Consider the following 54,269-nt stretch of genomic DNA (forward strand, 5'->3'; position numbering starts at 1 on the left):
ACGACACCACCGACCCAACATCAGCCAAAACCCCACTCGCAGAACGCAACACAGCACCCAGAGCCGCCCCCGGCGACCCCTCCAGCTGCTCCATCGCGTCCATGGGAACAGTGAAGCAGCCACCACTGACAGAGCCCTTCACACAGCCCCTGAGAGCGCGACCGGACCCCGCCCTGGGACGGCTCGCGGACGCCAAGGGCCCACCACGGCCAACCACAGGAAGCGAGGGCCACGCGCCCGACGCCAGCTCAACCGCAGGCAGGCGGGATGGGCGCACCGAAGGCGCGCGCGGGTCCCACGCTCTGCGCGGGCCGGCATACCTGTGGAAAACTCCGCGGCCGAATTCGGGATCTTCCCTACCGTCATCGTCAGAGGTCGCGCACGAGGTGCGGCCGGACACGAAGGGGACCGACATGGCAGCCCAGTTCCAGGTGGACACCGAGCGCATCACCGCCGCCTCCGGTGACATCGCCCGCATCAGCAACGAGATCGAGGCGCAGGTCGCGCAGATGCTCTCGCGACTCACCGCCCTCCAGGACGCGTGGAAGGGCGGCGCCGCCACCCAGTTCCATGGCGTCGTCACGCAGTGGCAGGGCACCCAGCGCCAGGTGCAGAGCTCACTTGCCTCCATCGGTCAGGTGCTCGGCGCAGCCGGCGCGCAGTACGCCGAGACCGAGGCGAACAACACCCGCATGTTCTCGTGACTCCACGGGCCGCCCGCACGCGTGCTGATGGAGGGGTCAGCACGTGACCGGGCGGCCCGAGGTTCGCGGCGCCCCGCGCCCACAGGTCGCGGTGCCCCTCGCCCCACGGTCACGACGTCTCACTCCGTCGTGACGGCGCGCAGGATGTCGAGCTTCGAGGCCCGCCATCCTGGCCACCAGGCCGCGAGCACGCCGACCACTCCGGCGAGCCCGACGAAGAACACCAGCTGTGGCCACGGCACGGCGAGCAGCTCGATCCCGTCGTCGGCAAGCGAGCGTTGCAGCGCCACGCCGAACGCCACCCCGAGGACGACACCCAGGGTCGCGCCGAGCAGGGCGATGACGATCGACTCCAGACGCAGCATTCGCTTGAGCTGGCGACGGCTCAGGCCGACCGCTCGCAGCAGCCCGATCTCCCGGGTCCGTTCGATGACCGACAGCGCGAGCGTGTTGATGATGCCGAGGATCGCGATGACGACGGCCAGCCCGAGCAACGCATAGATGAGGTAGAGCATCTGGTTGATCATCCCGCCCTGCTCGTCGGCGTACTCGGACTTGTCCTTGACGGTCACGACGGGCAGGTCGGCGATCGCGGCATCGAGGGCACGCCCGACGCTCGCCTCGCTCCGCCCGGAGTCCCGTTCGACGAAGACGTAGGCATCGGTGTTCGGCGCCCCAAGACTCGTCAGCCCGGCGCGGCTCAGGACGACGTCGGATCCGATGATCGTCGACTCGTCGTGGATCGCACTGACCCGGAAGGGTTTCGTCGTCCCACCCCGCGTCAGCTCGACGGTCGACCCGACGCGCAGCGACCGCGCCGCCGCCTCCTCCTTCGACACGGAGACGGTCGTCGACGTCAGGTCGGCGATGTCGCCCTCGACCATGACCCGGTCCCCGATCATGTCGACCTTGTCCGGCTCGAGCGCCAGCGCACTCGCCTGCGTCCCGCCCACGGCGAGCCGGTCGAACGTCAGCGCGGACACGCGCGACACCCCGTCCACGCCGGCGAGCTCCTTCGCAACCTCGCCGGAGAACGGCATACCGATCGCGCTCGAGACGACGTAGTCGGCCGTGAAGCCCTTGTCGATGGCCGCGTCGATGCTCGTCTTCGCACTCGCGCCGAGGACGGACATCATCGACACGAGCGTCACGCCGATCATCAGCGCCGATGCGGTCGCCCCGGTGCGCCGCGGGTTACGGATTGCATTCTGCTCGGCCATGAGCCCCACCGCGCCGAAGAGGCGCCGATACACCCAGCCGATGCCTCCCACGACCGGTCGGCCCACGAAGGGGCTGACGAGCGCAACCCCGAGGACGACGCCGAGGATGCCCGCTCCGATCCAGTACGTCTCGTTCGGCACGTCCGCGAAGAGCCCCGTCCCGAGCAGCCCCGCGCCGGCCACGGTGAGCAGGGTTCCGAGCAGCGCCCGTCCGCGCATGCCGCTCTCGGCGAGGAGCGCGTCATCGCGCATCGCCGCGACGGGCGGCACCTTGCCCGCCTTGCGTGCCGGAAGGTATGCCGCGACGAGGGTCACGACGAGGCCCACCGCGAGCGAGACGAGGATCGTTCGAGGGGCGACGACGAGGGACTGCGAGCTGAGGTCCAACCCGAACCGGCCGAAGAGGACGCGGATGAGCATCGCGAGGAGGATGCCGAGGCCCAGCCCGATCGCCGACCCGACGAGGCCGATCGCGGTCGCCTCGAACAGCACCGAACGCGCCACCTGTCGACGCGTCGAACCGAGCGCCCGGAAGAGCGCGAGCTCCCGGGACCGCTGCGCCACCAAGATGCTGAACGTGTTGACGATGAGGAACGACCCCACGACGAGGGCGACGCCGGCGAACACGAGCAAGAAGGTGGTGATGAACCCGAGGGCTTCCTGGATGTCGCTCGCGGCGGCCTCCGCTGCCGCGTCACCGGTGACGGCTTCGACGCCGTCGGGCAGCTGCGCGGCGACGGCGTCGCGCAAGTCCGCCTGACTCGTGCCCGGCTCGGCCGTGACCCAGATGTCGGTGAACGTGTCGGCGCCCTGGGTGAAGAGTTGCTGCGCCTGCTCGGTGTCGAAGATCGACAGGCTCGCCCCGTTGAGCCCGCCGCTGCTCCGGGCGATTCCGACGAGCCGGGCCTCGAACCGGGGCTGCTCGCCCGCGCTCACGAGAGGGACGGTCTCGCCGACGAGGTAGCCACCCTTCTCGGCGGTGCGTTCGTCGAGGACGACCTCACCGGCGGCACTCGGCCACCGGCCGCTGACGATCGTGAGCGGCTCGACGCCCTTGGCCGCGGGTCCGCCGGTGTGGTTGAGGGCGATGCCGGGTGGACCGTAGCCGCCGACGAGCTTGCCCTGCTTCGACACGACGAAGGTGCCGAAGCTCGTGATGTTCCCGTCGACCCGCGCGGCGCCGGGGGTGTCCTCGAGCTCGGTGACGAGGGAGGCGGGCAGCGACGCGGTGGACGGCTGGGACTCGGGATCGACGTCGGTGCCACCGGCCGGACGCACGACGACGTCCCCAACCGAGCTCGACATGATCGAGTCGAAGCTCTTGCCGAGGGTGTCGGTGAAGACGAACGACCCCGCGACGAACGCGACGCCGAGGATGATCGCGAAGGCGCTCATGAACAGCCGCAGCTTGCGGGCCATGAGGCTCTTCCAGCTGGCGCGCAGCATGGCGGCTCAGTCCTGCTCGCGCGCGTCGCGCGCCGTCGTGGGTATGCCGCGCGCGGCCATGTCGTCCGCGTGGCCGTGCGCGCCCCGCGCCTCCCGCGAGCTCGTGGGTATGCCGCGCGTGGGTATGCCGTCCGCCTCGCCCTGCGCGCCCCGCACCTCCCGCGCGTCCAGGCTCTTCATCGTCTCGAGGATCAGGTCCGGCGTCGGCTCGCGCAGCTCGGTGACGATCTGGCCGTCGGCGAGGAAGACGACGCGGTCGGTCCAGCTCGCCGCACCCGGGTCGTGGGTGACCATGACGATCGTCTGCCCGAACTCGTCGACCGAGCGCCGCAGGAACGCCAGCACCTCGGCGCCGGACGTCGAGTCGAGGTTGCCCGTGGGCTCATCCGCGAAGATGACCGCCGGCCGGCTCACCAACGCTCGTGCACACGCGACGCGCTGCTGCTGGCCACCGGACAGCTCACCGGGCCGGTGGGTCAGCCGGTCGCGCAGCCCCACCGTGTCGATGACGGTGTCGAACCACTCCGGGTCCGGCTTGCGACCGGCGATCGACAGCGGCAGGACGATGTTCTCCTGCGCGCTGAGCGTCGGGATGAGGTTGAACGACTGGAAGATGAAGCCGATGTAGTCGCGGCGCACCTTCGTGAGGTCCTTCTCGCGCAACGCGGTCAGGTCCACGCGTCCGAGCTTGACGACTCCGCTCGTCACCGAGTCCAAACCGGCGGCGCAGTGCATGAGCGTCGACTTGCCGGAGCCCGACGGCCCCATGATCGCGGTGAACTCCCCTGCCGCGATGTCGAGGCTCACCCCGTCGAGGGCGCGGACGGCGGTGTCGCCCGAGCCGTAGGTCTTGACGAGGTCGGTCACCCGGGCCGCGACGCGCCGGCGCGCCTGCCCGTCGGGGGCGGTGACGCTCGGTGTGGAGCTGTCGGAACGTTCGGGCACGACGTCGGTGGTCATGGCGACCACGCTAGGGCGCGGGCGGCCTACGCCGCGCTCGGGTTCACCCCCGAGGCGACCCTGAACGCTCCCTGAACACCGCAGTCCGCACACACGGGCCCCCGCACACCCAGGCCGTCATTCGTCGGGCGTGAAGACCTTGTCGACGGAGGTGTCGAACGTCGCGGCGATCCGGAACGCGAGGGAAAGCCTCGGGTCGAAGTGCCCCTTCTCGATCGAGATGACGGTCTGCCGGGTCACGCCGAGCCGGTCGGCGCACTCCTGCTGCGACATCGCCGCCGCCTCGCGCAGCTCCTTGAGGGTGTTGCGCATCAGAGCGGCCGACGCGACGCCACGAGGTAGCGCACCCCGAAGCTGAGCAACCCGAGGACGAGGAAGACCGGCACCGGGAGCGCCCGCATCCCCATCGCGTACTGCGCGAGCGCCGCGAGGCCCATCACCGCCACGAGGTTGGTGAACGCACCGAACCCGGCACGCTGCGCCCAGGCCCGTTCCACGGTGTCCTCGGCGTGGGTCACCGGGTCGGCGGCATCCGGGTCCGGGATGAGCGCCCACGCCCCCGCGAAGAACAGTGGCCCGCACAGGAGCACGAAAACCGTTGCGGCAAGGGCACGTTCGTCGGTCGGCGACGTCACGAACACCATGACGCCGAGCGCCAGGCTCAGGACGATGCCGATGATGACGATGGCCGTCCAGCGGTCGCAGGACGTGCGGACGACGGTGGTGTCAGGCATGATGCGAAACCTCCCGAGTGTCTGGTTTGTTTGACATGAACAGCATGGCACGGCATCGCCACACATGTCAAAGAAACCAGACAACCCGCCGTCGGACCATGCGCGCGAGGCGCGCGGCCGGCATACGCGCAGGGCAGACGAAAGGCGGCCTCCCCTCGGGGAGACCGCCTTTCGCGTATGCCGTGTGGCCGGCGTGGGATCAGAAGCCCATGCCGCCCATCTCGTCGCCGCCACCCGGCATGGCCGGAGCGGCCTTCTCGGGCTTGTCGGCGATGACGGCCTCGGTGGTGAGGAACAGCGCGGCGATCGACGCGGCGTTCTGCAGCGCCGAGCGCGTGACCTTGGCCGGGTCGATGATGCCGGCCTTGATCATGTCGACGTACTCACCGGTCGCGGCGTTGAGGCCATCGCCGGAGGGAAGGCTCGACACCTTCTCCGCGACGACGCCGCCCTCGAGGCCGGCGTTGACGGCGATCTGCTTGAGCGGAGCCTCGATCGCGACCTTCACGATGTTGGCGCCGGTCGCCTCGTCACCCTCGACCTCGAGCTTGTCGAAGACGTCCTTGCCCGCCTGGAGCAGGGCGACGCCACCACCGGCGACGATGCCCTCCTCGACGGCGGCCTTGGCGTTGCGCACGGCGTCCTCGATGCGGTGCTTGCGCTCCTTGAGCTCGACCTCGGTGGCCGCACCCGCCTTGATGACGGCGACGCCGCCGGCGAGCTTGGCGAGGCGCTCCTGGAGCTTCTCGCGGTCGTAGTCGGAGTCCGACTTCTCGATCTCGGCGCGGATCTGGTTGACCCGACCCTGGATCTGGTCGGCGTCGCCCGCACCCTCGACGATGGTCGTCTCGTCCTTGGTCACGACGACCTTGCGCGCCTTGCCGAGCAGGTCGAGCTCGGCGGTGTCGAGCTTGAGGCCGACCTCCTCGGAGATGACCTGGCCACCGGTGAGGATGGCGATGTCGGCGAGCATGGCCTTGCGACGGTCGCCGAAGCCGGGGGCCTTGACGGCGACCGACTTGAACGTGCCGCGGATCTTGTTGACGACGAGCGTCGACAGGGCCTCGCCCTCGACGTCCTCGGCGATGATGAGGAGCGGCTTGCCGGACTGCATGACCTTCTCGAGGAGGGGCAGCAGGTCCTTGATCGAGCCGATCTTGGAGTTGACGACGAGCACGTACGGGTCGTCGAGGACGGCCTCCATGCGCTCGGGGTCGGTGACGAAGTAGTGGCTGATGTAGCCCTTGTCGAAGCGCATGCCCTCGGTGAGCTCGAGCTCGAGGCCGAAGGTGTTGGACTCCTCGACGGTGATGACGCCTTCCTTGCCGACCTTGTCCATGGCCTCGGCGATCATCTCGCCGATCTGGGGGTCAGCAGCGGAGATCGAGGCCGTGGCAGCGATCTGCTCCTTGGTCTCGACGTCCTTGGCGTTGGCGAGCAGCTGGTCGGAGACGGCCGCGGTGGCCTTCTCGATCCCACGCTTGAGCGCCATCGGGTTCGCCCCGGCGGCGACGTTGCGCAGACCCTCCTTGACGAGGGCCTGGGCGAGGACGGTGGCCGTCGTCGTGCCGTCACCGGCGACGTCGTCGGTCTTCTTGGCGACCTCCTTGACCAGCTCGGCGCCGATCTTCTCGTAGGGGTCGTCGAGCTCGATCTCCTTGGCGATGGACACACCGTCGTTGGTGATCGTGGGGGCGCCCCACTTCTTCTCCAGCACGACGTTGCGGCCCTTCGGACCCAGGGTGACGCGGACTGCGTCGGCGAGGGTGTTCATGCCCCGCTCGAGCCCGCGGCGAGCCTCTTCATCGAAAGCGATGATCTTGGCCATTCGGGTGGTTCCTCCCACGCGAATCGAAGGTGTCGGCCAGGCGGCGCCCGCGACGGACGAGCCGACGAGCGCGCCTCAGGTCATGCGCGCGTGCCGACCCTCACCGGTCTGGCCAGGAATTGTCACTCTCGGGGTGAGAGTGCTAACGCCATTATTGGCACTCTCACCCCGAGAGTGCAAACGGCAACCGGCTCGCTCCGTATGCCGTTCGCGCGCCTTTCGTGGTCAGTGCGGACCGACGGACGTGCGATGGGCGGCAGAGCACAGCGCCGACCAGCACAGCTGAGCACGAGGTCGTCGGCGCCCGCCGGTCCGAGCCCCCTATTGCACGTCCGTCGGTCCGTCGTCGCTCACCTGGGTCCGCCCGCTCTGGACCTGACCAGACGGTCGCGACTCACCCTGCGTCGACCGGCCCGTCCGGCTGGCCTCCGCGCGGCGGGCGTCCTGCTCGCGCCGCCGCCGCACCTCACGCATGGCGATCAGGCACGCCAGCGCGACCGGGACAACGAACTTCGACACCACCTCGACGATGGTCTTCAGCCACTCCGGCAGGTTCGGCCAGGGGATGTCCGGCAGGTCCCAGTCGGGCCACGGGATCGACGGCAGGTCCGGCAGGTCGACGCTCGGCGTCGGGACCGTCGGCAGGTCGATGTCCGGTGTCCACGACAGGGCCAGGCTGGCGAGCAGGACGGGGATGAGCACCTTCGCCAGTGCCGCCGTCGTGTGCAGCACGATGTGGGTGCGGGGGCGGGCGCGGATCCGCTCCTCGCGACGTGCCGCCTTCGTCCCCGGGTCCGGGACCATGTCGATCTCGACGGCGTCGACGATCCGCGTCGCGCGGGTCACCCCGAGCAGCCCGGCCCGAACCTCGATCCGCCCGCGAGCACCGGGGTGAGCGGGCGTGGCGCGCGAGTCGCGCTGGGGAGTGATCTTCACCCGGTCGTCCTTCGTCGTCCGGCGCGCGACCTCGACGCCGTCGACGGTCCAGACGTACTCCCGGCTGATGCCCTTCTCTGCGACCTCGAGCCGGTGGGTGTACCCGGACCGGGTGAGCTCGAACCCCTGAACTGCCATTCCTCGACCCTGCTCCATGACCGCCGGCCGGCACATCCGTCGCGAGTCGGGTTCCGCGTCATCCGGAAGTCGCACGCGGCTCGGGCCGACAGCACGCTGGCCGGAGCAGCTCAGGCCGACAGCACCCCGGCCGTGAGGAGGATGAGCGTCGCCGACCCGAGCAGGACCCGGTAGATGACGAACGGCGTGTACGAGCGCGTGCTGACATACCTCAGCAACCAGGCGATCGCGGCATACCCGACGAGGAAGGACACGATCGTGCCGACGAGCGTCGGCCCCCAGCCGTAGGCGTTGTCACCGCCCGGGATCTCCGGCAGCTGGAAGAGGCCCGCACCCACGACCGCCGGGATGGCGAGGAGGAACGCGTAGCGCGTCGCCGCCTCGCGCTCGTAGCCGAGGAAGCGGCCCATCGAGATCGTCGCGCCGCTGCGGGAGACGCCGGGGATGAGCGCCATCGCCTGGGCGGCACCCAGCAGCACCGCGTCGCGCATGGTGAGGGCGTCGATCTTCTTGGTGTTCGGGCCGATCCGGTCGGCGATGCCGAGGACGATGCCGAGGACGATGAGGGTCGTCCCGATGATCCAGAGGTTGCGGAAGTCCCGCTCGATGATGTCCTTGAGTAGCACGCCGAGGATGACGATCGGCAGCGAGCCGACGATGATGAACCAGCCCATCCGGGCGTCGTCGCTGCCGCGCCACTCGGGCTTGAACAGCGCGAGCACCCAGGCCTTGCCGATGCGCCAGATGTCCTTGCGGAAGTAGATGAGGACCGCGAGCTCGGTACCGATCTGGACGACGGCGGTGAACGCGGCGCCCGGGTCGCCCCAGCCGAACAGCTCGGGGAAGATCCGCAGGTGGGCGCTGCTCGAGATCGGCAGGAACTCGGTGAGGCCCTGCAGGATCCCGAGGACGACGGCCTTGATGAGATCGAACACGACAGCGGAGCCTACGGGGGCTCGCTCAGAGCTCGGGCGCGTGGCCCTCGAACGTCGCCCGCATCGCGCCGTCCGCCTCGGACGTCACCGGGTCCTCGAGGTCGGCGACGAAGACCGCGACGAGCGTGCGGGCCGGGTTCGACTCGGCCTCGTCGAGCGCCGCGCGCCAGGCCGCGAGGTTGGGGTGCTCCCCCGGCGTCGCCTGCGCCGGCTCCAGCGACTCGACGGCCGCGGCGAGCTGAGCGGTCGTGAGGTCGACCGTCGCGCTCGACCCATCGTGGCCGAGCACCGTCGCGAGCACGACGGCGGGCAGCCCGTTGCCGGTGTTGGGCGTGTTGACGTGCCCGAACTCCCACTCCGGCGAGCTCGACGCGGGACTCAGCCCCACGGCATACGCGACCGGCTGGCGCCAGCCCTCGATCCGCGACGCGAGGTGGTCCCGGATGGCGACGAGCCCCTCCGGCGTGGACCAGTCGAGCTCGGCCATCGTCGTCGCCGCTCAGCCCTGCGGCTGCAGGCCGAGGCGTCGCGCCGAGCGGGCGCGCTGGCGGGTGGCACGCTGGCGACGCAGGCGCTTGACGAGCATCGGGTCGTGCTCGAGCGCAACGGGGCTGTCGATGAGGGCGTTGAGCACCTGGTAGTAGCGGGTCGGGCTCATGTCGAAGAGCTCCTTGATGGCCGACTCCTTCGACCCGGCGTACTTCCACCACTGCCGCTCGAAGTCGATGATCCGGGCGTCGCGCTCGCTCAGGGCCTCCGGCGCGGAGGCGGGCGTGGAGTGCTGTTCGGCGACGTTCACGGCTTCGACCCTTCATCTGTGACGACTGCGAGCGCCACTCTAACCGTCGAATGACACCTCTGTCATTCGACCCGGCGTGTTGGCTGGACACGGCTCACCGTGTCGTGCTCACGCGCCTCAGTCGTCACATCCGTCCCACCCAGCAGGTATGCCGTGAGCTGCTCGACGCTGTCGACGACAGCGTCCGGGCCGGTCGCCTCGAGCGCCTCGCGGGTGCCCGCGCCCCAGGTGACGGCGACGGCGTGCATGCCGGCGGCCTTCGCGGCGAGGACGTCGACGGTGGCGTCGCCGACGTAGACCGCATCGGCGGGGTCGGCGCCGACCTTGCCCGCGGCGACGAGGAGTGGGTCGGGGTCGGGCTTGTGCCGGTCGGTGTCCTCGAGCGCGCCGGCGACGTCGATGAGGCCGTCGATGCCGACGCCGACGAGGGCGAGCCGGGCGGTGTCGGTGCGCTTGGAGGTGACGACGTGGAGGTTCGCACCGGCCTCGGTGAGCGCGGTCAGCATCTCGGGCACGCCGGCATACCGCTCGATGAGGCGCTCGGTGTTGGCGAGGTTCCACTCGCGATAGGTGGCGTCGAGGTCGTGCCCGCGTTCAGGGCTCTCCTCAAGGAGTGCGGGGAGGAGCGGGCGGCCGATCCACGCGCGGGCGCGAGCGTCGTCGACCTCCTCCCCGAGCACGGTGCGGAAGGCGTGCTGGTAGGACGCGACGATGAGCGGGATCGTGTTGGCGAGGGTGCCGTCGAGGTCGAAGAAGATCGTCTGCCAGCGCGGGGTGCTCACGCCGACATCATGTCGGGTCGGGCCGCAGGCTCTCGATGAGGGTCACGACGCGGCGGCCGATCTGGTCGCGGATCGGTCGGACGTCGGCGACGCTCAGGCCGTGCGGGTCGGGCAGCTCCCAGTCCTCGTAGCGCTTGCCCGGGAAGGTCGGGCCCACGTCACCGCAGCCCATGGTGATGACGACGTCGGACTCGAGCACCGCCTCGTCGGTGAGCAGGGTCGGCCGGGCCGCGGTGATGTCGATGCCGATCTCGGCCATGGCCGTGACGGCAGCGGGGTTGACGCGGCTCGCGGGGTTGCTTCCGGCGGAACGGACCTCGATCTCGCCCTGGCTCAGCGATTCCAGCCATGCGGCAGCCATCTGGGAGCGCCCGGCGTTGTGGACACAGACGAAGAGGACCGAGGGGCGACGACTCATCGGGTCGATGGTCTCAGGCTCTCGAGCAGCTCGACCACCCGGCGTCGGATCTCGTCCCGGATCGGGCGCACGGCGTCGAGGCCCTGTCCCGCCGGGTCGGGCAGCTCCCAGTCCTCGTAGCGCTTGCCCGGGAAGACCGGGCACGCGTCGCCGCACCCCATCGTGATGACGACGTCGGACTCGCGCACCGCCTCGGGCGTGAGCACCTTCGGTCGGGCCGCACCGACGTCGATGCCGACCTCGGCCATCGCCGCGACGACCGCGGGGTTGACCTCGTCGGCCGGCGCGCTGCCCGCCGACCGGACCTCGACCGTGTCGCCGCCGAGGGACTCCAGCCACGCGGCAGCCATCTGCGACCGGCCGGCGTTGTGGACGCAGACGAAGAGGACCGACGGACGCGCGCTCATGAGGCCTCCTGCGGCTCGAGGACGAAGAGATGGATGCCGGCCAGGCCCACCAGTGTGCCGGTCACCTGGGCGAGGACGAACGGAAGAACCGACTCAGGGGCGATACCGGCGAAGCTGTCGCTGAACATCCGGGCGATGGTCACCGCCGGGTTGGCGAACGAGGTCGACGACGTGAACCAGTAGGCCGCGAGGATCCACAGCGCGACGAGCCCCGGCGCCAGGTGGTCGCGACGGCCGCGGCTCACGTATCCCACGACGAGCACGAGCCCGACGGTCGCGACGACCTCGCTCAGCCAGCGACCGGCCCCGGGACGCTGCGTCGTGGCGAGCTGGAGGGGAGCAAGGTCGAACATGAGCTTCGCGATGACGACGCCGAGCACTCCCCCGGCGACCTGGGCCACGGCATACGCGGGCAGGTGCGGCCACGGCAGGTCCCGGCGGGCCGCCTGCGCGAGCGACACGGCGGGGTTGAGGTGGGCGCCGCTCACCGGGGCGAGGACGGTGATGAGCACGGCCAGGGCCGCCACCGAGGCGAGCGCGTTGGCCAGGAGCTGCAGGCCGATGTCATCGGTGAGGCGCTGGGCCATGATCCCGGAGCCGACGACCGCGGCGAGCAGCCCGCCGGTCCCGACCAGCTCTGCCGCGAGCGCCCGGGAGAGCACCGTCACCGGCAGCACGCCGACGCGGCGGGCGACGACGAGCCGTCAACGACTCCGGTGACCTCGGTGACGTCGAGGATCTCGAGGCTCGCGGTAGCCGGGCGGGCGTCAGCGGGGTGCTCGTCCGTGACGGTGTAGACCTCCCACGGGGCGCCTGCGGGGTCATGGACCCACACCTTGTCCTGGCGGGCGTAGCAGCACGTCGTGTCGTTCTCGTCGAACGCGGCGAGACCGGCCGCGGCGAAGCGCTCGCGGGCGGCGGCGACCTCGTCGGTCGAGACCTCGACGCCGAGGTGGTTCAGCGCGCCGGCCGGTCCGTGTCCTCGGGTCTGCTCACCGGTCTCGATGAGGACGAGCTTGAGCGGGGGCTCGGCGATCGCGAAGTTCGCGTAGCCGGGCCGGCGCTTGCCGGCTCGACGCCGAACATCGCCGAGTAGAACGCGACGGACGCGTCGAGGTCGCTCACGTTGAGGGCGAGCTGGACCCGACCCGTGGTGGGTGTCTGCGTCATGACGCTCTCCTGAAGTATCGATGGGCATCGATGTAGGTGTTGCGCCTCATCGAACCGCACGCATCGATATCCGTCAATATGCGTGGCAGGATGGTCCGTAACCGAGGAGGAGTCATGACCACCGCCCAGGACCGCACCGTGTCCGGAGCCGCGTGCTGCGGCATCACCACCCCCGGCGGACTCACCCGCGACCAGGCCGAGTCCAGCGCCGCCCTGCTCAAGGCTGTGGCGGACCCGGTGCGCCTCCAGCTGCTCAGCATCATCCGGGCGACCGAGGGCGGGGAGGCCTGCGTGTGTGACCTCACCCCCGCGGTGGCCCTGTCCCAGCCGACCGTGAGCCACCACCTCAAGGTCCTCTCCGAGGCCGGGCTCGTGACGCGCGAGCAGCGCGGCCAGTGGGCGTGGTTCAGCGTCGTTCCCGAACGGCTCGAGGACGTGCGCGCGATCTTCGAGTAGCGGCCACCTGCCGTCCGCGCGCACGGATTAGGTTGGCAGGGTGACCCAGGTGACCCGCCGACCGCTCGCCGAGCTCGTCCACCCGTTGTGGGCGCAGGCGCTGGCGCCGGTCGAGGACGACATCTCCCGGCTCGGCGAGTTCCTGCGCGCCGAGGTCGCGGCGGGCCGCGGCTACCTCCCCGGCGGGGCGCACGTGCTGCGGGCGTTCGAGCAGCCGCTCGAGGACGTGCGGGTGCTCATCGTCGGCCAGGACCCCTACCCCACCCCCGGCCACCCGATCGGGCTGAGCTTCGCCGTCGCGCCGGACGTCCGCCCGATCCCGCGCAGCCTCGTCAACATCTACACCGAGCTCGGCACCGACCTCGGCGTTCCGACCCCGACGAGCGGTGACCTCACCCCGTGGTCCGAGCGCGGCGTCCTCCTCCTCAACCGCGTCCTCACCGTCCGCCCCGGCGCGAGCGCGAGCCATCGCGGCAAGGGCTGGGAGGCCGTGACCGACCGCGCGATCGACGCGCTCGTCGAGCGCGGCGGCCCCCTCGTCGCGATCCTCTGGGGCAGGGACGCGAGGGCGCTGCGCGGGCGGCTCACCGGCATACCGTGCGTCGAAAGCGCCCACCCCTCACCGCTCTCCGCGCATTCGGGCTTCTTCGGGTCCAAGCCGTTCAGCCAGGTCAACGACCTCCTCGCCCGTCAGGGCGCCGACCCCATCGACTGGAGCCTTCCGTGACGCCCCTCGGCCAGAACCCGCCCCGCGTGTGGAGCAGCTACGTCGCCATCGGCGACTCCTTCACCGAAGGCATGTCCGACCCCGACCCCGATGTCGACGACGGCTACATCGGCTGGGCCGACCGGCTCGCGGAGTCGCTGAGCGACCTCGCGCAGATGGAGCACCTGCCGTTCCACTACGCCAACCTCGCCGTGCGCGGCCGGCTGCTCTCGGACGTCGTCGGCCCGCAGCTCGACAAGGCGCTGGAGATGTCGCCCGACCTCGTCTCGATGGTCGGCGGCGGCAACGACCTGCTCCGCCCGTCGGTCGACACCAACGACATCATGGACACCCTCGAGCAGGCAGTGATCCGCTTGCGGCAGAACGGTTCCGACGTCATCCTCGCCACACCGGTCGACCCGCAGGAGGCCGGGCTGCTCAAGCCGCTGCGCGGCCGGCACGCCATCCACACGGCGAACATCTTCACCATCGCCCAGCGGCACGGCTGCTACGTCCTCAACCTCTGGGGCATGCCGGCGCTGCGCGACTGGCGGCTGTGGGCCGACGACCGGATCCACCTCACGACCGAGGGGCACCGCCGGGTGGCGCTCGCCGCCCTCGCAACCCTCGGGCACGCGACCGACGAGGACGACTGGCGCACCCCGCTGCCCGCGGGCGAGGCGACGACGCGGCGACAGGAGCTGCGCTCGCACGCGGCCTGGGCGCGTCAGCACTTCGCACCGTGGGTGCAGCGCCGGATGAAGGGGCAGTCCAGCGGCGACCACGTCGACCCCAAGCGGCCCGAGCTGTCGCCGATGCGACCCTTCGTCGACGGACCTTGACCGGCCTGTCGACCGGGCGGCCCTCGGCCCCACGGCACCCCCCGCGGCCCGAGTTCGCTACTGCCGGGTCGCCCGTTACGGTGACCCTCATGCCGGTCACCCGCCTCATGCCCACCGATGAGGGCCAGGACCTCATCGACCTCACCCGCGAGATCTGCGACAAGGAGCTGCGGCCCAAGGTCGACGAGGCCGAGCGCGCCGCGGCCTCCGGCGAGGCGTTCCCGACCGAGGTGTTCCGCACCCTCGGCCGTGCCGGGCTGCTGTCGCTGCCGCACCCGGAGGAGTTCGGTGGCGGCGGGCAGCCGTACGAGGTCTACCTGCAGGTCGTCGAGGAGATCGCGTCGGCCTGGATGAGCGTCGCCGTCGGCGTCTCGGTGCACTCGCTCACGGCCTACCCCGTGACGACGTTCGGCACGGACGCGCAGAAGGCCGCCCTGCTTCCGGACATGCTCTCTGGCGAACAGCTCGGCGCGTACGGACTGTCCGAACCGCTCGCCGGCTCGGACGTCGGCTCGATGACGACCAGGGCGACCCGGGACGGCGAGGGTGACGACGCGGCATACGTCATCAAGGGCCGCAAGGCGTGGATCTCGCACGCCGGCCACGCGGACTACTACACGACCTTCGCGCGCACGTCCGACGACGGCGGGCGGGGCCTGTCGTGCTTCATCGTGCCCGCGGGCGACCCGGCGATGACGTTCGGGACACCCGAGAAGAAGATGGGCCTGCACTGCGACACCGTGCGCGAGGTGATCTATGACGGGGTGCGCGTCGACGCCGACCGCCGCATCGGAGACGAGGGTCAAGGCATGGCCATCGCCCTGTCTGCGCTCGATGCGGGTCGGCTCGGGATCGCTTCTGCCGCAACGGGACTCGCGCAGTCGGCGCTCGACGTGGCCGCGAAGTACGCGAAGGAGCGGGTGCAGTTCGGCCGTCCGATCGGAGACAACCAGGGGCTCGCGTTCATGCTCGCCGACATGGAGGCCGCGGTTTCCGGTGCGCGGGCGGCCTACCTGTATGCCGCGCGGCTCAAGGATGCGGGGCGGCCCTTCTCGAAGGAGGCGGCCGTGGCCAAGCTGCTCGCGACGGACGCCGCGATGAAGGTGACGACCGACGCGATACAGGTGCTCGGCGGCGCCGGCTACACCCAGGACTTCCCGGTGGAGCGGATGTTCCGCGAGGCGAAGGTGACCCAGATCTTCGAGGGGACCAACCAGATCCAGCGGCTCGTCATCAGCCGCCACGTCCTGCGCTGACCCGTCCGGGACGTGCGCGTTCCCCCGCCAATGTCAGACCGGGCCGTCTCATACACGGCCCGGTCACCTCTTTATAGGTCGGCGACGCGCTCTCGCCGGTGACCGACACGCGTCCTGCGGGCAAACGCCGCCGGAAACCTTGGCCCCGTCAGTCGGGCCGGTCGCCGTGGTCACGGTCGCGGGAGATGCCGGGCAGGAGCACGTCGCCCCCGCGCAGCGCGTCCAGCGCTCCCGGGTGCTGGTCGACGAAGGCCAGTCCCTTGTGCCGGTAGCGCCAGATCTGCACCGACCCGAACCCCCAGAGCAGGAACTGGACCGACATCGCCCACTTGAAGTCGGTGAGCGTGTAGGTCCCCGGTCCGCCCGGCGCGAGCTGGTCGAGGATGAGCCCGACGAGCGCCATCGTCACGAGCGAGGCGAAGAACCCGCCGATGTTGATGACGCCGGTCGCACGCCCCAGCCGGTCCGACGGGTGGAAGGTCCGGGCGAGGTCGAACCCCACCATCGACCCCGGCCCGCCGAACGACGTGACGCAGACGAGCACGACGAGCAGCCACAGCGGCGCCCGTCCCGGCCAGAGCAGCACGACCGCCCACACGAAGGCGATGGCCCCGACGATCGCGAGCACGAGCTGGGAGCGCCGGTAGGGCAGCCGACCCGTCAGCGCCCCGATGACCGGGCCCGCCACGACCGAGGTCAAGGTGAGCGTGATGAGCAGCCCACCGGCAACGGCCGGGCTCAGGCCCTGCCCCTCGACGAGGAACGGGTACCCCCACAGCATCGTGAACACCGTCGACCCGAACTGCCCCGTGAAGTGGATCCACATGGCCAGGCGCGTCCCCGGGTTGCCCCACACCTCTGCCAAGGTGCGCCTGAGCGCCCGGACCTTGATCCGCTCGACGCCCTGGGCGGCATACGGGGAGTCCTTGACGACGAGGACGAGGGCGACGGAGAGCAGTGCGCCCACCCCCGCCGGGATGGCGAACGACTTCTCCCACCCGAACCGGTGCAGCGATGCGGCGAGCGGCGTGGCGGCGGCGACGGCACCGAGCTGCCCGATCATGCCGCTCAGCTGGGTGATGACCGGCGCCTGCTTGACCCGGAACCACAGTGCGACGAGTCGCAGCAGGCTCGTGAAGATCATCGCGTCGCCGATGCCGAGCAGCACCCGCGCCGCGAGCCCGATCTCGAACCCACCGGCGAACGCGAACCACAGCTGCCCCACCGACATGAACCCCAGGCCGGCCAGCAGCAACGCCCGCGACCCGAAGCGGTCGAGGAGCACGCCCACAGGGATCTGCATCGCGGCGTACACGACGAGCTGGACCACGGTGAACGTCGCGAGCTGCGCCGCGGTGATGTCGAATCGTTGTGCCGCAACGAGACCGGCGACGCCGAGGCTGGTCCGGTGGAAGACCGCGAGGACGTAGACCGCGAGCCCGACGAGCCAGATCGCCCACGCGCGGCGCCGGCCGATGTCGTGCACCTGGCGGCGGAGCGGTCGCGTCACCGGTCGATTCTAGGGAGCGGCGACCGTATGCCGTCCGCGCGGTTCGCTGCGTGGGCCTCGCCTGCGCGAGTGGCCGGTAGAGTGCAGGACGCCGTCGGGGGCGAGACGCTCGCCGACGTACGCTGGCGTGGCGCAATTGGTAGCGCACCTGTCTTGTAAACAGGTGGTTAGGGGTTCGAGTCCCCTCGCCAGCTCTCGCCGGCTCGACCTGGCGCGTGGACCCGCCCTCGCCAGCTATCGCACGCATGGTTTGGGCAGAGGCTCTGCTCGTCGCTGAGTGGCTCCATCAGGCTGGCGATCAAGGCGCCCCGAACATATCCCGTGTCGACGGAGGCCTTGGACCATCGCTAGGTGGACACAACTAAAGCGGTATCGCTATATTTGTGTATATGGAGATCACGACACGAGAGGCGGCCGAGCGCCTCGACGTGAACCACGCCCGGGTCCGCGCGCTGGTCGCGTCCGGGATACTCACGGCACGGCTTGTCGGGCGCCAGTGGCTCGTCGACACCGACAGCGTCGACCGACAGGCCGAGATGAAGACAGCTCAGGCGACGGGTCGTCCAATGGCGCAGCGTGTCGCCTGGGCGGCGGGCGTCCTGGCCGACGGTGGTCGCGCCGACTGGCTCACTGCCAGTGAGGCCTACCGCCTCCGCAGGCGGCTCGGCTCGCGCGCGCGCGCCGAGGTCGTCCAGCGGTGGCTCAGGTCACGTTCGGGTGACATCCGGAGTTTTCGGGTTGGCCAGAGCGACCTCACCAAGCTGCTGGCCGTCGACGGCGTCGTCGCCACGGGGGTCAGCGCCGCTGTGGCGTACGGCCTCGGTTTGGGGACCGGAGGAACCGGCGACGCCTACGTCACGAGTTCCTTGGTCGGCCAGCTGACGAGCGACTTCTACCTGGTCGAGAGCCGCACCGGGAACCTCACGTTGCGGGTCGTCGACGGCGACCTGCATCTGCGCAGCGCACGCAGCGTCGGCGGAAGGACTGTTGCCCCGCGGCTGATCGTCGGAGCGGACCTCGCCGACGACCGCGACGCCCGGACGAAGAGCGCCGGCCGGGAGCTGATCCAGTCGGTGCTGGATGCGAGAGCCAGCGGATGACCGACCCCGCGGACCACGCGATCCTGTCCGCGATCGCGGCCATCACCGGCCAGTCGGTCACCGACCTCGCAGCCGCGTTCCGCGAAGCCCTCTCAAGGCATCTCGAGGAAGGGCCAGCGTCGTCCGACGACGTTGCCGACCTCATAGCGCGCCTCAGGACGCGGCTCGGACTTGCTCCCGCCGTCGACCTCGACACCGCTCGAGGACTCGGCAAGGGGATCGACGACTTCGTTGCCGCTCGATCAATCGCCTTCACCACCGGTGAGCTGGCAGCGTGGGTCGACGTCCTGCGACACACAGCAGAACAGGTTCAGACAGTTGACCGGGCACCGGTCGCGATCCCGGCCCTGCCGGAACACCAAACAGCGATGTGGACGACGCTGATCGAGCTCGAGCTCACCGGACTGCCGTGGGTGCTCGTCGGCGGACAGATGACGATGCTTCACTGTCTGGAGAACGACGTCCCATTCACGCGGGCGACCGATGATGGAGACCTGATTGTCGGCGTCTGGACCCACCGGGCCGCGCTGCAGGAAGCCAGCGCGTTCCTGCAATCCCAAGGGTTTCGCGAAGAACGCACATCTGACGGTTACGGCTACAGGTTCGTCCGCGGAGACAGGCCGTACCAAACCAAGGTCGACGTCTTACTCCCGGAGGGCCTGGACAGCCAGACGCGACAGCCGAAGACGATGTCAGGTCGTCCCGGTCTGTCAACGCAGGGTGGCAATCAAGCCCTCACAAGGGCACAGAGGGTGCCCGTCATCGTGGGAGGTCGAACTGGTCATGTCCGTAGGCCGACGCTGCTCGGCTCGATCGTGGCCAAGGCGCACGCGTACATCGTCGACAGCAGGCTGCCCGAGCGTCACGCGCAGGATCTCGCCACGCTCGTCGAGATTGCCCTGCGCGAACCCCGTCGGAACCTCCGCGACGCACGACCCGACGACCGCAAACCTGTCCGACGGTTCCTGAGGGACAAGACAGCGGACCATGCGGACTTCCGGCACACGTCGGACCCGGAAGCCGTATTCAACTTCCTCGAGCGGATGGCGAACCTTGGTCGCTGAATCCACGCCCGAGCAACCCCGGCTGGCTCCAGACAGACTTCACCTCCACCCCCGTCGTGGCCGACACCAGACGCCGCCCGGGAGTGCCTTATGGCCTTCGCGGACGCGAGATTCGGAAGCGCCAACTCGTTCGGCCGTGCCGGACGATGACACCCTACGAGGCCACACGAGGGTCGCGCCCAACTTGTAAACAGGTGGTTTGAGAGCCCAACTTGTCAACAGGTGGTCGAGAGTTCGAGTCCCCTCGCCAGCTCTCGCAGGCTCTCACTCGTGGCTAGCGTGGAGGCATGACCTCCGCGACCTTGCCTCCGTTCCATCTCGCCATCCCGGTTCACGACATCGAGGCCGCCCGCACGTTCTACGGTGACGTCCTCGGTTTCGGTCGGGGGCGCAGCGACGAGCGCTGGACCGACTGGAACATGGATGGCCACCAGGTCGTCACCCACCAGGTCGACAACCACGAGCGCGCCGTCGCCGGCACGAATCCGGTCGACGGACACGACGTCCCGGTGCCGCACTTCGGCCTCGTCCTCAGCGTCGAGCGGTTCACCGAGCTCGCCGACCGGCTCCGGGCCGCGGGCACCGACTTCGTCATCGAGCCCTACGTCCGGTTCGAGGGTGAGCCGGGCGAGCAGTGGACGATGTTCTTCCTCGACCCGTCCGGCAACGCCCTCGAGTTCAAGGCTTTTGCGGACCCAGCCCAGCTCTTCGCGACGTGACCCTCACCCGCAGTCGACAGTGAAGGTGCTCGGCGTCACCGGGGCATCCGACGTCCCCGGGGCGGTGAGAAGCCCACGTTCGCCCGTCCACACCAGCGAGTATCTGCCGCGGCTGAAGGGCTGCTGGCCGTCTTCAGCCTGGTATCCGTCCACCACGTTCGTCACGACACGTCCGGACGGCAAGAGGTGGATGTCGCCGCTGCCCAACAGGAGGAACGACCGCTCCACCACCACGACCCGGCACCCCTGAGGACTCGCGGGCTCCAGGACGACGTATGTCATCACAAGGTCGTCCAAGGCCCCGAGGACGGTGAGGAAGCAGCTCCCCACGGCCACCACAAGCGTCGCCATTCGTCGCGCACAACGCTTCTGCCGCAAGGCAATCGGGGACCGCCGGATCGGCTCCGACACGACCGCCCGGGCCACCCCGAGCGCGGCAGCCAGCACGAGGGCGCCACCGGCGAGGACACTCGAGCGCACGACGATCCCACCGAGGACGAGCAGGTGGTCCCGACAGTCGTACGGCAGGCTGAGCAGGATGCTCGCGAGCAGCAGCGCGACGAGCACTCGCCCGGACCATCGCCGCCAGATCGGCTCCACACCCACTGCCCACCCCGTCGTCTCGTACCATCGGCGCCGCCACGCTAGCCACGCGCCGGCCACGGGGACGACGCGGCATACGGACCATCACGAAACGCTCACACCACCGGCACACCTGCACCCAGGCACCCGTGCGCCAGGGCACCCAGGCACCCGCGGAGTCAGTCGAAGAGGCCGTTGAGATACCGCTGGATCGCGCGCCGGGTGATCGGGCCCCAGCTGCCGTCCTGCTCGACACCGACCCGCTTCTGGACCGCCTTGCGCGTGATCGGGCCGAGGCTGCCGTCCTCGGTCGTGCCGACCTTGTGCTGAAGCTTCTTGATGTCGGTCGAGGACCACGAACCGTTGACCGTCCCGCCGACCCAAGTCTCGACGCCCATGCGCGTGCGCGGCCCGAGCTGGCCGTCGACGGCGAGCGGGAAGAGACTGCGCGTGCTGTCGCGTGACACGTCGACGGCGAGACCGTTCTCGAGGGTGAGGCCCGCGCGGACGCTGCACGTCGGCCACGCGCCCGGGCCCTGGACCTTGAGGACCTCCTGCGCGATGAGGATCTGCTGGCTCTTCGTCGCGAGGTTCGCGGTGTAGGCGTAGCGCTGACCGCCGAAGCCCTTCCAGGTGTTGAACGAGAACTGCAGCCCGCCGTAGTAGCCGTTGCCGGTGTTGATCGACCAGTTGCCGCCGCTCTCGCACTCGGCGACGCGGTCCCACACCGTCTCGGTGGCCCCGGCGCCGGTGGCCGCGGCGAGGATCGCGGCGGAGGCCGTGGCCGCGAGGGCGGTGGATCCGATGAGCGTGCGCCGAATGGGACGTCGACGCGTCGGCTGCGTCGGGAACTCAGGGGCGAAGAGGGGCATGGCAGAACACCTTTGCGTCAGGGGACGGCAAAGGACGCTACGCCACTTCTGTCACTTGTTTCAATACAGTCACAGAACTACACAAATGTAACTCACGACCCGCCAGTATCACCAGCACAGGCACCGGCGTGTCGAGCCAAAGAGGAAGAGAGAAGGGCGCGCCGGGGTCAAAGACGACCGCTGCGGAAGGCAGCGAACGTCCGCTTCGCCTTCGCGTCCGGGATGACGATCGACTGACCGTCGGGGCTCGTCCCGAAGCTCCCGGTCGCGACCTGACGCCCGGCCCGGCTCGGGTCCACCCGGTAGAACGCCGCGGCGAAGGTCAGCGCCTGCGTCGCGGAGAGGTTGGTGTCGACGTACTTCGACACGATCGTCATCGACCCCGGGACGGAGCCGACGCCCGCGAGCCGGGCCTTGACCGCCGCCGCGATGACGAGCTCCCCCTGGTGGCGCGACCGCCCGAAGTCGCCGTCGGGCAGCGACTTGCGCTCACGGGCATAGGCCAGCGCCTGTGCACCGGTGAGCACCTGAGGGCCGGCTGGGATGACGACGTCACTGCCGGTGAGGCGCACCTCCTTCGGCACGAGCATGGGGAGACCGCCACTCTCGTCGACGATCTTCGCGAAGCCGTCGAAGCCGACCGCGACATAACCCTCGACGGGGATGCCGGTCACGGCGGCGACGGCCTGCTGCTGACCGGCTCCGCCGGCATACGCGTATGCCGCGTTGAGCTTCGCGTGACCGCGCTTCGGCATCGGGGCCCAGATGTCGCGCGGCAGGCCGAGGACCCCGGCGCCACCGCGGGTGTCGATGCCGACGAGCTGGAGGGTGTCGGCGCGAGTTCCCTTGAGCGGCTTGCCGACTCGCGCGTCCGTCCCGATGACGATGACGTGCCGCGGGCCGGTGCCGAGCTGTGGTTCCCGCTTCAGGGACGGCCACCAGCCGCCGACGACCTGCCACGTCGCCCTCGAGCCCGAGCCGGGTCCGACGAGGAGGGTCGCGTCCGACCCACCCGCGACGACAGCGACCCGCTCGCCCTTCCAGGTGCCCGTCGTGGCCTTCCCCGTGAAGCCGCTGGTGCCGTACACCCCGCGCACGGCCTCGAGCATCCCCGCGTCGGCACCATCGACCGTCACGGTCGCCCCCGAGGTCGACGACGGTGACGCCGCGCCCGACGTGCCGGACGAGCCCGACGCGGACGTCGCTGACGACCCGGACAAGCCCCCACCACCCTGCTGCCCCGTGGCGCCGTCGCCGCCCTCCCCCGCACAGGCCGAGAGGACGAGCGCGCAGGCGAGCGTGGCGGCGGCAACCGATGGCGTTCTCACGCGACCACCGTAGGCGACCGGCTAGACGCGGGTGCGGCGCCGAAGTCGCGTCATCCGCCGGTCCCAGGGCGAGGCGAAGATCTCGCCGAGCGTCGTCCCGGTCGCGATCGCGAGGAGCACACCGGCGGCGGCGAGCAGGGTCGCGACACCGGCCTGGAACGAGAGGGTCCCCACCTCCGCGCTTTCACCGACGAGCTCGTAGAGGCCGCGGAAGATCGCCAGACCGGGCAGCAGGCTGAAGCTCGCCGGGACGACGGCGACCATCGACGGCGCGCCCAGCCGCAGGGCCATGATCCGCCCGGCGAAGCCGACGACGACCGCCGCCAGCCCGGTCGCCGTGACCGATCCGACGTCGAGCACTCGCGTGAGGACGGCGAGGACCGACACACCCACGAGCGACAGCGCCGCCGTCGGGAGGACGAGCCGGCGCCGGGTCTGCATCGTCACGGCACCACACGAGCCGACGACGAGCGCACCGATGATGGCTGCCCACCACTGCGACTGCGTCGTTCGGAGCTCGAGCACCGACGGCGAGACGAAGTCGAAGGACATCATCTCGGTGAGCCGCAGCGTCAGGCTGAGGCCGACCGCGACCCCGATGATCAGGCCCGTCAGCGCCAGCATGACGGCGAGCAGACGTCCGGCGCCGGTCACGGCATACCCGAAGATGACGTCCTCGACGGCGGATGCCATCGTGCGCCCGGGCAGCAGGGCGACGATCCCACCGGCGACGATGAAGGCGAAGTCGTCGCCGTCGATGGGGAACCAGCCCAGGGCACCCAGGGCATACGCCGCCCACGCGAGCACCGTCGCGACGAACGCGGCCACGGCGTTGGAGTAGAAGTCCGGCAGGTGCAGTGGCTTGAGGACGCGCTCGACGGCCGAGACACCGAGCACGACGAGGATCGCGACGAGGGCCGTGAGCACCGAGGCGCCGATCATCACGGCGACGGCCGACGCGAGCAGTGCCGTCGCGGCCGTGACGGCCCACTCCGGCCAGATCCGGTTGGCGCGCTTGATGTCACGCAGCTGCTCGGCAGCCTCGGCGAGGTCGATGTGGCCGTTGACGAAGGCGTCGACGAGCTCATGCACGGCGACGAGTCGGGCGTAGTCGTGACGCGAGGACCGCACGACCCGCAGCGACGTCACGGCGTGCGCGGCGTCGATGCGGGCGTGCACGAGCAGCGACTGCAGGGTGATGTCGATCTCGACGTTCGACAGGCCGGCGGCGGCACACACGGCCGCGACGGAGACCTCGACCTGCGGGGCACCGGCGCCGGAGCGCAGCATGAGCTCCCCGATGCGGACGGCGAGGTCGAGCGCTTCGCGCACCCTGGCCTCGGCGGCCTCCTCCTCAACCCGCGCGACCTGGGCACCGCGGTAGGGCGTGCGCCGCAGCAGGTCCGCGAGCGGCATCGGCTCGGTCGGGGGACTTCCCTGGAGGCGCCACGCCCGCCGGCGTCGGGCTTCCTCGCTCACGGCAGGAGGGACCCGTCGGCCCAGGGACTGGTCATCGGCCACCACGACGGCTGGCCCTGCGTCAGGCCGACCGCCACGGCCGCCCCCATCGCGACGAGCAGGAGCAGGACGAGCACCCGGCTGCCACCGGCGCCCGGGCTGAGGCCGCGCACGACGGACCGGGTGCCGCGGCGCAGTCCGGCGCCACCCGGGCCCCACCACGCGAGCAGCCCGGCGAGCGCGCCACCCACGGCGAGGGGCAGGAACGCGTCGGGCTGCGGCGAACCGCTCCCGCGCGAGGCGACGACGGCGAGCGCCGCGCAGAACGCACCGGCCACGGCGATGACGGCCGGCATGACCGCGCCGAACACCGCGCTCACCGTGCCGACGAGGAGGTGCCACGGGCCGGCGAGGACGGCTACCGGCACGTCACTGCGACGCCGCCCCTTCTCGTGCCGGCGGACGACGAGGGAGGTGACGGACCGGTCCGTCGTGCGGGCGAGAACCATCCAGAGCAGCAGCCCGAGTGCTGCGACGACGGGCGCGACGGCCGCGGTCGCGGTCAGCAGCCCGAGCAGTGCCGCGACCGTGCCGCTGCGGCTGGGTCGCCCGATGCGCGGGTCGACCTGCTGCTCACCCGGCGATCCGGGCGCGCCCTGCGGGCTCGGCGCCGGGGCCTGCGGGTATGCCGTCCGCTCCAGCTCGTGCCCGGGCGGCGGTCCTGTCGTGGGCACCGGGGTCGCGGGCGCCGGGGTCGCCGGTGCCCCGACAAGGGTGGGCGGCAGGGGTTGCTGCGGGCGGGTGTCCGGGAGCGCCTGCTGCGGCTGCGTCGCGGGCGCCAGCGATGCGGCCACGGGTGGGATCGGCTGCCGAGACCTGTTGCGCGACAACGGGTTCCGCGACAACGGCAGGACCGACGTCCGAGGTACCGCCAGCGCCTCGGTCGCCGGAGCCGTCGGCCGGGGCCGGACGGTGATGACGTCGGTGACGAGCCCGCCGCGGGCATAACGCTCGAGGGCCGTGACGACCTCCCGCTCGTGCGGACGTTCGGACGGGACCGGCGCGAGCGCGGCATACAACAACGGAGCTATGCGGGGGTCGACGCCGGAAAGGTCGGCGTCCCCGGCGGTGACCCGGGTGAGCACGGCGTCCATCGACCCGCGGCCGAACGGCGGCCGGCCGGACGCGGCATACGCGAGCGTCGCGGCCCAGCCCCACCAGTCGGTGGCCCGCGAGACCGGCGCACCCTCGATGACCTCAGGAGCGAGGTAGCCGGGGGTGCCCATGACGAGCCCGGTCATCGTGAGGCGCACGTCGTCGGCGACATGGGCGATGCCGAAGTCGATGAGCACCGGGTCGCCGTCGACGACGAGCACGTTGCCCGGCTTGAGGTCGCGGTGGATGACGTCGCAGCCGTGGATGGCGTCGAGGGCCTCGGCGAGTCCGCTGCCGAGGCGGTGCAGGGCGTCACCGTCGAGCGGGCCCTGGCTCTCGACGAGGTCGTCGAGCGGGACGCCGGGGACGTAGCGAGTGACGATGTACGGGCGCTCGCCGTCGATGTCGGCGTCGATGACCGGTGCGACCCGGGGGCTGCGGACTCGGCCGAGGGTGTCGACCTCTCGGGACAGGCGGGCACGCGCGGCGGGGTCGAGGGCGACGTGCGGGCGCAGCACCTTGATGGCGACAGCTCGGCCCTGTCGGTCGAGTGCGAGGTGGACCACCCCCATGCCGCCCTCACCGAGGCGCTGGACGAGGCGGTACCTCCCGAGGACGGCGTGCTCGGGCAGGTGCTCCCGCCCGGACGGGTCGTCGAGGATCTCCGCGGTCATGGCCACCACGGTAGGCGCTCACCCTGAGTGGAGTCTGTCCGAACCGCCGATGAGCCTGTGACTGATGTGACTCGTGTGACTTCTTACTGCTGGATGTAGTCGCGCAGCTGGTCGCGCTCGGCCTGGAGGTCGGTGATCCGGTGCTTGACGACGTCGCCGATGCTCACGATCGCGACGAGCCGGTCATCGACGACGACCGGCACGTGCCGGATCCGGTGCTCGGTCATCGTGTGCTCGAGACCGACGAGCTCGTCCTCGGGCGTCGCCGTGCGCACCTGCGCCTGGCCGGTCATGATCGACGACACCGGCTGCGTCAGGACGTCCGCGCCCGACTTCTGGAGGTGCCGCACGACGTCCCGCTCGCTGACGATGCCGGCGAGCGACTGGCCGTCGTCACTGACGACGACGGCGCCGATGCCGTGCTCGGCCAGCAGGTCGAGGAGGTCGGTGACACTGGCGTCGGAGCGCACCGTGACGACGGTGTCTCCCTTGCGCTTCACGACATCGGAGATCCTCATGTGCCGACGGTAGTGACTTCCGCGAGAACGCGCCAGACATCGCCGCGCCTCCAGCCGACCGGCGGACTTCGTGCGGGGACCTCGTGACAGGCGTCACGGCATACGGCATGCTGTGCGACAACCGTGTGCACCGACGCGCACGGGGTTTTCCCTTTACAACGGATCGTCCGGCACGTTCCTGCCGGTGAAGGAAGGCAATGACGCCATGGCAACAGTGAAGTACGACGAGTCCACCCGGATCTACCCGGGGAACGACGCCCCGTCGGTCGACCGCCTCAACATCGACATCGCGGACGGTGAGTTCCTCGTCCTCGTCGGCCCCTCCGGTAGCGGCAAGTCCACCGCCCTGCGGATGCTCGCCGGCCTCGAGGAGGTCAACGGCGGCAAGATCTGGATCGGTGACCGTGACGTCACCAACCTCTCCCCCAAGGACCGTGACGTCGCCATGGTCTTCCAGAACTACGCGCTCTACCCGCACATGAGCGTCGCCGACAACATGGGCTTCGCGCTCAAGATCGCCGGCGTCGACAAGGGCGAGATCCGCAAGCGCGTCGAGGAGGCCGCGAAGATCCTCGACCTCGAGCCCTACCTCGAGCGCAAGCCGAAGGCCCTCTCCGGTGGTCAGCGCCAGCGCGTCGCCATGGGCCGCGCGATCGTCCGCTCGCCGCAGGTCTTCCTCATGGACGAGCCGCTGTCGAACCTCGACGCCAAGCTCCGCGTCCAGACCCGCACCCAGATCGCCTCGCTGCAGCGCCGGCTCGGCGTCACGACCGTCTACGTCACGCACGACCAGGTCGAGGCCATGACGATGGGCGACCGCATCGCGGTCCTCAAGGACGGCATCCTCCAGCAGGTCGCGACCCCGCGCGAGATGTACGACAGCCCGGCGAACGTCTTCGTCGCCGGCTTCATCGGCTCGCCCGCGATGAACCTCGTCTCGGTGCCCGTCACCGACGGCGGCGTGAAGTTCGGCTCGCACACCCTGCCGGTGTCGCGTGACGCGCTCGCCGGTGGCGGCTCGAACGTCATCGTCGGCGTCCGCCCCGAGGACGTCGAGGTCACGAGCGGCGAGGGCCTCGAGCTCACCGTCGACGTCGTCGAGGAGCTCGGCGCGGACGCGTACGTCTACGGCACGCCGACCGACGAGAACATCCGCCTCGAGGGTGGCGACGACGCGCTGGCCAAGCCGTTCATCGCACGCGTCGACGGCCGTCGCGTCCCGATGAAGGGCGACAAGGTCTTCGTCCAGCCGAACGCCGACCACATGCACGTCTTCAACGCCGACTCGGGTGCCCGCCTGAGCGGCTGACGAGTCTCGTGTACACCTTCGGGGGTGGCCAGGGCGCGGTCGTATGCCGCGTGCTCGCCACCCCCGAAGCGTGTCCGTCCCCAGGTTGCGGAGTTCCCTGATGCCTCTCGAGATCACGACGGCCCGACCCGACCCGGCGCTGCTCGACCTGCCGTGGTCGACGCCGCTCGAGGACTGGCCGGACCAGTACCTCGCCGCGCTGCCTCGGGGCATCTCGCGGCACGTCGTGCGGTTCGTCAAGCTCTCCGGCCGGGTGCTCGCGGTCAAGGAGATCAAGGAGGACCTGGCCCGGCGCGAGTACGACATGCTGCGCGACCTGCGCCGCCTGCACGAGCCCGCCGTCGAGCCGTTCGGGGTCGTGAGCGGCCGCGTCGGGGCCGATGGTGAGCCGCTCGACGCGTGCCTCATCACCCGGCACCTCAAGTTCTCCCTCCCCTACCGGGCGCTCTTCTCGCAGGGGCTGCGGCCGGGCACCGAGACCCGGCTCATCGACGCCCTCGCGGTGCTCCTCGTGCGCCTGCACCTCGCCGGGTTCTGGTGGGGTGACGTGTCCCTGTCGAACACGCTGTTCCGACGCGATGCGGGCAGCTTCGCGGCCTATCTCGTCGACGCCGAGACGGGTGAGCTCTTCCCGTCGCTGACCAACGGGCAGCGGGCGCACGACCTCGATATCGCTCGGGTCAACATCGCGGGCGAGCTCATGGACCTCCAGGCCGGTGACCTGCTCGACCCCGAGATCGACCCGGTCGTCATCTCGAACCGCATCGTCACCCGCTACGACGCGCTGTGGGCCGAGCTCACCGCGACCGAGGAGTTCGACACCGGCGAGCGGTGGCGCGTCGAGGAGCGGATCCGCCGGCTCAACGCCGTCGGCTTCGACGTCGACGAGCTCGCGATCTCGACCGACATCGACGGCACGCGGATCAGCATCCAGCCCAAGGTCGTCGACGCCGGGCACCACTCGCGACGGCTGCTGCGGCTCACCGGCCTCGACGTCGGCGAGGGCCAGGCGCGCCGGCTGCTCAACGACCTCGACAACTACCGCGCCGCGAGCGACCGCCAGAACGACGACGAGGAGATCGTCGCCCACGAGTGGCTCACCCGGATCTACGAGCCGATCACCCGCCGCGTGCCGCGCGAGCTGTCCGGCAAGCTCGAGCCCGCCGAGCTCTTCCACGAGGTGCTCGAGCACCGGTGGTACATGGCCGAGCGCGAGCAGAACGACGTGCCGATCGAGCGAGCCATCGAGGACTACGTCGCCTCGATCCTGCCGACGAAGCCGGACGAGGCGGCCGTCGTCGGCGTCGACACCATCGAGATGCCCGTCATCGCCGAGCGCCCCTGACCCCCAGCCCTGCGACTTATTGCGCATAGTTTGCCGTTCCAGCGCGGGCGCGCCTTCCACGCAAGGGCAAACTATGCGCAATAGGTCGGGTCCAGGGCGAGCAGGCGGGCACCGTTGTGCCACAGGACTGCTCGCATCCAGTCGTCGCCGAGGTCGAGGCGGGCCAAGGCGTCGACCTGGTGGGCGTAGGGGTAGGGGATGTTCGGGAAGTCCGACCCGAAGACGATGCGGTCGCGCAGGTCCGGCAGCCGCTCCCGGTAGCGCGACGGCATCGGCGTGCGCGCCTCGGTGAAGTCCGTCGCCGCCATCGTCGTGTCGAGGTGGACGTGGGGGAAGCGCTCGGTGAGGTCGGCGAAGGCGTCGTACTCCGGCATACCCAAATGGGCGATGACGAGCGCGAGCTGGGGGAAACGGTCGAGGACGCGTTCGACGCGCTGCGCGCCCGTGAACTCGCCGGGCAGCGGCGCCGACCCGGCGTGGATGACGACGGGGACGCCCGCGCGTTCCAGCTGCGCCCATGCCGGGTCGAGCAGCGGGTCGTCGGGCGCGTAGGCACCGACCTGGACGTGCAGCTTCCACAGCCGCGCGCCGGTCTCCAGCGCCTCGGCAACGTAGTCCTCGACCCCCGGCTCGGGGTACATCGTCGCGCAGTGGATGCCATCCGGCACGCGCGCGGCGAAGTCGGCGTTCCACGCGTTGAGCCCGGCCGCCATGCCCGGCTTGTGCGGGTAGGTCAGTGCCGGGATCGCGTGAACACCGAACTGCCGCAACAGGTTGAGCCGCTCTTCCTCGGGCAGCCGGTAGGTGATCGGCCACGGCACGCCGTAGTGCGCCTCGGCCGCGTCGAAGTACGCCCACACCTTGCGCAGCATCGGTTCCGGCAGGAAGTGGACGTGGAGGTCCGCGATCCCGGGGAGTCCCAGCGAGTCGACGTATGCCGGGATCTCGGCGTCGGACTGTGGTCCCGGTGTCGTGCGCTCGGCCATGGAAGTCACGCTAACCGTCGACGGTTCGCCCTAGGATCGGGTGACCCGAACGCCACATCCTCCAGGGGGAGAGACCTGCCATGTCCGAGACGCACGACCCGAACCAGCAAACGCCGGCCCAGAACCCGCAGAACCCGTATGGCGCACCGCCGGTCGCGGCTCCCTACGGTGGCGGGCCGGCATACCCCGGTTCGAAGGCGTACGTCGAGCAGCACTTCGGACCGGTCGCCGACTTCGGCAGCCGCGCGGGCGCGCTCATCATCGACAGCCTGCTGTCGCTGATCGGGCTCATTCCGTTCCTCATCGGCGTCGTGCTGCTCGTCGTGTCGATCCCCGAGACGGACTCCTACGGCAGCACGATCGACGGAACGGGGAACGCCGGCTTGGCCGCAACCGGCGGGATCCTCATGGGCCTGGGCTTTCTGCTGGGCGTCGCGATCATGATCTGGAACCGCATCTTCCGGATGGGCCGGACGGGTCAGAGCATCGGCAAGAAGGTCATGGGGCTCAAGCTCATCGGGGAGCAGACCGGACAGCCGATCGGGGCCCTGCAGACGTTCCTGCGCGAGCTGCTCAGCGGCCTGATCAACCAGATCATCTACCTCAGCTACCTCTGGATGCTCTGGGACGACAACAAGCAGACGCTCGCCGACAAGGTCGTCCACTCGACCGTCATCCGCGTCCCCAAGTCCTGAACCGGCACGTCAGAGGACGCCGCCACACCGAACAGCCGTACTGACAACCGAGGGGAGATCCACCATGTCCGAGGCCTACCCGCCGAACCAGCCCCACCCGCCGCAGCAGCCGCACCGCCCGAACGAGCCCTACCCCCAGTCCTCGACGAACCCGTATGCCGCGACGCCACCCGCTCCGCACTCCTTCCCGGCATCCGCGCCCGGGACGGCTCCCGGCATGGCCGGTCCGGGTGCGTTCGCCGCCTACGGTCAGCGCGCCGGCGCCTACCTCGCCGACACCGCGATCGCGCTCGGCCTCGGTCTGGTCCCACTGGTGCTCGGCACGTTCGCGGCCGGCGTGGCGTCCTCGGACCGGTCGGCGAACATCGTGGGGTCCACGGGCGCATTGCTCATGTACGTGGTCGTGTTCGGGTTCAGCCTGTGGAACCTGGTCTTTCGGCAGGGCAGGACGGGGCAGAGCATCGGCAAGAAAGCCCTCGGGATCGCTGTCGTGGGCGAGCGGACCGGTCAGCCACTCGGCCCCGGGACCGCCTTCGTGCGGTGGTTCGTCATGTGGCTCATCGGCGCACTCTCGTGCGGCCTCGGCACGGTCGTGAACTTCCTCTTCCCGCTGTGGGACCCCAAGAAGCAGACACTCCACGACAAGGCCGCGAGCTCGATCGTCGTGCGACGGCCTGCCGCCTGAACCGTCGCGTCGGACACGGTCAGACGGGTGAGAGCCAGGTCCAGCCGGGGACGTTGCGCAGCACCCAGAACGCCATGATCGCGACGAAGAGGCCGTAGAGCAGCCACGCCGGTGCCGCGGTCATGCGCTGCTCGCCGCGCCACTCCCGACGGGTCCACCGCACGAACCCGAACGCCATGACGACGATCGCGGCGACGGTGAGGGGGTTGCGCTGCAGCGCCTCGACCACGTCACCGTTGGTCAGCGAGTGGGTGGCGCGCATCGTGCCGCATCCCGGACACCACGTGCCGGTGAGGGCGAGCCACGGACAGGTGGGGAAGTTGCCCGGCTCGTAGGGGTTGATGACGTGGACCACCAGCGCGCAGCCCGCCGCTGCGGCCGCGGTGAGCGCGGGCCAGAGCAGGCGACGCCCCCGCCCGACCGACGGATCGGTGGACGGGGGCGTCGTGCGCTGCGTCAGGGACGTCGCGATCACATACCTGTCGAGGTCGAGTCCATGTTCATCGCGCCGGTGGCGATGAGAACGCCGTAGATGATCGAGCCGATGATGCCGAGCACGAGGGCGATCGTCGCGAACTTCTTCGCCTTGCGAGCAGACTCGAGGGCGCCGGCCTGGTCGCCGCCGTTCCACTTGCCGTTGACCTGGGCCGCGAAGACAACGGCCGGGATGCCGATCGGCCAGCAGCAGAGCAGGCCGAGGATCGCGAGGACGAGGTTGTTGGGCGGCGGCGGACCGGCGGGGGTGCCACCGACCGGCGGCGGGGCACCGTAGGCGCCGCCGTCGTAGCCGCCACCACTCGGCGGGGGCGGCGGGGTCTGGCCGCCGTAGCACCACCGGGGGGCGTGGAGCCGCCGGGCGGCGGCGGGGGCGGGGTGCTTCCGTAGTCACTCATGCGTTTCCCTCTCCTGTGTGTGCGGGGAGGCTCCCCCGCCGTCGGTCGACCGACTGCTCGCCATCGTGGCACAGGTGACGCGGCCGTGACGCCAACACCCACCGAACGACGGTCACGATCCGCGCACGAGGCACGCACCCGGCATACGGGCTGCTGATCAGCGGCGACGCCGGCGCGCGACCTCGTAGAGCGTCACGCCCGTCGCGATGCCGGCGTTGAGCGACTCCACCGCGGAGCTCATCGGCACCGACACGATCTGGTCGCACGTCTCGCGCACGAGCCGGGACAGCCCCTTGCCCTCGGAGCCGACGACGACCACGAGCGGCTCGTCCGCGAGCGCCAGGTCGGGCAGCTCGACGTCGCCGTCCATGTCGAGACCGACGACGAAGAAGCCGGCCTTGCGGTAGTCCTCGAGCGCGCGGGTGAGGTTCGTGGCCTGCGCGACGGGGATCCGCGCTGCCGCACCCGCCGAGGTCTTCCACGCCGACGCGGTCATGCCGACCGAGCGCCGCGCGGGGACGACGACGCCGTGCCCACCGAACGCCGCGACCGAGCGCACGATGGCCCCGAGGTTGCGCGGGTCGGTGATGCCGTCGAGCGCGACGATGAGCGGGACGCCCGGCAGCTCGGGGTTGAGCAGGTCACTGGGGTGCGCGTACTCGTAGGGCGGCACCTGGAGCGCGAGCCCCTGGTGCACGGCGCCGTCGGTGAGCCGGTCGAGCTCGCCGCGCGGGGTCTCGAGGACGGGTATGCCGCGTTCGGACGCGATCTTCAGCGCTTCGCGCACGCGGTCGTCGCTGTCGATGCGCCCGGCGACGTACATCGTCGCGACCGGGACGTCGGTGCGCAGCGCCTCGAGGACCGAGTTGCGGCCGGCGACGACCTCGCTCGACGCCTTCTTGCGCGACCCCCCGGAGCCGGAGCGCCCGCCAGAGCCGCCAACACCGCCCGAGCCGCCACGGCGATCCGCGGCCTTGGCCAGCTTGTGCGCCTTGTGGTTCGGGCGGTCGACGGCGCGCGGGGTCGGGCCCTTGCCCTCGAGGCCCTTGCGGCGCTGGCCTCCGGACCCGACGGCCGGGGCCTTCTTGCCGCCCTTGCGGACCGCGCCCCGTCGCTGGCTGTTGCCGGCCATGGCTACTCCCCTTGTCCTGCAGTCGAACTGGACCGTGTGAGCGACCAGCGGGCACCGGCCGGGGTGTCCTCGATCGCCACCCCCGCGGCCACGAGCTCGTCGCGGATGGCGTCGCTCGTCGCCCAGTCCCGCGCCGAGCGCGCGGTGGCGCGCGCCGCGAGCCGCGCCTGCACGAGCACGTCGAGCGCGGCCATCGCGTCATCGGCGCCGCCTGCGAGCCCACCGGACCACACCGGGTCGAGCGGGTTGACGCCGAGCACGTCGGTCATCGCGATGACGAGCCGCGCCAGCGAGCGCGCCTCCTCCGGCTCGCCCTCGTCGAGCGCGGTGTTGCCGCGGGTCACCGTCTCGTGAACCGCGCGCAGCGCCCCCGAGACGCCGAGGTCGTCGTCCATCGCCGCGACGAAGTCCGCGGGCAGCTCCTCGTCACCGGACGGCATACCGGCATCGTCGGCGCCGAGCGCGCGACGCAGGAAGCCCTCGATGCGGTCCACGGCGGCCTCGGCCTCGGCGAGCGAGCCCTCGTGGAACTCGATCGTCGACCGGTAGTGCGCGGCGGTGAGGTAGTAGCGCACGGCGAGCGGACGTGCCTGCTTGACGATCTCGTGGACGAGGAGGGAGTTGCCGAGCGACTTGCTCATCTTCTCGCCGCTGATCGTCACCCACGCGTTGTGCATCCACAGGTTCGTGAACGGCAGCCCGGCCGCGCGCGACTGCGCCTGCTCGTTCTCGTGGTGCGGGAAGCGCAGGTCGACGCCGCCGCCGTGGATGTCGAAGGCGTCGCCGAGGTACTTGCGTGCCATCGCCGAACACTCGAGGTGCCAGCCGGGACGGCCGCGGCCCCACGGGGTCGGCCAGCTCGCCGACTCGGGCTCGTCGTCCTTGCGTCCCTTCCAGAGCGCGAAGTCGCGCGGGTCGCGCTTGCCACGCGGGTCGGCGTCCTGCGCCGCTTCCATGTCGTCGAGCTTCTGGTGCGTCACTTCGCCGTATGCCGGCCAGCTGCGGACGTCGAAGTAGACGTCACCCGAGCCGTCCTCGGCGGCATAGGCGTGGCCGCGGTCGATGAGGAGCTGCATGAGCTCGACCATCTCGGGGATGTGGCCCATGGCGCGCGGCTCGTAGGTCGGCGGCAGCACCCCGAGCATCCGCAGCGCTTCGGCGGTGAGGACCTCGTTGCGGTAGGACAGCGCGAACCAGTCCTCGCCGGACTCCGCGGCCTTGCGCAGGATCTTGTCGTCGAGGTCGGTGACGTTGCGGATGAGGGTGACGTCGTAGCCGTGACCGCGCGTGAGCCAGCGCCGGAGCACGTCGAAGGCGACGGCGAAGCGGACGTGCCCGATGTGCGGCGGCGCCTGGGTCGTGAGCCCGCAGATGTACATCCCGACCCGTCCGGGCTGGAGGGGGACGAAGTCCCGCGGCTCACGCGAGACGGAGTCGAACAGTCGCAGGGTCACCCGCCCAAGCCTACCGGCGCACACGCACGGTCCCGGCCACGCGGCATACGGCCTCTGCACGTTTCCCGCCGTCCCCGGCAAAGGGGTGACAGATGGGGTCGTATGCCGGTGGGCTGGGTCGCGCAGCGTCAGTGGCCGCGGGCGATCCACTCGTCGAGGTGTGGCGCCTCGGCGCCGATCGTCGTCGACTCGCCGTGACCGGTGAGGACGACGGTGCTGCGCGGGAGGGTGAGCAGCGTGGTGCGGATCGACTCGATGATCGTGTCGAAGCTACTGAACGAGCGGCCCGTCGCGCCCGGCCCGCCCTTGAAAAGGGTGTCGCCGGTGAAGACGACGTTCATCGCCCGCACGTGGAAGCAGCACGCACCCGGAGCGTGCCCGGGGGTGTGCAGGACCCGCAGCACGACGTCACCGACGCGGAACTCGTCGCCGTCGGCGTGGAAGACGTCGGGGTCACCGTCCTGGCTGAGCTTCCAGATGATCCGGGACTCGCGGTGGATGTGCACCTTGGCGCCGGTCGCGCGCGAGAGCACCGGCGCGACGTTGATGTGGTCGTTGTGGCCGTGGGTGAGCAGGATCGCCCGCACCTTGCGGCCGGCGATGGCCCGGGCGATGGCGACCTCGTCGTGGGCCGCGTCGATGACGATGCACTCGCGGTCGTCGCCGATGACCCAGACGTTGTTCTCCACGTCCCACGACCCGCCGTCGAAGTCGAACGTGCCCGACGTGACGACGCGGTCGATGCGCACGCCCCCACGCGAGGGTGCGATGTCCGGCATCCCGCCCTGCTCCCGCATGTCCTTCGACACCCCCGCCCTCTCCTCGGAGCTCACAGGACCACCACCGACCGCAGCACGTCTCCGCGTTCCATCTTGGCGAACGCCTCCTCGATGTCCTCGAGCCCGATGCGCTCCGACACGAACCCGTCGAGGTCGAAGCGGCCCTGCCGGTAGAGGTCGACGAGCATCGGGAAGTCGCGGCTCGGCAGGCAGTCGCCGTACCAGCTCGATTTCAGCGCGCCGCCCCGGCCGAAGACCTCGATCATCGGCAGGGTGACCTGCTTGTCCGGGGTCGGCACGCCGACGAGGACGAGCGTGCCGGCCAGGTCGCGCGCATAGAACGCCTGCTCGTAGGTCTCGGGCCGGCCGACCGCCTCGACGACGACGTCGGCACCGAAGCCACCGGTCAGCTCGCGGATCCGCTCGACGACGTCCTCGTTCCCGGCATCGACCGTGTGGGTCGCCCCGAAGCCGCGCGCCGTCTCGAACTTGCGTGGGTCGACGTCGACGGCGACGATCGTCGTCGCCCCCGCGACGCGCGCACCGGCGATCGCCGCGTTGCCGACGCCCCCGCAGCCGATGACCGCGACCGAGTCCCCGCGCCCGACGCCACCGGTGTTGACCGCTGCGCCGAACCCGGCCATGACACCGCACCCGAGCAGCCCCACGGCGGCAGCGTCGGCCGACGGGTCGACCTTGGTGCACTGCCCGGCGGCGACGAGCGTCTTCTCGATGAAGGCGCCGATGCCCAAGGCCGGGGTGAGCTCGGTGCCCACGCCCTCACCGGACGCGATCGTCATGCGCTGCGTCGCGTTGTGGGTGTTGAAGCAGTACCACGGCTTGCCCTTGGCGCAGGCCCGGCACTGTCCGCACACCGCGCGCCAGTTGAGGATGACGAAGTCACCCGGAGCCACCTCGGTGACGCCCTCGCCGACCGACTCGACGACGCCGGCGGCCTCGTGGCCCAGCAGGAAGGGGAACTCGTCGCTGATCCCGCCCTCGCGGTAGTGCAGGTCGGTGTGGCACACCCCGCAGGACTGGACCTCCACGACGGCCTCCCCCGGGCCCGGGTCGGGCACGGTGATGTCGACGACCTCGACCTCCGCACCCTTCTCGCGCGCGATGACTCCCCTGACGGTCTGCGGCACGTGCCCACCTCCTGTGACGGTCACATCGACCCTAGGGGGTGGCGGGATATGCGCAACCGCAAGGGCACCGTTCGTCCCAGCGGCACCAGTCTCAGGCAGGCAGGACGAGCGCGGTCGCGACGGCCGCGACCCCCTCCCCGCGACCGGTGAGCCCGAGCCCGTCGGTCGTCGTGCCGCTCACGGACACCGGGGCGCCGCATGCCTGCGACAGCGCCGCCTGTGCCTCGTCGCGGCGGGTGCCGATCTTGGGCCGGTTGCCGACGACCTGGATGGCGATGTTGCCGATCTCGAAGCCGGCTGACCGCACGAGCCGCGCGGCCTCGGCGAGGAGGGCCGCACCCGAGGCGCCCGCGAGCTCGGGGCGACCGGTGCCGAAGTGCTCGCCGAGGTCGCCGATCCCGGCCGCAGAGAAGAGCGCGTCGCAGGCCGCGTGCGCCGCGACGTCGGCGTCGGAGTGCCCGTCGAGCCCGCGCTCGCCCGGCCAGTGCAGGCCGGCGACCCACAGCTCGCGCTCGCTCCCCTCGGCGGCGAAGGCGTGGACGTCGGTGCCGATCCCGATGCGCGGGTATGCCGGCCCACGCAGAGCGTGGGACCCGCGCGCGCCGTCCGGGGCCCCCTCGCCGGTGGGGTGGGTCACCGCGTCGACGGCGTCGCGAGCCGGTTCGCTCATGACGTCGCCGTCCAGTCGATCGCGCCCCGGTGCAGCTTGTGCGGCGCGGCCTGCGCGACCGGCTTGACGACGAGGGTGTCGATGTTGACGTGCTGCGGCAGACCGACCGCGAAGGCGACACAGGCCGCGACGTCGTCGGCGACGAGCGGACGGTCGACACCCTCGTAGACCTTGTCCGCGCCCGCCTGGTCGCCGTCGAGCCGGGTCAGCGAGAACTCCTCGGTGTGCACCATGCCGGGGTGGATGTCGATGACCCGGACCGGTTCGCCGTTGAGCTCGAGCCGCAGGGTCTGCGAGACCGCGACCTCGGCGTGCTTCGCCGCGACGTAGCCACCGCCCCCCTCGTATGCCGTGTCGCCGGCGATCGAGGTGATCATGACGATCGTGGTCCGCGGGGACCGTCGGAGCAGCGGGAGCGCGGCCTGGGTCACCCGGACCGTGCCGAGCACGTTCGTCGCGTACATCGCCTCCCACTTGGCGAGGTCCCCGTCCTCGACGCGCTCGACCCCGAGCGCGCCACCGGCGTTGTTGACGAGGACGTCGAGCCGGTCGAGGCCCGCGAAGGCCGCGTCCACGCTGGCCGGGTCGGTGACGTCGAGCTGGACCGGGGTCACGGAATCACCGAGCTCGGCGGTGACGGCGTCGAGCCGGTCGCGACGACGGCCGGCGACCAGCACGGCATACCCGTCCTCGACGAGGCGGCGAGCCGTCGCGGCGCCGATGCCGGTGCCGCCTCCGGTGACGAGGGCGACGGGCTTCTCGCTCGGATCGGTCTGCCTCGGCGGCTCGGTCTGCTTGGTCTGCTCGGTCGGCTCGCTCGGCGATGCGGTCACGGTTTCAGGATACGTTCGGCGCGCTCGAGGTCCTCGGGTGTCGTGACCTTGAAGGCGAGTGGGTCACCGTCGACGACGACGACGTCACCGCCGAGCCGCTCGACGAGCGCGGCGTCGTCGGTGGCCTGCGCCCCGCCGGCGTGGGCCTGCTCGAGGAGGTCACGCCGGAACGCCTGCGGTGTCTGGATGGCGCGCAGGCTCGCGCGCTCCGGTGTCGCGACGACGTGTCCCCCGGCGTCGACTTGCTTCACCGTGTCGGTCACGGCGAGCCCGGGGACGACCGCGTCGTGGCCGTCGCGGACCGCGGTGACGAGCCGGTCGAAGAGCTGCGGCGGGGCGAGGGCCCGGGCCGCGTCGTGGACGAGGACGACGTCGATCTCCGGGCGCAGCGCGGCGAGACCGGCGGAGACGGAGTCGGTCCGCTCGGCCCCACCGGGGACGACCGACACATCCGCCGCGCGGGGGTGCCCGGACACGAGCGCGCCCGCCTCCCTCAGGTGGGAGGCGGGCGCGACGATGACGACATGCGCCGTGTCAGCGGCCTCGAAGGACCGCGCCACGGCACGTTCGAGCAGGGTCAGTCCCGCGAGGCGCACGAACGCCTTGGGCTCGGCGGCGCCGAGGCGCGTGCCTGCCCCGGCGGCGACGATGACGACGCCGACGGACTGCTGTCCGCTCAGGACGCGAGAACCTCGTCGAGGATGGACTCAGCCTTGTCCTCGTCGGTCTTCTCGGCGAGCGCGAGCTCCGAGACGAGGATCTGGCGAGCCTTGGAGAGCATGCGCTTCTCACCGGCGGACAGGCCGCGGTCCTTGTCACGACGCCACAGGTCACGCACGACCTCGGCGACCTTGATGACGTCACCCGAGGCGAGCTTCTCGAGGTTGGCCTTGAAGCGGCGCGACCAGTTGGTCGGCTCCTCGGCGTAGGGGGCCCGCAGGACCTCGAACACCTTGTCGAGGCCCTCCTTGTCGACGACGTCGCGCACTCCGACGAGGTCGCAGTTCTCTGCGGGAACCTCGATCACGAGGTCGCCCTGGGCGACCTTGAGCTTGAGGTAGAGCTTCTCCTCGCCCTTGATGGTGCGCTTGTTGATCTCTTCGATGCGCGCAGCCCCGTGGTGGGGGTACACGACCGTCTCGCCGACCTTGAAAACCATATGCTTTTTGCCCCTTTCGCGAGGGTAAGTTTAACACGCTGCCACCGACACGGGGAATCGGAGCGGACGGCATACCCGCAGGTCAGAGGCACGAAAACCGTTGAGACAAGGCCAAATTGGGGGTTGACACAACGGCGAATGCATGCCTCGCGCGGCCACCCGCGCGCGAGGGCCCTGAGCCTCGCTACGCTGTCCCCCGTGACGACCGCTGCTTCGAAGACCTCCCGCCACCGCGTGCGCGCGACGCTGGCTGCCGCTGCCCTCGGGACGAGCCTGCTCGGGGGGTGCGTGGTCTTCAACCCGATCCAGACCGACTACGCCTACCAGCCGGCGGACGGCGTCAATGCGACGTTCGGTGACCTCGAGGTCCGTGGCCTGGTCGTCGTCTCCAACGCCAAGGGAACCCCCGGCAACCTCGCGGGCCAGGTGATCAACCGCTCGAGCGAGGACGTCCAGCTCACCTTCCAGAGCGAGGGGAGCGCGGGCGCCCAGGCGACGGTGAAGCGGCAGAGCTCGCTCACGCTCGGGGAGGGCGAGGGCAAGCCCGTCACCCTCGACAAGGTCGAGGTCGCCCCCGGCGAGACCCTCGAGCTGCAGGTGTCCACGCCCGCCACCGGTCTCAACCTGCTCCTCGTGCCGGTGCTGCCGTCCACCGGCTACTACGAGGACGCCAAGCCGTCCGGCGCCCCGCCCGCTCCCAGCCCGGACACCACCGAGTCCGAGGGCTCCGGTCACTGACGGTTGGTGAGGCTGGGCTGTTGAGGCTCGGCGCTCGGCTGAGGCTCGGCGCTCGGCGTCAGGCCTCGAACTTGTAGCCCAGCCCGCGCACCGTCACGATGTGCCGCGGGTTCGTCGGGTCGGGCTCGACCTTGGCACGCAGCCGCTTGACGTGGACGTCGAGCGTCTTGGTGTCGCCGACGTAGTCACTCCCCCAGACCCGGTCGATGAGCTGCATCCGGGTGAGGACGCGGCCGGTGTTGCGCAACAGCATCTCCAGCAGCTCGAACTCCTTGAGCGGCAGTTGGGTCGCGGCGCCGCCGACGGTGACGACGTGCCGTTCGACATCCATCCGCACCGGGCCGGCCTCGAGCGTGGTCGGCAGCAGTTCCTCGGGCTCACTGAGCCGGCGCAGCACCGCCTTGATGCGGGCGAGCAGCTCGCGCGACGAGTAGGGCTTCGTGACGTAGTCGTCCGCGCCGAGCTCGAGCCCGACGACCTTGTCGATCTCGGAGTCCTTGGCGGTGAGCATGATGACCGGCACGTTCGACTTCTGGCGCAGGGCGCGACAGACGTCGACGCCGGAGAGGCCCGGCAGCATGAGGTCGAGGAGGACGAGGTCCGCACCAGCACTGTCGAACTCGGCGAGCGCGTCGTTGCCGTTGTCGGCGACGCTCACCTCGTAGCCCTCCTTGCGGAGCAGGTACGACAGGGGGTCCGAGAAGGACACTTCGTCCTCGACGACGAGAATGCGGGTCATCCGTGCTGTTCTCCTTGTGCTGTGCCGACAGTGTGCCGGTCACTCTGCCGCTCCTGCGGTCGGTCGTCCGGATCGGCGGCATCCTGCCGGTCGGAGTCTGCCGCACCCCGGTCGGATGCCGCAGGAAGTCTCATCGTGAACGTCGATCCGTGACCCTCCTCACTCCACACCGACACGTCGCCGCCGTGGGTGGCGCAGACGTGCTTGACGATGGCGAGGCCGAGCCCGGTGCCTCCGGTGGCTCGCGAGCGGGCGGCATCGACGCGGTAGAACCGCTCGAAGATCCGGCTCTGCTCCGGCACCGGGATTCCCTGGCCCTGGTCGGAGACGGTGATCTCGACGGTGTCTCCGACCCGGCGGGCGGCGACGGCCACGCGCGTGCCCGCCTCGGAGTAGTTGACCGCGTTGCTCACGAGGTTCGCCACCGCCGTGACGAGGAGCTCGGCGTCCCCGAAGACGCTGGCGCGCGGGTCCGCCGACGTCTCGAGCGAGATGTCGCGCGCTCCCGCGGCGACGCCGACCCGGTCGACGGCCTCGGCGATGACGCCGGGGATCTCGACGAGCTCCGGCTCGTGCAGGGTGTCCGCGACTTGGAGGCGGGACAGGTCGACGATCTCCTTGACGAGGCGCGTGAGCCGGGTCGACTCGACCTGGATCCGGCCGGCGAACCGGGACACCGCCTCCGGGTCGTCACGCGCGTCGAGCACCGCCTCGGCGAGCAGGGCGATGCCGCCGACCGGTGTCTTGAGCTCGTGGGAGACGTTGGCGACGAAGTCGCGGCGCACCTCCTCGACGCGCCGGGCGGCGGTGTGGTCCTCGGCGAGGACGAGGATGTGACGGGCACCGAGCGGCGCGACCCGGGCCTTCATGAGCGTGTTCGTCGTCGTGCCGAAGCCACGCGAGAGCTCGAGGTCGACCTCGCGGATCTCACCGTCACGGCGCACCTGCCGGGCGAGCTGGCGCAGTTCGGTGTGCACGAGCTCGCCGTGCCGCACCAGCCCGTAGCTCACCGCGGACGCCGAGTTGTTGACGACGGCGTCGCTCGGGTCGAGGACGATCGCGATGGACTTCAGGACCGCCAGGACGTCCCCGACACCGGCAGGCAGTGCCGGAGGTTCTGGCGACGGAGGCACCGTCCGGAAGGTGCGTTCGCTCAGCCGACTCGCGGCGACGGCGACGGCGCCGATGACCAGCCCCAGGCCGCCGCCCACGATCATGGCGAGCGTCGAGTCCACCGTGTCAGCGTAGTGGGCGGGTGAGTGAACCCAGACCCACCTGCGGGTGATCAGTGGGGTGACAGCGCAAGATGTTCACCTTTGCGGTGGCGGGAATTCACCACCTCGTGCCACGCTGCCCGCGTCCGTCGCCGTGACGGGCGGTGAGTGGCGCGCCCGCGCGCCACCCGGCATACCGGACCGCGTCCGTGGGTACCGTCCCAGGGACGGACCGCCCGGAGACGACTTTCCTCACACAAGGGAGCACCCCCAACATGCGCCAGGCATTCCAGCAGGAGCTGGACCGCGTCACCGAGGGACTGGTCGAGATGACCCGGCTCGCCAGCTCGGCGATGTCGCGCGCGACGACCGCCCTCCTCGACGCCGACGTCCAGCTGGCCGAGTCGGTCATCGGGGCCGACGCCGAGATCGACGCGCTGCGCGAGAAGCTCGACCTCGCGTCTTTCGACCTGCTCGCGCTGCAGCAGCCGGTCGCGACCGACCTGCGCATGGTCGTCACGTCGATGCGCATGAGCGCCGACATCGAGCGGATGGGTGACCTCGCCCGACACGTCGCCAAGGTGGCCCGGCTGCGCTACCCCAACAGCGCGGTTCCGGCCGAGCTGCGCTCCGTCGTCCTCGAGATGGGCCAGGTCGCCGAGCGCATCGTCACCAAGGCCGGGTCGGTCATCGCCGCCCGCGACGTCGAGGCCGCGAAGCAGATCGAGCGCGACGACGACGCCATGGACGCGCTGCACCGCCGCCTCTTCGAGGTCCTCTCCGCCGACACGTGGGACCAGCCGACCGAGACGACGGTCGACCTCACCCTCGTCGGCCGCTACTACGAGCGGTTCGCCGACCACGCCGTGTCGGTCGCGCGCCGCGTCATCTACCTCGTCACCGGCGATGTCGACGCCCGGTCGGAGTCGAGCCACGAGGACGACGAGGACGAGGAGACCTTCCCCGAGGAGCAGCGCGGGTCCTGAGCCGAGGGCTTCGCACGAGGTGAGAGATCCCGTATGCCGCGCGCGCGGCATACGGGATCTCTCGCGTTCTCGTGGGGTCGCCGATGGTCACCGGCGGCGCAGAAGCTGGCCATGGGCGCACGTGTGGCTGCGCCGCCCACCACGATGTGCGCCGTTCGCGCCACCGGCGCAGAAAGTTCTGCGGGTGAGGCCCCTTCGAGGTCACGGAGTGACCGGCGTCAGCGGCCTTGGTTCGCGACGGCGGCGGCGGCCGCGGCGGCGGCGTCCGGGTCGAGGTACTCCGCCGGCTTCGTCGGCATGAAGTCGTCGCCGAGCTCGTAGACGAGGGGTTGCCCGGTCGGGATGTTCAGCCCGGCGATGTCCTCGTCGGAGATGCCGTCGAGGTGCTTGACGAGGGCGCGCAGCGAGTTGCCGTGCGCCGTGACGAGGACGGTTTCTCCGGCGCGCAGGTCGTCCTGGATCGGCCCCTCCCAGTAGGGCATGAGCCGGGCGATGACGTCCTTGAGGCACTCGGTGCGCGGCACGTCGATGCCGGCGTAGCGCGGGTCGTCGCTCTGGTCGAACTCCGAGCCGAGCTCGATCTCCGGCGGCGGGGTGTCGAACGAGCGACGCCACAGCATGAACTGCTCGTCGCCGTACTTCTCCCGCGTCGCTGCCTTGTCCAGCCCCTGCAGCGCGCCGTAGTGCCGCTCGTTGAGCCGCCAGTCGCGGCGCACCGGGATCCAGTGCCGGTCGGCGGTGTCGAGCGCGATGTTGGCGGTGTTGATGGCCCGGCGCAACAGGGACGTGTGCACGACGGTGGGCAGGATTCCCTTGTCCTTCAACAGCTTCCCGCCGGTGACGGCTTCGGCACGACCCTGGTCGTTGAGGTCGACGTCGACCCAGCCGGTGAAGAGGTTCTTCGCGTTCCAGTCGGAGTGGCCGTGACGCAGGAGGATGAGGGTGCTCGCCATGGCGCCCACCCTAGCGAGGCGCCTCGGGGCCGGGGTCACCGTCTCGCTGGAGGATCGAGCGGAACGCCTCGAGGTTGCGCAGGGACTCGCCGCGCGACACCCGCCACGCCCATTCCTTGTGCATCGAGGTGAGGAACCCGATGACGAGCAGCTCGTTGAACGGCGCGTCGGCGGCCTCGAGGACGACGCCGAGGATCTGGTCGAGCTGCGCCTCGTCGACGCCGGCCGCAGGCACGCGGCCGGTGACGTACACGTCTCCGCTGCCGTCGACGGCATACGCGAGACCCGGGAGCCGGAGGTTGCGGCGCAGCAGGTGGCGGTAGAACTCCTCGTGGTTCTCGTCGGGGTTGCGGATGACGAACGCCGACACCGAGAGGTCGTCGCCGGCGACGAGGGAGACGACGGTGCGCAGCTTCTTCTCCCCCGGGAGGGTGACGACGAACTCGCCGTCGCGCGCCCCCGCCTCCCACTCGAGCTCGTTGTCGGCGAGGAAGGCCTCGATCGTGCGGGCCAGGTCCGTCGTGGCGACGGGTTCGGGGGTCATGGGATCACCGCCGTGGGTATGCCGGTCAGTGCACCGGACTCGTTGATGCTCGCCTTGCGTGGGGTGGCGAGCGCGGACTCGTACACTCCGACGAGCCGTCGTGCGGTCGAGTCCCAGCCGAACCCTCGGGATCGGCGAACCGCCTTCGCGGAGAGGGACGCTCGACGCGTGGGATCGTCGATGACCGACTCGATGGCGTCGGCCCAGTCATGGACGTCGTGACCGTCGACGAGGACTCCGGCATCACCGACAGCGGTGGGCAGGCCGCCGACGTTCGTGGCGACGACGACCGCACCACTGGCCTGGGCCTCGACGGCGACGAGCCCGAAGGACTCGTTGTGAGAAGGCACCGTGACGACGTCCGCGGCGCGCATCCACGTCGCGAGGGTCTCGCGGTCGGTGGGCGGCACGAACCGGACGATGTCGGCGATGCCCTCCTCCTCGGCGAGCCGGTCCAGACCCATCGGTGCACGGACGGCGATGCCGCTGGCTCCACCGAGGATGCCCACGACGAGCCGGTCCCGCAGGGAAGGGTTCCGGCGCACGAGCATCGCGGCTGCCCTGATGAGGACGTCCGGCGCCTTGAGGGGCTGGATCCGCCCGACGAAGAGCAGGACGACCGCGTCCTCGGGCACGCCGAGTGAGGCACGCGCGACGGTCCGGTCTCCCGGATGGAACACGTCGAGGTCGACACCGGGCAGGACCACGTCGACGCGCGCCGGGTCCGCGTCATACAGCTCCACGAGCTCGCGAGCCTCGCCGTCCGTGTTGGCGACGAGCCGGTCAGCGGCCTCGACGACCTGGGCCTCGCCGATCTCGCGCCCCATGGGCTCCTCGGCGTCACCCGCAGCGCGGTGGAGGTTCTTGACCCGGGCCATCGTGTGCATCGTGTGCACGAGCGGCACGTCCCAGCGGTCGGCCGCGAGCCAGCCCACCTGGCCGGAGAGCCAGTAGTGCGAGTGCACGAGGTCGTAGTGGCCTTCGGGAGCGTGGGCGGCGACGCGCATCATGCCCGCGGCGAACGCGCACAGCTGGCCGGGCAGGTCCTCCTTGCCCAGCCCCTCGTAGGGCCCGGCGGCGATGTGCCGGACGACGAGGCCGGGTTCGACCTCGACGACGGGCGCCTCCGCGGCGGTCGTGCGGCGGGTGAAGATGTCGACGTCGATGCCGGCACGCGCCAGTCGGCGAGCGGTCTCGAGGACGTAGACGTTCATGCCACCGGCATCGCCGGTGCCGGGCTGCGCCAGGGGTGAGGTGTGCACGGACACCATCGCGACCCGGAGGAGGCCCCCCGTCTCGACGCTCGTCATTTCGCCAGTCTGTCACGCACCCGTCAGCCCGGCCGCGGCACACCCGTGAGGGTCAGGGTCGCCCGGCTCGACCAGACATGCACGTCGAGGCGACCGTCGGGGCGCAGGTCGACACCGCGGGTGCTCAGCCCCGGCCCGACCCCCACGACCGTTCCCCGCGCAGAGGTCAGCGCCCGTTGCTCGCCCTCACGGGGTTCGAGCCACCACCCGCGGTTGCGGAGCGCGCGCTCGGGCAGCGCCGGCACGAGACCCGTCGTCGCGGGCATGTAGTCGAGATGCACCACGACGGCGTCGGCGCCCTCGACGTCGGCCTGCACGTAGACGCCGGCACTGGTGAGGAGGAAGAGCAGTCGCAGGGTCATGCTGCGCGGGGCACCGTCCACCGTGCCGTAGACGACGCCGTCGTAGGTCGCGCGGCCCGGCTGGATGCGGACGTCGTCGATGCGGACGTGGTCGAGTGTGGCGTCGACGTCCTCGGCCGGGTGCCCGTCCCGCTCCCCCAGGGTGCCGAGGACAGCGCTCACCGGGGAGCCGCGGGTGATCGTGTCCACGAGCGGTCCGGAGTCGGCCGAGACCCTGAACCCCGACTGGTACGCCGCCACCGTGTAGCCGCGGCCCAGCGTGACGATGCCGCGGGCGTCCGTCGCGACGGTGAGCAGCCCGGGATCGACGCGGTCGAGACCGATGTCGGTGCGCAGCAGGACCGGCACCTTCTCGGCGACGCCGAGGAGCAGGGCCGCGGTGACCGAGACGACGAGGGCGACCATGCTCAGACTCGTGCCCTGACGCTGAGCACCGAATCCCCGCCATCGCACTCGCTCAGCCTAGGCGCTGACAGCGTGCCGCTCGGGTCGCCGTCGCCTCGTGGGTGGACGAGGTCAGGCGATGCGGTCGAGGTCGGCGGCGAGGACCTCGTGGTGCAACGCCTCACCGGCGGCACACCGCGCCACCTCCGCAGCCGCGACCTGCCCGAGCCGGTGGCTCTCGCGCCCCAGGGAACCCGCGAGGTGCGGGGTGAGCACGACGTTGGGCAGCGTGAAGAAGGGGTGGCCCACGGGCAGCGGCTCCGGGTCGGTGACGTCGAGCCAGGCGTCGAGCCGTCCGCTGACGACGTGCGGGAGCAGCGCCTCCGTGTCGACGAGGCTGCCCCGTGCGGTGTTGACGAGGACGGCACCGTCGGGCATGGCGGCGAGACCGTCGGCGTCGATGAGGTGCCGGGTCGACGGCAGCTCGGGTGCGTGGACGGTGACGACGTGGCTGCGCCCGAGCAGGTCCGGCAGGGTGACGAGCTCGGCGCCGAGAGCGGCGGCATCGTCCGCCGTGAGGAACGGGTCGGCGACGAGGACGCGGACGTCGAGGGCACGCAACCGCTCGAGCACGAGCCGACCGATGCGGGAGGCTCCGACGACGCCGATGGTGAGGCCGTGGTTGCCCACCCAGAGGCCGTCACCGATGTCGGGGCGCAGCTCGCCGGTCTCGCGGTATGCCGCGACGTACCTGGCCGTGCGCTTGCCGGCGAGGATGACGGTCGCCAGGGTGAACTCCGCGACCGGGACGGCGTTGGCGTCGGCGGCGTTGCTCACCCGCACGCCGGCTCGCCACACGTCGGGAGCGAGGTAGGGGCGCAGTGTCCCCGCGGCATGCGCGACGAGGCGCAGGCCGTCGAAGCGCGCGAGGACGGCCGCGTCGACGAAGGGGCTGCCCCACCCGGTGACGATGGCCTCGGCCGAGGCGAGCCGGTTCCACGGCGCGGTGGCGAAGTCTGTGACGAGGAGCGGTGCGCCGTCGTCGTCCCGGAGGAGCTCGGTGTTGTCGGCGAGCGTCGTCAGCGCCCGCTCGTCGAGCACCGAGTCGGCGGTCGGTCGGGGCATGACGATGGCGGTCCGCACGTGAGCGAACATAGTGGGCGCAGCACTACGGCACGTGGACTCCGACGAAAGGCCCTCCATGACGCGCGCAGGCGCCGACGCCCTGCGGCTTGGGCTGTGTTCGGTGACCTTCCGCGCCCTGACATCGGCCTCGGTGGCTCGGGCCGCGCGCGCGGCCGGGCTGGCCGCCGTCGAGTGGGGCGCCGACCACCATGCCCCGGCGTCCGACCTCGACGCGGTGCGTGCCACCCGCAAGGTGAGCGAGGACGCCGGACTCGCGGTCGCGTCATACGGCTCGTACTGGCGCGCAGGGGTCGATGACCTGACGGCTGCCGAAGCCGTGGTGCACGCGGCGCGTGAGCTGGGTGCACCTCGCGTCCGGGTGTGGGCCGGGGCGTCGGGCACCGACGACACCGACGGTGCGACCCGCGCTCGCGTCGTCGACGGACTGCGCGAGTTCGCCGAGCTCGCGGCCGCTCACTCGGTCGTCGTCGGCACCGAGTTCCACGGCAACACCCTGACCGACAGCGCGGATGCGACCCTGCGCCTCCTCGACGACGTCGGCCACCCGAACCTGCAGACCTACTGGCAGCCGCGACCCGGCGACCCCGACGACGTCGCGGTCGCCGGGCTGGGCCGCCTGCTCGACGAGGCGTCCGTATGCGGCGTGCACGCCTTCTCGTGGTGGCCCACCACCGAGCGACTGCCCTTGGACGCACGGGCGACGTTGTGGCAGAACGTCATTGGCGTGCTCGGAGATCGTGACTGGAGCGGCGACGTGCTCCTCGAGTTTGTGCCCGACGACGACCCGGCGCAGCTCGTCGCGTCCGCGGACTCCTGGCGTACGTGGGCCGGAGGGGCGCGTTGCGAACCCGCCCATCGAGTGAGACCGGGGCGGCTGGGGCGCAGGGGCTGAACGGTGGCGACGAGCAGGCCCGTGGGGGTGATCACCCGCGGCACGACCAACCCGAACCGGTTGCGCCGGGGCGACCGCTGGCTCGCGGGACCGCAGGCGTGGCGACTTCGGCGGGCGCCCGAGCCGCCCGTCGTCGTGGACCTCGGCTACGGCGCCTCCCCCGTCACGGCCGTCGAGCTGCACGACCGGCTGAGCCGGGTCCGTCCCGACGTCGAGGTCGTGGGCATCGAGATCGACCCCGAGCGCGTCGCGGCCGCGCAGCGGCTGGAGCGGCCCGGGCTGGGCTTCCGGCGCGGCGGGTTCGAGGTCCCGCTCGACGGACGCGACGCGACGGTGATCCGGGCCTTCAACGTCCTGCGCCAGTACGACGAGGCGGAGGTCGACGGCGCGTGGGACCGGCTGCGGTCACGGCTCGCCCCCGACGGGCTACTCGTGGACGGCACGTGCGACGAGCTCGGCCGCCTCGCCGCCTGGGTCGCCGTCACCCGCGATGGACCGCAGAGCCTGACCTTCTCGTGGCACCTGCGCGGTCTCGACCGTCCGTCCGTCGTCGCCGAGCGACTGCCCAAGGCGCTCATCCATCGCAACGTCCCCGGCGAGCCGGTCCACGCCTTCCTCGCCGACCTCGACCGGCACTGGGAACGACAGGCCGCGCACGCGGCATACGGTGTGCGACAACGGTTCCGGGCGACGGCACAGGCGATGCGCGGCGCTGGGTGGCCGCTCGTCGACGGCCCGGCACGGTGGCGGCTCGGCGAGCTCACCGTCGCGTGGTCAGCGGTGCGGCCTCACCAGGGGCCGTAGGGACCCTGGTGCAGGTTGTTGCCACGACCGCGACCCTGCACGGAGTCGACCGCGGGTCGCACGTCGGCGAGGTACACCCCGGCCGCGGCCACGCCGATGATGCCGAGGAAGAGCAGGGCACCGCCGAGGGCGACGAAGCCGAGCAGGCAGGCGACGCCCGTGACGCCGAGCCAGAAGTTCTTCGTGCGCTTGCTCGCCGCGACGAACGCGTCGGGGCGGGTCCGCAGCGCGTGGATGAACGCGAACACTTCGATGGCGAGGGCCGCCAGCGTGAGCGCGAGCAGCACCCACGACTGGACCTGACCGAGAGCGAACATGGCGTCAGCCTACGGGAGGGCTACGGCGTGGCTGTGTCGATGACGATCGTCACCGGCCCGTCGGCGACGGACTCGATCGTCATGTGCGCACCGAAGCTGCCCGTCGCCACCGTGAGGCCGCGGTCGCGCAGCGCCGAGACGACCTGTGCGACAACGGGTTCGGCGACATCACCGGGTGCCGCGGCGCTCCACGACGGGCGCCGGCCCTTGCGGGTGTCGGCGAGCAGGGTGAACTGGCTGACGACGAGCACCGGTGCACCGGCATCGGTGACCGACCGCTCCCCCTCGAGGAGGCGCAGGTCTGCGATCTTGCGGGCGACGAGGTCGACCTCGGCCGGTCCGTCGTCGTGACCCACGCCGACGAGGACGAAGAGCCCGGGCTCGTCGATCGCTCCGACCGTCTCGCCGTCGACGACGACGGCAGCCCGCTGCACCCGCTGGATGACCGCCCTCACGGTGCTCCTCTCCCTGGCGTGCTCGCGATGGCTCAGATGCCCACGGCGACCACGGAGCCGACCGGCTGGCCGTGCCCGAGGATCGGCGCGTCCTCGAGGGCCCCGAGCGCGCCGGTCTCGACGCCGAGGCGACGCAGCACCGCGGCGAGGATGACCGTGCGCGCCCGCTGCCCGCCGTCAGCGACCTTGAGGGCGATGCCGCGGCCGTCCGCGAGACCCACGGCATACACCGCCTCGGCACCGTCCTTGGCAATGGCTCCGGAGGTGCCCCGGATGAACGCCGTGACGTCGCGGCGGGTGCCGCCGAGGAACTCTGGGTGCGCCCGGATCGCGTCGGCGACCCTCGCCTCATCCGTGCCCGAATCCGCGCTCGCGAGCCGGCCGAAGGCGCGCGCCAGCCCGGCGAGCGACACGGCCATGACCGGGGCGCCGCAGCCGTCGACGGCGGTGGCCGCGACCGGCTCGCCCGCGAGCTCGGCCAGGGTGTCGGCGCAGGCCTGCTGGAGTGGGTGGTCGAGCTCGCGGTACGTCGCGAGGTCCCAGCCGTTCGCGACGCACGTCGCGAGCATGCCGGCGTGCTTGCCGGAGCAGTTCTGGGCGATCGACTCCTTGTCGCGTCCGTCGCGCACCCAGGCGAGGCGGGCCACCTCGTCGTAGGGGAAGTCGGGGGTGTTCTGGAGGTCGCCGACAGCCAAGCCCGCACCGGCGAGGATCTCGACGACCGCCTCGAGGTGGAACGGCTCGCCCGAGTGGCTCGCGCAGACGAGCGCGAGGTGGTGGGGCGCGACGTCGAGCCCGGCCCGGACCATCGCGAGCGCCTGGATCGGCTTGTTCGACGAACGCGGGAAGACCGGGTCGGTGGCGTCGCCGAGGACGAGCTCGACGGAGCCGTCGGGAGCCGTGACGACGACGCTGCCCCGGTGCACTGACTCGACGAAGCCACCCCGGACGGCCTGTGCGAGGACGGGCGCCTCACCGAGCACGGCGGGCGTCGGCAGCGTCGGACCTGCGTGGGCCGAGGTGGCGGCTGGCCCGGCGGCGGGGTGACCGGAAGGTGCGGCGGACTGCGGAAGGGGCGCGGACGGCATACGGACCAGTATCGACACCGCCTCCACCTCAGCAGTATCGGGTCGCCCGACAACGCACCGCTCCACCCGAGAAGGCTTCTCGGGTGGAGCGGGACGTCGTACCTGATGTGGCCGTATGCCGGTCAGTCGCCGACCTTGGCGGCGGCCTTCTTCGTGGCCTTGGTCGAGCCGGCGGCGGTCTTGCGCGCGCTCGTCGTCGTGGCCTTGGCCGACGTCGTCGTGCGCTTGGCGCCCTTGGTCGCGGTGGTGCGGGTGCGCTTGGCGGCGGTGCGGGTGCGCTTGGTCGCGGCCTTGACCTCGGTCGTCGCGATCTGGGCCGTGTCCTGCGCGGACTCGACGACACCCTCGGTGACGGTCTCGACGACGCGGGCGGCCTCGTTGCGGCCGGTGGTGAAGGTCGCGAGCGCCGAGGTGCGGACGTCCTTGGCGGCCTTGCGGGCCGTGGTGACGGCGCCCTTGCCGAGGGCGAGGGTGGTCTCGGCCTGCTCGACGAGGTCCTGGGTGGCCTTCTGGTTGCGGATGCGGGTGACGAGCTTCTCGCCGCGGGCGGCGAGACCCTCGTAGGACTTGGCGACGTCCTCGTAGCCCTGGACGACCTGGCCGAGGGCCTTGGTCGGGAGCGCCTTGGCGTCGTCGATCGCGACCTGCGCGCGGTTCTGGACCGCGGCGGGCTTGAGCTCGGCGCGCAGGTCGGAGCGGACCTTGAGCGCACGGGCGCGGGCCTCACGGGCGCGCTCGACGGCGAGGTCGGTGGCGCCGACGACGGCGAGGAACGGGGTGGTGCCCTGGTTCTTGGTGCTGGTCTGGGTCTTGGTGGCCATGCTCACTCCTGGAGTGTGGGTGGGGTGGTGCGGTCGCGGTGAGCCCTGCGCTCAGCGCGTGGTCTCGTCGCCGACGAAGGACTCGTAGACGTCGATGAGGGTCGCCTTCTGGCGGTCGGTGAGAGCGGGGTCGGCGGCAATGGCGGCCCGCACGCTCGGGGCGGTCGTCTCGGCGGCAGGGGGCTCGTCGAGGATTCCGGCCTTGACGTAGAGCGTCTCGGCCGACACCTCCAGGCCCTTGGCGAGCTGTTGCAGGACCGAGGCGCTGGGGCGCTTCAGTCCTCGCTCGATCTGCGAGAGATAGGGGTTGGAGATGCCCGCGAGCTCGGACAGCTGACGCAGCGACAGCCGGTGCGACAGACGCTGCTCGCGCAGGTAGTCGCCCAGTCCGGCGAGGTCGTTCAGCGGGTTCCGGCTCACTCCTCCAGTGTGCTTGCTGTAGTTAGCACTTTGCAAACTGACGCAAGCGTGATGGTGAACACAGGCGGTCGGGTGCGCTTCCGGCATACGGTCTCACGTATGCCGTCCGCTTGGGCTTGCCCTAATCTTGCGTTATGCCTGTGCGTGGCGTCCTGAGCTTCCCCAACCCGGTCAACGAGAAGGCCGCGCGCTCCGTCGCGGCCGGCGTCGTGCTGCTCGGTGTCGTCACCCTGGCGACGCAGTGGTGGTGGCTCGCGGCGGTCATGGCGGTCGGGTTCGCGCTGCGGGTCGCGGCCGGGCCCCGGTTCTCACCGCTGGGGCGGCTCGCGGTCCACGTCGTCGCGCCCCGGCTCGGTGCGCCGCGGATGGTGCCGGGGCCGCCGAAGCGCTTCGCCCAGACGGTCGGGCTTGTGACGAGCGCGGCGGCCGCGGTGGCGGCACTGGGGTTCGGGGCGACGACGGTCGCGAGCGTCCTGCTCGGGGTGCTCGTCGTCTTCGCGACGCTCGAGGCGGCGGTCGGGTTCTGCGCCGGGTGCTGGGCGTTCGGTCACCTCATGCGGCTCGGCGTCATCCCCGAGGAGACCTGCGCCGCCTGCGCTGACCTCAGCCTCCGCCCGCGTCAGCACAACCTCGTCTGACGCCCCGACTTATTGCCGATTCCGTTCGCTCACCCGCCGACTCCTTGCCTGAGTCGTCCCCCGGCGCGTGAGTCGTCACTCCATGCCTGAGTCGTCCCCCGGCGCGTGAGTCGTCCCTCCATATGGGGACAACTCACCCAGAAGAGTGCGTCTCGAACCACCGACCCGCGAGCTCAGCGGGGCTTGATGCCGAGGAGCTCGCGGGCGTCGGACGTCGACATCGGCGGGCGCTGCATCGTCGTCGCGATCTCCGCCGCCCGGGCGACGAGCTCGCTGTTGTGCTCCACCTGCCGCCCGCGGGCGAAGACGACGTTGTCCTCCATGCCGACCCGCAGGTGCCCGCCCGCCGACAGGGCGGCCGCCACGATCGGCAGGTGACTGCGCCCGATGCCAGTCGCCGACCACGACGTCACCTGCGGCGGGAGCATCGCCACACCCGCCATGAGTGCCGCGGTCGTTCCGGGCATCCCGCCGGGCACACCGGTGACGAAGTCGACGTGCACCTTGCCGCCGAAGGGCAGCCCGTGCCGGTCGATGAGCCGGGCCAGCGCCGCGACGTGCCCGAGGTCGAACAGCTCGAACTCCGGCACGACCTCGCGCTCCTGCGCCTGGACGTAGAGGTCGGACATGAACCCCCACGGGTTCATGAAGAC

At 71.0% G+C, this 54,269-nt stretch carries 62 protein-coding genes and 1 tRNA gene (1 of these 63 running past the window's edge); 18 read left to right on the top strand and 45 right to left on the bottom strand.

The window, feature by feature from the left end:
• Nucleotides 1–413 precede the first annotated feature (413 nt).
• The gene (locus BCF74_RS09405) at nt 414–704 is read left to right on the top strand and encodes a WXG100 family type VII secretion target (protein WP_106297796.1); all 291 of its coding nucleotides are present in this window, start codon (nt 414–416) and stop codon (nt 702–704) included.
• A 119-nt stretch (nt 705–823) separates the two neighbouring features.
• On the opposite strand, the gene BCF74_RS09410 is transcribed toward BCF74_RS09405, so the two are convergent.
• The 14 genes from BCF74_RS09410 to BCF74_RS09475 all read right to left on the bottom strand — a co-directional run bounded on the left by BCF74_RS09410 (nt 824) and on the right by BCF74_RS09475 (nt 12,505).
• A complete protein-coding gene (locus BCF74_RS09410) occupies nt 824–3,370 on the bottom strand; it encodes an ABC transporter permease (protein ID WP_106297708.1) in 2,547 nt (848 codons plus the stop codon).
• Nucleotides 3,371–3,376: 6 nt separating this feature from the next.
• Nucleotides 3,377–4,330 carry an ABC transporter ATP-binding protein gene (locus BCF74_RS09415; RefSeq protein WP_106297709.1) on the bottom strand — a complete coding sequence of 318 codons (954 nt, stop codon included), beginning with the start codon at nt 4,328–4,330 and terminating at the stop codon, nt 3,377–3,379.
• Between the two features lie 117 nt (nt 4,331–4,447).
• On the bottom strand, nt 4,448–4,642 hold the full coding sequence (locus tag BCF74_RS09420) for a helix-turn-helix transcriptional regulator (RefSeq protein ID WP_106297710.1): 195 nt from the start codon (nt 4,640–4,642) through the stop codon (nt 4,448–4,450).
• A complete protein-coding gene (locus BCF74_RS09425) occupies nt 4,642–5,064 on the bottom strand; it encodes a hypothetical protein (RefSeq protein ID WP_106297711.1) in 423 nt (140 codons plus the stop codon). Before BCF74_RS09425 ends, BCF74_RS09420 begins: the two co-directional genes overlap by 1 nt.
• Before the next feature lie 199 nt (nt 5,065–5,263).
• The gene (groL, locus tag BCF74_RS09430) at nt 5,264–6,892 is read right to left on the bottom strand and encodes a chaperonin GroEL (protein WP_106297712.1); all 1,629 of its coding nucleotides are present in this window, start codon (nt 6,890–6,892) and stop codon (nt 5,264–5,266) included.
• A gap of 321 nt (nt 6,893–7,213) precedes the next feature.
• The gene (locus tag BCF74_RS09435) at nt 7,214–7,966 is read right to left on the bottom strand and encodes a hypothetical protein (RefSeq protein WP_106297713.1); all 753 of its coding nucleotides are present in this window, start codon (nt 7,964–7,966) and stop codon (nt 7,214–7,216) included.
• Nucleotides 7,967–8,076: 110 nt separating this feature from the next.
• Entirely contained in the window at nt 8,077–8,901 is an 825-nt protein-coding gene (locus BCF74_RS09440) for an undecaprenyl-diphosphate phosphatase (RefSeq protein ID WP_106297714.1), read from the bottom strand.
• Between the two features lie 25 nt (nt 8,902–8,926).
• Nucleotides 8,927–9,388: a hypothetical protein gene (locus BCF74_RS09445; RefSeq protein WP_106297715.1), complete on the bottom strand. Its 462-nt coding sequence runs from the start codon at nt 9,386–9,388 to the stop codon at nt 8,927–8,929.
• 12 nt (nt 9,389–9,400) lie between these two features.
• Nucleotides 9,401–9,700, bottom strand: coding sequence for a DUF3263 domain-containing protein (locus tag BCF74_RS09450; protein WP_106297716.1), 300 nt, complete (start codon nt 9,698–9,700; stop codon nt 9,401–9,403).
• Between the two features lie 62 nt (nt 9,701–9,762).
• Nucleotides 9,763–10,482, bottom strand: a complete 720-nt coding sequence (locus BCF74_RS09455) for an HAD family hydrolase (RefSeq protein WP_106297717.1) — start codon at nt 10,480–10,482, stop codon at nt 9,763–9,765.
• A 7-nt stretch (nt 10,483–10,489) separates the two neighbouring features.
• Nucleotides 10,490–10,900 carry an arsenate reductase ArsC gene (locus BCF74_RS09460; RefSeq protein ID WP_106297718.1) on the bottom strand — a complete coding sequence of 137 codons (411 nt, stop codon included), beginning with the start codon at nt 10,898–10,900 and terminating at the stop codon, nt 10,490–10,492.
• Nucleotides 10,897–11,307, bottom strand: a complete 411-nt coding sequence (locus BCF74_RS09465; protein WP_106297719.1) for an arsenate reductase ArsC — start codon at nt 11,305–11,307, stop codon at nt 10,897–10,899. The genes BCF74_RS09460 and BCF74_RS09465 overlap by 4 nt, the downstream gene beginning before the upstream one ends.
• Entirely contained in the window at nt 11,304–11,975 is a 672-nt protein-coding gene (locus BCF74_RS09470; RefSeq protein WP_218279235.1) for an aquaporin, read from the bottom strand. The genes BCF74_RS09465 and BCF74_RS09470 overlap by 4 nt, the downstream gene beginning before the upstream one ends.
• Nucleotides 11,972–12,505, bottom strand: coding sequence for an ArsI/CadI family heavy metal resistance metalloenzyme (locus BCF74_RS09475; protein ID WP_245889286.1), 534 nt, complete (start codon nt 12,503–12,505; stop codon nt 11,972–11,974). Before BCF74_RS09475 ends, BCF74_RS09470 begins: the two co-directional genes overlap by 4 nt.
• An 86-nt stretch (nt 12,506–12,591) precedes the next feature.
• Here BCF74_RS09475 and BCF74_RS09480 point away from each other — a divergent pair, with 86 nt between their 5' ends.
• From BCF74_RS09480 to BCF74_RS09495, 4 genes are all read left to right on the top strand, one after another.
• Entirely contained in the window at nt 12,592–12,933 is a 342-nt protein-coding gene (locus BCF74_RS09480; RefSeq protein WP_106297720.1) for an ArsR/SmtB family transcription factor, read from the top strand.
• Between the two features lie 49 nt (nt 12,934–12,982).
• Nucleotides 12,983–13,660 carry a uracil-DNA glycosylase gene (locus BCF74_RS09485; protein WP_106297798.1) on the top strand — a complete coding sequence of 226 codons (678 nt, stop codon included), beginning with the start codon at nt 12,983–12,985 and terminating at the stop codon, nt 13,658–13,660.
• Complete coding sequence (locus tag BCF74_RS09490; protein WP_106297721.1) at nt 13,657–14,481, top strand: SGNH/GDSL hydrolase family protein; 825 nt, start codon at nt 13,657–13,659, stop codon at nt 14,479–14,481. The genes BCF74_RS09485 and BCF74_RS09490 overlap by 4 nt, the downstream gene beginning before the upstream one ends.
• An 89-nt stretch (nt 14,482–14,570) precedes the next feature.
• Entirely contained in the window at nt 14,571–15,737 is a 1,167-nt protein-coding gene (locus tag BCF74_RS09495) for an acyl-CoA dehydrogenase family protein (protein WP_106297722.1), read from the top strand.
• Between the two features lie 148 nt (nt 15,738–15,885).
• On the opposite strand, the gene BCF74_RS09500 is transcribed toward BCF74_RS09495, so the two are convergent.
• Nucleotides 15,886–17,247, bottom strand: coding sequence for an MFS transporter (locus tag BCF74_RS09500; protein WP_106297723.1), 1,362 nt, complete (start codon nt 17,245–17,247; stop codon nt 15,886–15,888).
• 121 nt (nt 17,248–17,368) lie between these two features.
• On the opposite strand from BCF74_RS09500, the gene BCF74_RS09505 reads away from it, so the two are divergent.
• The 4 genes from BCF74_RS09505 to BCF74_RS09520 all read left to right on the top strand — a co-directional run bounded on the left by BCF74_RS09505 (nt 17,369) and on the right by BCF74_RS09520 (nt 20,130).
• A tRNA-Thr gene (locus BCF74_RS09505) sits at nt 17,369–17,441 on the top strand.
• A 195-nt stretch (nt 17,442–17,636) separates the two neighbouring features.
• Nucleotides 17,637–18,347 carry a helix-turn-helix domain-containing protein gene (locus tag BCF74_RS09510; RefSeq protein ID WP_106297724.1) on the top strand — a complete coding sequence of 237 codons (711 nt, stop codon included), beginning with the start codon at nt 17,637–17,639 and terminating at the stop codon, nt 18,345–18,347.
• Nucleotides 18,344–19,411 carry a hypothetical protein gene (locus BCF74_RS09515; protein ID WP_106297725.1) on the top strand — a complete coding sequence of 356 codons (1,068 nt, stop codon included), beginning with the start codon at nt 18,344–18,346 and terminating at the stop codon, nt 19,409–19,411. The genes BCF74_RS09510 and BCF74_RS09515 overlap by 4 nt, the downstream gene beginning before the upstream one ends.
• A gap of 287 nt (nt 19,412–19,698) precedes the next feature.
• The gene (locus BCF74_RS09520; protein ID WP_106297726.1) at nt 19,699–20,130 is read left to right on the top strand and encodes a VOC family protein; all 432 of its coding nucleotides are present in this window, start codon (nt 19,699–19,701) and stop codon (nt 20,128–20,130) included.
• A gap of 3 nt (nt 20,131–20,133) precedes the next feature.
• Here the strand turns inward: BCF74_RS09520 and BCF74_RS09525 are convergent, their stop codons facing one another.
• The 6 genes from BCF74_RS09525 to BCF74_RS09550 form a co-directional block, all read right to left on the bottom strand.
• Nucleotides 20,134–20,736, bottom strand: a complete 603-nt coding sequence (locus BCF74_RS09525) for a hypothetical protein (RefSeq protein ID WP_146132920.1) — start codon at nt 20,734–20,736, stop codon at nt 20,134–20,136.
• A gap of 155 nt (nt 20,737–20,891) precedes the next feature.
• Complete coding sequence (locus BCF74_RS09530) at nt 20,892–21,584, bottom strand: transglycosylase family protein (protein ID WP_106297728.1); 693 nt, start codon at nt 21,582–21,584, stop codon at nt 20,892–20,894.
• Nucleotides 21,585–21,751: 167 nt separating this feature from the next.
• Nucleotides 21,752–22,912, bottom strand: a complete 1,161-nt coding sequence (locus tag BCF74_RS09535; RefSeq protein ID WP_146132921.1) for an LCP family protein — start codon at nt 22,910–22,912, stop codon at nt 21,752–21,754.
• A 21-nt stretch (nt 22,913–22,933) separates the two neighbouring features.
• Complete coding sequence (locus BCF74_RS09540) at nt 22,934–24,391, bottom strand: threonine/serine exporter family protein (RefSeq protein WP_146132922.1); 1,458 nt, start codon at nt 24,389–24,391, stop codon at nt 22,934–22,936.
• A complete protein-coding gene (locus BCF74_RS09545; protein WP_106297731.1) occupies nt 24,388–26,199 on the bottom strand; it encodes a serine/threonine-protein kinase in 1,812 nt (603 codons plus the stop codon). The genes BCF74_RS09540 and BCF74_RS09545 overlap by 4 nt, the downstream gene beginning before the upstream one ends.
• Before the next feature lie 83 nt (nt 26,200–26,282).
• The gene (locus BCF74_RS09550) at nt 26,283–26,717 is read right to left on the bottom strand and encodes a CBS domain-containing protein (RefSeq protein ID WP_106297732.1); all 435 of its coding nucleotides are present in this window, start codon (nt 26,715–26,717) and stop codon (nt 26,283–26,285) included.
• Between the two features lie 205 nt (nt 26,718–26,922).
• Between BCF74_RS09550 and BCF74_RS09555 the strand changes: the two genes are divergently transcribed.
• A complete protein-coding gene (locus BCF74_RS09555; protein ID WP_106297733.1) occupies nt 26,923–28,026 on the top strand; it encodes an ABC transporter ATP-binding protein in 1,104 nt (367 codons plus the stop codon).
• A 100-nt stretch (nt 28,027–28,126) separates the two neighbouring features.
• Nucleotides 28,127–29,371, top strand: a complete 1,245-nt coding sequence (locus BCF74_RS09560) for a DUF4032 domain-containing protein (protein WP_106297734.1) — start codon at nt 28,127–28,129, stop codon at nt 29,369–29,371.
• Between the two features lie 71 nt (nt 29,372–29,442).
• Here BCF74_RS09560 and BCF74_RS09565 read toward each other — a convergent pair whose 3' ends face one another.
• The gene (locus BCF74_RS09565; RefSeq protein ID WP_106297735.1) at nt 29,443–30,357 is read right to left on the bottom strand and encodes an amidohydrolase family protein; all 915 of its coding nucleotides are present in this window, start codon (nt 30,355–30,357) and stop codon (nt 29,443–29,445) included.
• A gap of 80 nt (nt 30,358–30,437) precedes the next feature.
• On the opposite strand from BCF74_RS09565, the gene BCF74_RS09570 reads away from it, so the two are divergent.
• Both BCF74_RS09570 and BCF74_RS09575 read left to right on the top strand, forming a co-directional pair.
• Nucleotides 30,438–31,052 carry an RDD family protein gene (locus BCF74_RS09570; protein ID WP_106297736.1) on the top strand — a complete coding sequence of 205 codons (615 nt, stop codon included), beginning with the start codon at nt 30,438–30,440 and terminating at the stop codon, nt 31,050–31,052.
• Between the two features lie 64 nt (nt 31,053–31,116).
• Nucleotides 31,117–31,737, top strand: a complete 621-nt coding sequence (locus tag BCF74_RS09575) for an RDD family protein (protein WP_106297737.1) — start codon at nt 31,117–31,119, stop codon at nt 31,735–31,737.
• 19 nt (nt 31,738–31,756) lie between these two features.
• Here BCF74_RS09575 and BCF74_RS09580 read toward each other — a convergent pair whose 3' ends face one another.
• The 10 genes from BCF74_RS09580 to BCF74_RS09625 form a co-directional block, all read right to left on the bottom strand.
• On the bottom strand, nt 31,757–32,212 hold the full coding sequence (locus BCF74_RS09580) for a DUF2752 domain-containing protein (RefSeq protein ID WP_106297738.1): 456 nt from the start codon (nt 32,210–32,212) through the stop codon (nt 31,757–31,759).
• A complete protein-coding gene (locus tag BCF74_RS17725) occupies nt 32,209–32,439 on the bottom strand; it encodes a CD225/dispanin family protein (protein WP_342747564.1) in 231 nt (76 codons plus the stop codon). The genes BCF74_RS09580 and BCF74_RS17725 overlap by 4 nt, the downstream gene beginning before the upstream one ends.
• Nucleotides 32,440–32,787: 348 nt before the next feature.
• Nucleotides 32,788–33,762: a 23S rRNA (guanosine(2251)-2'-O)-methyltransferase RlmB gene (gene rlmB / locus BCF74_RS09590; RefSeq protein ID WP_106297739.1), complete on the bottom strand. Its 975-nt coding sequence runs from the start codon at nt 33,760–33,762 to the stop codon at nt 32,788–32,790.
• Nucleotides 33,763–33,764: 2 nt separating this feature from the next.
• Nucleotides 33,765–35,216, bottom strand: a complete 1,452-nt coding sequence (gene cysS / locus BCF74_RS09595) for a cysteine--tRNA ligase (protein ID WP_106297740.1) — start codon at nt 35,214–35,216, stop codon at nt 33,765–33,767.
• Nucleotides 35,217–35,344: 128 nt separating this feature from the next.
• Nucleotides 35,345–35,995 carry an MBL fold metallo-hydrolase gene (locus BCF74_RS09600; RefSeq protein WP_106297799.1) on the bottom strand — a complete coding sequence of 217 codons (651 nt, stop codon included), beginning with the start codon at nt 35,993–35,995 and terminating at the stop codon, nt 35,345–35,347.
• A 50-nt stretch (nt 35,996–36,045) separates the two neighbouring features.
• Nucleotides 36,046–37,143 carry an S-(hydroxymethyl)mycothiol dehydrogenase gene (locus BCF74_RS09605; RefSeq protein WP_106297741.1) on the bottom strand — a complete coding sequence of 366 codons (1,098 nt, stop codon included), beginning with the start codon at nt 37,141–37,143 and terminating at the stop codon, nt 36,046–36,048.
• A 91-nt stretch (nt 37,144–37,234) separates the two neighbouring features.
• The gene (ispF, locus tag BCF74_RS09610; protein WP_106297742.1) at nt 37,235–37,813 is read right to left on the bottom strand and encodes a 2-C-methyl-D-erythritol 2,4-cyclodiphosphate synthase; all 579 of its coding nucleotides are present in this window, start codon (nt 37,811–37,813) and stop codon (nt 37,235–37,237) included.
• Nucleotides 37,810–38,646, bottom strand: a complete 837-nt coding sequence (locus BCF74_RS09615) for an SDR family oxidoreductase (protein ID WP_106297743.1) — start codon at nt 38,644–38,646, stop codon at nt 37,810–37,812. The genes ispF and BCF74_RS09615 overlap by 4 nt, the downstream gene beginning before the upstream one ends.
• Entirely contained in the window at nt 38,643–39,326 is a 684-nt protein-coding gene (gene ispD, locus BCF74_RS09620) for a 2-C-methyl-D-erythritol 4-phosphate cytidylyltransferase (protein ID WP_106297744.1), read from the bottom strand. Before ispD ends, BCF74_RS09615 begins: the two co-directional genes overlap by 4 nt.
• Nucleotides 39,323–39,805 carry a CarD family transcriptional regulator gene (locus BCF74_RS09625; RefSeq protein WP_106297745.1) on the bottom strand — a complete coding sequence of 161 codons (483 nt, stop codon included), beginning with the start codon at nt 39,803–39,805 and terminating at the stop codon, nt 39,323–39,325. The genes ispD and BCF74_RS09625 overlap by 4 nt, the downstream gene beginning before the upstream one ends.
• 198 nt (nt 39,806–40,003) lie before the next feature.
• Between BCF74_RS09625 and BCF74_RS09630 the strand changes: the two genes are divergently transcribed.
• Nucleotides 40,004–40,543 carry a hypothetical protein gene (locus tag BCF74_RS09630; RefSeq protein WP_106297746.1) on the top strand — a complete coding sequence of 180 codons (540 nt, stop codon included), beginning with the start codon at nt 40,004–40,006 and terminating at the stop codon, nt 40,541–40,543.
• Nucleotides 40,544–40,601: 58 nt separating this feature from the next.
• On the opposite strand, the gene BCF74_RS09635 is transcribed toward BCF74_RS09630, so the two are convergent.
• Nucleotides 40,602–41,282 (bottom strand): response regulator transcription factor, encoded by a 681-nt coding sequence (locus BCF74_RS09635; RefSeq protein ID WP_106297747.1) that lies wholly within the window; start codon nt 41,280–41,282, stop codon nt 40,602–40,604.
• The gene (locus BCF74_RS09640; protein ID WP_245889287.1) at nt 41,279–42,517 is read right to left on the bottom strand and encodes a sensor histidine kinase; all 1,239 of its coding nucleotides are present in this window, start codon (nt 42,515–42,517) and stop codon (nt 41,279–41,281) included. The genes BCF74_RS09635 and BCF74_RS09640 overlap by 4 nt, the downstream gene beginning before the upstream one ends.
• Nucleotides 42,518–42,771: 254 nt before the next feature.
• On the opposite strand from BCF74_RS09640, the gene phoU reads away from it, so the two are divergent.
• A complete protein-coding gene (gene phoU / locus BCF74_RS09645) occupies nt 42,772–43,482 on the top strand; it encodes a phosphate signaling complex protein PhoU (protein ID WP_106297748.1) in 711 nt (236 codons plus the stop codon).
• A gap of 218 nt (nt 43,483–43,700) precedes the next feature.
• On the opposite strand, the gene BCF74_RS09650 is transcribed toward phoU, so the two are convergent.
• The 5 genes from BCF74_RS09650 to BCF74_RS09670 form a co-directional block, all read right to left on the bottom strand.
• Nucleotides 43,701–44,435, bottom strand: a complete 735-nt coding sequence (locus BCF74_RS09650) for a phosphoglyceromutase (RefSeq protein ID WP_106297800.1) — start codon at nt 44,433–44,435, stop codon at nt 43,701–43,703.
• A 10-nt stretch (nt 44,436–44,445) separates the two neighbouring features.
• On the bottom strand, nt 44,446–44,979 hold the full coding sequence (locus BCF74_RS09655; protein ID WP_106297749.1) for a YbjN domain-containing protein: 534 nt from the start codon (nt 44,977–44,979) through the stop codon (nt 44,446–44,448).
• Nucleotides 44,976–46,289, bottom strand: coding sequence for a D-inositol-3-phosphate glycosyltransferase (mshA, locus tag BCF74_RS09660; RefSeq protein WP_106297750.1), 1,314 nt, complete (start codon nt 46,287–46,289; stop codon nt 44,976–44,978). The genes BCF74_RS09655 and mshA overlap by 4 nt, the downstream gene beginning before the upstream one ends.
• A gap of 23 nt (nt 46,290–46,312) precedes the next feature.
• Complete coding sequence (locus tag BCF74_RS09665; RefSeq protein WP_106297751.1) at nt 46,313–47,056, bottom strand: hypothetical protein; 744 nt, start codon at nt 47,054–47,056, stop codon at nt 46,313–46,315.
• A 111-nt stretch (nt 47,057–47,167) separates the two neighbouring features.
• Nucleotides 47,168–48,178: a hydroxyacid dehydrogenase gene (locus tag BCF74_RS09670; protein ID WP_218279236.1), complete on the bottom strand. Its 1,011-nt coding sequence runs from the start codon at nt 48,176–48,178 to the stop codon at nt 47,168–47,170.
• A gap of 58 nt (nt 48,179–48,236) precedes the next feature.
• Here BCF74_RS09670 and BCF74_RS09675 point away from each other — a divergent pair, with 58 nt between their 5' ends.
• Together BCF74_RS09675 and BCF74_RS09680 are read left to right on the top strand one after the other, a co-directional pair.
• On the top strand, nt 48,237–49,073 hold the full coding sequence (locus BCF74_RS09675) for a sugar phosphate isomerase/epimerase family protein (protein ID WP_106297753.1): 837 nt from the start codon (nt 48,237–48,239) through the stop codon (nt 49,071–49,073).
• A gap of 27 nt (nt 49,074–49,100) precedes the next feature.
• The gene (locus BCF74_RS09680; RefSeq protein WP_245889295.1) at nt 49,101–49,877 is read left to right on the top strand and encodes a class I SAM-dependent methyltransferase; all 777 of its coding nucleotides are present in this window, start codon (nt 49,101–49,103) and stop codon (nt 49,875–49,877) included.
• On the opposite strand, the gene BCF74_RS09685 is transcribed toward BCF74_RS09680, so the two are convergent.
• The 5 genes from BCF74_RS09685 to BCF74_RS09705 all read right to left on the bottom strand — a co-directional run bounded on the left by BCF74_RS09685 (nt 49,862) and on the right by BCF74_RS09705 (nt 52,978).
• Entirely contained in the window at nt 49,862–50,194 is a 333-nt protein-coding gene (locus tag BCF74_RS09685) for a DUF2516 family protein (RefSeq protein ID WP_106297755.1), read from the bottom strand. The two genes, BCF74_RS09680 and BCF74_RS09685, sit on opposite strands and share 16 nt — an antisense overlap.
• A gap of 20 nt (nt 50,195–50,214) precedes the next feature.
• A complete protein-coding gene (gene dtd, locus BCF74_RS09690; protein ID WP_106297756.1) occupies nt 50,215–50,649 on the bottom strand; it encodes a D-aminoacyl-tRNA deacylase in 435 nt (144 codons plus the stop codon).
• Between the two features lie 32 nt (nt 50,650–50,681).
• Nucleotides 50,682–51,737, bottom strand: coding sequence for an asparaginase (locus BCF74_RS09695; protein ID WP_106297757.1), 1,056 nt, complete (start codon nt 51,735–51,737; stop codon nt 50,682–50,684).
• 122 nt (nt 51,738–51,859) lie between these two features.
• Nucleotides 51,860–52,558 (bottom strand): hypothetical protein, encoded by a 699-nt coding sequence (locus tag BCF74_RS09700; RefSeq protein ID WP_106297758.1) that lies wholly within the window; start codon nt 52,556–52,558, stop codon nt 51,860–51,862.
• Between the two features lie 51 nt (nt 52,559–52,609).
• Entirely contained in the window at nt 52,610–52,978 is a 369-nt protein-coding gene (locus BCF74_RS09705) for a helix-turn-helix domain-containing protein (RefSeq protein WP_245889288.1), read from the bottom strand.
• A 134-nt stretch (nt 52,979–53,112) separates the two neighbouring features.
• On the opposite strand from BCF74_RS09705, the gene BCF74_RS09710 reads away from it, so the two are divergent.
• Nucleotides 53,113–53,616: a DUF4395 domain-containing protein gene (locus tag BCF74_RS09710; protein WP_106297760.1), complete on the top strand. Its 504-nt coding sequence runs from the start codon at nt 53,113–53,115 to the stop codon at nt 53,614–53,616.
• 173 nt (nt 53,617–53,789) lie between these two features.
• Here BCF74_RS09710 and BCF74_RS09715 read toward each other — a convergent pair whose 3' ends face one another.
• Nucleotides 53,790–54,269, bottom strand: the 3' portion of a protein-coding gene (locus tag BCF74_RS09715) for a beta-keto acid cleavage family enzyme (RefSeq protein WP_106297761.1). Its footprint extends 363 nt past the window's final position; 480 of the gene's 843 nt are visible here — the last part of the coding sequence; its start codon lies off the right edge, out of view; its stop codon occupies nt 53,790–53,792.

It is taken from the genome of Knoellia remsis (genome assembly GCF_003002895.1).
Classification (GTDB): domain Bacteria; phylum Actinomycetota; class Actinomycetes; order Actinomycetales; family Dermatophilaceae; genus Knoellia; species Knoellia remsis.

Excerpts from the sequence above, each read along its gene's own strand:
- BCF74_RS09560 (WP_106297734.1), top strand. The coding sequence starts at position 28,127 with ATGCCTCTCGAGATCACGACGGCCCGACCCGACCCGGCGCTGCTCGAC.
- BCF74_RS09410 (WP_106297708.1), bottom strand. The coding sequence starts at position 3,370 with ATGCTGCGCGCCAGCTGGAAGAGCCTCATGGCCCGCAAGCTGCGGCTG.
- ispF (WP_106297742.1), bottom strand. The coding sequence starts at position 37,813 with ATGAGCGAACCGGCTCGCGACGCCGTCGACGCGGTGACCCACCCCACC.
- BCF74_RS09530 (WP_106297728.1), bottom strand. The coding sequence starts at position 21,584 with ATGCCCCTCTTCGCCCCTGAGTTCCCGACGCAGCCGACGCGTCGACGT.
- BCF74_RS09675 (WP_106297753.1), top strand. The coding sequence starts at position 48,237 with ATGACGCGCGCAGGCGCCGACGCCCTGCGGCTTGGGCTGTGTTCGGTG.
- BCF74_RS09475 (WP_245889286.1), bottom strand. The coding sequence starts at position 12,505 with ATGCCCATCGATACTTCAGGAGAGCGTCATGACGCAGACACCCACCAC.
- BCF74_RS09520 (WP_106297726.1), top strand. The coding sequence starts at position 19,699 with ATGACCTCCGCGACCTTGCCTCCGTTCCATCTCGCCATCCCGGTTCAC.
- BCF74_RS09415 (WP_106297709.1), bottom strand. The coding sequence starts at position 4,330 with ATGACCACCGACGTCGTGCCCGAACGTTCCGACAGCTCCACACCGAGC.
- groL (WP_106297712.1), bottom strand. The coding sequence starts at position 6,892 with ATGGCCAAGATCATCGCTTTCGATGAAGAGGCTCGCCGCGGGCTCGAG.
- BCF74_RS09570 (WP_106297736.1), top strand. The coding sequence starts at position 30,438 with ATGTCCGAGACGCACGACCCGAACCAGCAAACGCCGGCCCAGAACCCG.
- BCF74_RS09635 (WP_106297747.1), bottom strand. The coding sequence starts at position 41,282 with ATGACCCGCATTCTCGTCGTCGAGGACGAAGTGTCCTTCTCGGACCCC.
- BCF74_RS09435 (WP_106297713.1), bottom strand. The coding sequence starts at position 7,966 with ATGGCAGTTCAGGGGTTCGAGCTCACCCGGTCCGGGTACACCCACCGG.
- rlmB (WP_106297739.1), bottom strand. The coding sequence starts at position 33,762 with ATGGCCGGCAACAGCCAGCGACGGGGCGCGGTCCGCAAGGGCGGCAAG.
- BCF74_RS09425 (WP_106297711.1), bottom strand. The coding sequence starts at position 5,064 with ATGCCTGACACCACCGTCGTCCGCACGTCCTGCGACCGCTGGACGGCC.
- BCF74_RS09575 (WP_106297737.1), top strand. The coding sequence starts at position 31,117 with ATGTCCGAGGCCTACCCGCCGAACCAGCCCCACCCGCCGCAGCAGCCG.
- mshA (WP_106297750.1), bottom strand. The coding sequence starts at position 46,289 with ATGACGAGCGTCGAGACGGGGGGCCTCCTCCGGGTCGCGATGGTGTCC.
- BCF74_RS09625 (WP_106297745.1), bottom strand. The coding sequence starts at position 39,805 with ATGGTTTTCAAGGTCGGCGAGACGGTCGTGTACCCCCACCACGGGGCT.
- BCF74_RS09685 (WP_106297755.1), bottom strand. The coding sequence starts at position 50,194 with ATGTTCGCTCTCGGTCAGGTCCAGTCGTGGGTGCTGCTCGCGCTCACG.
- BCF74_RS09460 (WP_106297718.1), bottom strand. The coding sequence starts at position 10,900 with ATGAGTCGTCGCCCCTCGGTCCTCTTCGTCTGTGTCCACAACGCCGGG.
- BCF74_RS09480 (WP_106297720.1), top strand. The coding sequence starts at position 12,592 with ATGACCACCGCCCAGGACCGCACCGTGTCCGGAGCCGCGTGCTGCGGC.
- BCF74_RS09545 (WP_106297731.1), bottom strand. The coding sequence starts at position 26,199 with ATGACCGCGGAGATCCTCGACGACCCGTCCGGGCGGGAGCACCTGCCC.
- BCF74_RS09650 (WP_106297800.1), bottom strand. The coding sequence starts at position 44,435 with ATGGCGAGCACCCTCATCCTCCTGCGTCACGGCCACTCCGACTGGAAC.
- BCF74_RS09495 (WP_106297722.1), top strand. The coding sequence starts at position 14,571 with ATGCCGGTCACCCGCCTCATGCCCACCGATGAGGGCCAGGACCTCATC.
- BCF74_RS09695 (WP_106297757.1), bottom strand. The coding sequence starts at position 51,737 with ATGCCGTCCGCGCCCCTTCCGCAGTCCGCCGCACCTTCCGGTCACCCC.
- BCF74_RS09420 (WP_106297710.1), bottom strand. The coding sequence starts at position 4,642 with ATGCGCAACACCCTCAAGGAGCTGCGCGAGGCGGCGGCGATGTCGCAG.
- BCF74_RS09565 (WP_106297735.1), bottom strand. The coding sequence starts at position 30,357 with ATGGCCGAGCGCACGACACCGGGACCACAGTCCGACGCCGAGATCCCG.
- BCF74_RS09665 (WP_106297751.1), bottom strand. The coding sequence starts at position 47,056 with ATGGTCGCCCTCGTCGTCTCGGTCACCGCGGCCCTGCTCCTCGGCGTC.
- BCF74_RS09555 (WP_106297733.1), top strand. The coding sequence starts at position 26,923 with ATGGCAACAGTGAAGTACGACGAGTCCACCCGGATCTACCCGGGGAAC.
- BCF74_RS09655 (WP_106297749.1), bottom strand. The coding sequence starts at position 44,979 with ATGACCCCCGAACCCGTCGCCACGACGGACCTGGCCCGCACGATCGAG.
- BCF74_RS09445 (WP_106297715.1), bottom strand. The coding sequence starts at position 9,388 with ATGGCCGAGCTCGACTGGTCCACGCCGGAGGGGCTCGTCGCCATCCGG.
- BCF74_RS09515 (WP_106297725.1), top strand. The coding sequence starts at position 18,344 with ATGACCGACCCCGCGGACCACGCGATCCTGTCCGCGATCGCGGCCATC.
- BCF74_RS09405 (WP_106297796.1), top strand. The coding sequence starts at position 414 with ATGGCAGCCCAGTTCCAGGTGGACACCGAGCGCATCACCGCCGCCTCC.
- phoU (WP_106297748.1), top strand. The coding sequence starts at position 42,772 with ATGCGCCAGGCATTCCAGCAGGAGCTGGACCGCGTCACCGAGGGACTG.
- BCF74_RS09600 (WP_106297799.1), bottom strand. The coding sequence starts at position 35,995 with ATGCCGGACATCGCACCCTCGCGTGGGGGCGTGCGCATCGACCGCGTC.
- BCF74_RS09550 (WP_106297732.1), bottom strand. The coding sequence starts at position 26,717 with ATGAGGATCTCCGATGTCGTGAAGCGCAAGGGAGACACCGTCGTCACG.
- BCF74_RS09710 (WP_106297760.1), top strand. The coding sequence starts at position 53,113 with ATGCCTGTGCGTGGCGTCCTGAGCTTCCCCAACCCGGTCAACGAGAAG.
- BCF74_RS09510 (WP_106297724.1), top strand. The coding sequence starts at position 17,637 with ATGGAGATCACGACACGAGAGGCGGCCGAGCGCCTCGACGTGAACCAC.
- BCF74_RS09465 (WP_106297719.1), bottom strand. The coding sequence starts at position 11,307 with ATGAGCGCGCGTCCGTCGGTCCTCTTCGTCTGCGTCCACAACGCCGGC.
- BCF74_RS09700 (WP_106297758.1), bottom strand. The coding sequence starts at position 52,558 with ATGGCCACCAAGACCCAGACCAGCACCAAGAACCAGGGCACCACCCCG.